Genomic DNA, 57,671 nt, shown 5'->3' on the forward strand with positions numbered 1-57,671 from the left:
ACGGGGCCTTGCGTATAGGACCTAGGTTAGGGTTTGGCTTTCCGACGGACGGGTCTCCGAGCATACGATTAAACGCGGACTCCCCGCGATGGAAATAGGGATCAACGCCGCTCCTTGTATGACTGTTGTGCTCCGCCACCGTCTTGTCCAGTTCGGATGGATCGACCCCGATCTTCCGTGCAAGGTCGGCAATTGTTGCTGCGACCTGGATGTAATTCGCGCGCTCGTATGATTTGGTTCCGAGCGTCCAGGGCCATGGAAGAAGGTGACCCATGCCTCGTTTCTTCAGGAACTCGCGATCGCAAATGAAATAGAACCGTTTGTCTGCCGGGTATCCGTTCTGGAACATCGCGAGGCAGATGTCGTGATAGGAATTTGACTCGTTGACGAAACGCCGAGCATTCGGTCCGATCGCAATGACGCCGGGCCGCCCGCGGTCGAGCCATCCATATGGAACGGTCTGCGTTTTTCCTTTTTTTCCATGCAGCAAGGAAACCGGTGTCCAGAAGCCTGCGCTGGCGACATTGTTGTCGATAGCACCGCCGAGTTCCGTTGCAAGCTTGATCCCGTCACCGGTCGAGTCCGGGTGTGCAAGAGTATCATCGTGCTGGTGCGCACCGCTTAACGCCGCTCGCAGCTTAGCGTCTCGTGCAAATCCGCCTGTTGCCAGCACGACACCGCGTACACCTTTGACGCGGAGTTCGCGACCATCGCGCCTGATGACGACGCCAATCACACGATCGTTTTCCATGATGAGGCGAACCAAGGGCGCTTCCGTCCAGATGTCGACCTTGCGCTTACGAAGGCTAGTTATGAAACGGGCTATAAGCGCATTGCCGCCGCTCAGCTCAGTGCCGCGGCGATAGCTCAGGCGGTCCTTTGCATAACGGCCGACACGACGCAGCACATGGCGCATTGCGTCTATGGATTTCACCGGATTGAGGAATTTTCCGACCTCGCTCGATGAAATCATCATGCCGCCGAGAACCACTCGAATCGGATCTCCAACCAGGTCGAAATCTTTGCCAAGCAGGCGCCCATCGTAGGGAACTGGGCTAAGTGCCCTTCCTGAATCGACGCCGCCAACTTGGCTCGAGTGGTAGTCGGGGGCCGATGCGAGCGTGAACTTCACGTCCGTCCCCTTCTCGATTTCGGTAAGCGCCCGCGGACCATCGGTCAGGTAGGCATCGACGAAATCCTCGCGATAGTAGTTGCCAAGCTCGTTCTTGAGATAAGTTCGCGCGTTCTCGATGCTGTCCTTGACCTTCGCGGCTACAGCTTGCGGCGAACACGGAACCCAAATCATCCCGTTCGAGAGTGCGGTCGTCCCGCCCAACTTCGGCGATTTTTCACAGACGAGAACCTTAAGGTTGGACTGAGCTGCAAACAGGGCGACCGACAGGCCAGCCGCGCCGCTTCCGACAGAAACGACGTCATAAATCGCGTCCCATACGGGTTCGACGGACTGTTGAGGAGAAAGTGAGGCGGCAACTTCGGACATAATAACTCTCGTGAAACGAAAACTGGTGGTGCTCTTGGTCACGAGCGGGAAGGCATGGGCACGGCCTTGAAGGCCTTCGCGACCGCCTGAACCGCTCTCTCGATCGGTATGCGCTCGATCGAGGAGGCCCCGACAAAGCCGACGCAGTCCGTTGACCGGTAAACCTCCGCAGTATCCTCCGGCTCGGCGATGGCGCCGCCATGAGCGAGCAGTATGACATCCGGCCGAACCGCTTTCGCCGCGTCATTGATCTTGTTGATTTTTGCTATTGCCTCCTTGATGGCCTGGCCTTCCTCGTGGCCCGCAAGCCCGCCACGCGTTGCCCCGACATGCGGTACGATGCAGTCGGCCCCCGCCTCGGCCATCGCAACGGCGTCGTCCACTGAGGCGACATAGGCCAGCGAGAAAATGTTTGTCTTGCGTGCGAGAGCGATCATCTCCACTTCGCGGTCAAAGCCGAGGCCAACGCGACCGCGACGGTCACGCCATTTGTCACCCATTGTCGAGATCGTCGGGTAGTTGATCACGCCCGAGTAGCCGGCCGCCCAGAATTTATCGAGGAGTTGGTCGAGATCGAGGCGCACCGGGTCCCATGCTTCGATGCCGCCTATCACGGGAATATCCGACACGACATTGCGTATTTCCGCTGCCATTTCGATCGTACGGGCGTTTGAATCGCCGATGCGACTGGTCGGGAGCCCCATCAATCGCGACAGACCAGTGCTGTAAACGACCAGCATGTCAGCTCCGCCGAGCGCTGCGCATTTCGCAACGAGGCCGCAACTGCTGCCAGCCGCGAGGATCGGATTTCCTTGTGCGATCTGCTCGTTGAGCGCTGCCAAAATTTCCTTGCGTTCAAACATTTTCATGAGAGACGACCTCTTCTTCGATGTTTTGAAGAATCCAGCTGACCGCGGCCGCCGCGAATGCTGGATCGTTGATGTGGTAGGGCATTTCCTGGACGATGACCGAGGGAGGCAGCGCGCTTCGCAGTCCCGAAAGCCAGGCCGCGTTTGCGTCCGGATCGTAAAAGATCGCGGCATCCCGATCATAGTCGGAGACTCCTTTAGAGGGCCAAAGGACATGAGCGGCACCTTTTGCAGCAGCAAGCTTCAGCCCAGTGCGGCGACCGATTTCGAAGGTTTCCTCCGGCGTCGTCCGCATCAGCGTTGTGTAGGGTGTATGCGAGTAGAACTTTCGGCGCGAGAACCGCTCCGGCACACTGGAGGCGACGCCGAAGTTCACCATGTCGACGGCGCCGGGTGCGATCAGTTGCGGAATGCCTCTGCGACCAGCTGCCGTTAGACGATCCGGGCCTGCGCTTGCCGTACCACCGGAGAGCTCATCTGCGAGCTCCGTCGTCGTCAGGTCGAGAACAGCATCAAATTCACCCGCATCGATCAATGCTTCCATCTTCCGGCCACCAGAACCGTTCGCGGGAAACACGATCGCCTCAATGTCTTTCTCGGATAAAAGACGCACGCATTGATCTACGGCTGGCGTTGTTACTCCGAATGCAGTGATCGCGACTATTCTTCGCCGGTTTTGGCCGGGCGGCTTGTAATGCATGGCCCCAATCGCACGTGCGGCGTTTTCAAGGATTCGCCCCGTGAAGCCATTGACGCCGAAAAGATCGACGAGTGTCGGATAAAGCAGTACGTCGCTTTTGGCCGCGAGTTCCGCAAGCAACGCCGGCCGCGCGCTTGAAACCAGCAGTTTCGGGAACCCGAAGGGAAGATTAGCGATCACTTCACCATACACGCCGCTACCCTTCCCTCCTGCAATGCCGATGATTGCCGATATTTGACCCTCTTCAAGCAGTGCGTTGACCGAGCTACGGGCGCGTCGGCCGATATCGGCAAGCAACGCCGCCGGGTCCGCCGACCTGGTCACAGCGACGCTGGATGTGCCGACATCGACCAACACGACGCCCCTGCCGCTGGCGCGTATAATGTCCGCCACGTAAGATACTTCCGCCTGCTTGGTATCCATGGTCGCGACGATCGCAACCGCGTCCTGTGCGAGCTTTTCCTGGCTCACGACGCTGTCCTCCGCTGGCGCTGAATAGGCGCTGACCGGCATACGCTTTTCATAACCGCCCTCCCTTGTGCGCGCTCATGCTTTGAGCGATTTTGAGCCAGTTTTAGAGGAGAGGGTCGTGGTGCCAAATCGCGCGCAGGACGGGAGTTGGGTAAAAATGGGTACGTGGATGATTGTTGATCACGTTGCGCCGCTTGCGACGGTAGGTTCGGGAAAGACAGGGGATGACGTCTGCATATTCGCACCCTCGCTGCGAGCCCTGCCCCCTGACAATCCGATCGTAATGGCAACCCTGCCAGTAGTAGACTGGAACGCGGAACTCTTCAGGGCGCTAAGCGATGTGACCTCGGTCGGAAATCGCTGCTACGCCGCAGTTTTGATGATCGACCCTTTTACGCTGTGGGAAGATCTTGCCGACATGCTCAAGGAGAAGGGCTTTGCAGGAGTCGTGAATTTCCCGCCGGCCTCGCTAGTGGAAGGGGTGCAGTCGGCAGGATCAGCTAGCGCTGCCAACACACTCGAAATCGACCGTATGAAGTGGTTTCACGATAACGGGCTCGGGATCCTACACACTGGATCGTCCAGGCTGGAAATGGTCGATGTCAGCAATCGTCTAGCAGGCCTCCTGGACGGGATGATCTATTTCCCTCCCGAATCTCTATCGCGGCCTATCGCCCCAAGAATGGACCTCGAGGCTGTCGTCGACGCCGATTTCTTGCCCGCTTCCCTTTGGTCGCTGAAGCCTGCACCGGTTTGCCCAGCCGGTGAATCGGTTTGAAGCTGTCTGCTAATTCAGGATCTTGAGTTTGCGGATCTTGTTGTACAGGGTCTTGCGCGACAGGCCGAGCGCCTGAGCCGTCTTGCCGCGGTGCAGCTTGTTGCGTCGAAGAGCTTCGACAATCCACTCACGTTCCGAGAGCCCCGCCGTTTCCTTTGAGACCGCCTTGATGCCGATGATCGGCTGCAGACGATCCGCTGTGATTTGAACGTTCGGGGGCAATGTAGCCAGCTGCTCGACGACATGCCTCAGTTCCCTAACATTTCCTGGCCAGGAATGGCTTGCGAGCGCGAGGAAAGCTGAATTCTCAATCGCCAGAGGCACAGTTCCGGCATCTCCCTTCGTCTCCACCGTGAAGTGATGGATCAGCGCGGGGAGATCCTCAAGGCGGTCCCGCAATGGCGGCAGGTGGATTTCCAGTCCGGCAAAAGCAGCGCGCAGCCGCGGCGTAATCGGCAACGTGCCATCTTCGCCGCCTGGCAACGCGGTGCAGGAGGCGATCACCTTGGCGTCCGAGTGTGTCGAGGAGATGCCATTGGCCGCGGTGAACACACCGGTTTCCAAGAAGTCGGCCAGTTGTTCCTGACCCTCTTCGGAAAGATCGTTGACGTGGAGGATGATGAGTGAGGTACCTGTTGCAGTTTCCAACACGGAGATCCGACGCCGCGACTCCTTGTCGGCCTCCAACCCGAAGAGGGCAACTGCATTCTGGTTCCCGGGAGATGGTCGGCAGGGAAAAATGACGGGCTTGCGATGCTTGTGTGCGCCCAGTGAATGGACAAGCGAGGCAACGCGCCGCTTGCCGGTGCCTGGTTCGCCAACAATGAGGACAGGATTGGTACCACTCGCAAAACGCTTGGCCGCGTCAAGTGCATTGTTCATCGAAGCCGAGCGCGCGACGATGCCATGCCGGTACCCGTTGAGCTGCAATTGCCGCTCGAGCAGATCGACCTTTTCCCGCAGCACGTTGATGGTCTTGAAGCCGGAGGTCATCTCCAGAACCGACGTCTCCAGAGGGACGCGATCGAGTGACGATCCACCAATGAAACCCTGCGTCCCAGTTTCGCGGCAGACATCCATTAGTTCTTCGGGCTTGGTGATCGGGCCTCCTCCGAGAAGACAAACAACGTTGCGATCAATCGCGTGCACGGTGCGGGCGATGTCGCGGGTGCGCGCAGCCAATTCCGCGAGGCCGATCGAGGAGGACGACAGGCCCGTTTCCGCCGGGTTCAGATTGAAGTTCATGCTGATTGCTTCGACGCCCGCTTCGACCATGCGCCGGGCTTCAGCCTGCGTTCGTGTATAGGCAATTGTCATAAGGCCGCGCTGTGCCGCCTTGACCAGCAGATCGACTTCACGGACGTATCCGAGCCCGCAAGCTTCGAGAACGCTCCGTCGGTGCTCGTCGAGATGGATGACAGAAGGGAAATTTGTGACCCCAGCAAACCCCCAGCGTTTAATCTTGTCCAGAAAGTCGTCCAGGTCGAGCCGGGGATCGAAGGTGCAGGCACCGAAGAAGACCGGAAGCCGGGTGCTTCGCAAGATTTCGGACCGGGCGAAGCTCGCGACGAAGTCATTGCTGTCGCGTATGGGAAGAACCGACGCGGGTGACGAGCCGCCCATTGCACGAAATCGGCCGGCGTTCAGCGCGAGCACGAAATCGGCGCCAGCGCGCTCGGCAGCGCGCGCTGTCATGCCGGAGCCGATCGCAGCCCCCAGCATGAACGAGCGGGAATTACTCAGAAACTGCCGGATTCCTGAAATGGTCGCCTCGCCTGATGAATTATGCGTTTACGCAGGATCACGCATCCGGAGGCGATAATCAACTCCAGCTCTTTGGTGCCTCCAGACGCTGCAAAGCCTTTCCTTGCTGGGTAAACAGATGGCAGTCGGATGCAGCCACCGCAAGCGAGAGACGCCCACCTCGCCCGGAATGAAAATGATCGTTGGGTGAACGGGCCACAATGTGCTCTCCAAGAGCGGCTCCATAGAGGTATGTTGCGCTACCCAGGTGCTCCACAAAATCGACATCGATCTCGACGATCAGCTCACCTGGACGACCAGATGGTGCCACGAAATCATCGGGGCGTATGCCGAGATTCAGTGGGGTCCCAGGACCAGCGCTCCCCATTTGTACGGGCAGCCAGCCGGAAAATCCGTCCTTCAGGGCTATTTCAGCACGCCCGTCGTCCCTGGTTTTTAGGTTGCAGGGCAGGAAGTTCATTCGCGGCGATCCGATAAAGCCTGCAACAAACTGCGTCGCCGGCCGATGGTAAAGATCGTGGGGGCTGCCGACCTGTTCGATGCGTCCGTCCTTGAGCACAACGATCTTGTCCGCCATGGTCATTGCCTCCACCTGATCGTGGGTGACATAGATCATCGTGTTGCCGAGTTGGTGATGTAGCTTGGCGATCTGGACCCGCATCTGGACCCGCAATTCCGTGTCGAGATTGGAAAGCGGCTCATCGAAGAGGAACACTTTAGGCTCGCGGACGATTGCTCGACCGATTGCGACACGCTGTCGTTGGCCGCCGGAGAGTTGCTTAGGCTTGCGGTCGAGGAGATGCTCAATCTGTAGCAAGGCCGCCGCGTCACGCACTTTCACAGCAATCTGGTCTTTGCCCAGTTTCGCCATGCGAAGAGGGAATGCCAGATTTTCGCGAACCGTCAGATGCGGGTAAAGCGCGTAGCTCTGGAATACCATGCCGAGATTGCGGTCGGCGGCATCGATCGAGTTCACGACTTTGTTGTCGATCTTCAGCGTTCCACCGGAGATCTTTTCCAAACCGCCGATCATTCGCAGCAGAGTTGATTTTCCGGAGCCGGACGGTCCCACGAAGACCACGAATTCGCCATGAGCGATTTCGAGATCAATATCATGCAGGATACCCAGGGCCCCGTAGGCCTTCCGAATTCCCTCAAGACGGACTTCAGCCATTTTTTCCTCCCACTGTCAGTCCCGCGCCTCTTCAGCGCGGCGACGGTATTTGCTTCAAACTGGATATGATAAAATCCGGCGCCTGCAACGTCGGATCGTTCACAGGCGGCACACCGGTCGTCACGAGTACCGAGCAAAGGCCCGCCCGTTTCCCTGCCTGGATGTCGGTCGGTATCTGGTCGCCGATCATCAGCGTCGATGCCCTGTCGGTCCCAAGCCGCGACAGTGCAGCCTCGATCATATGGACCTCCGGCTTCCCGACAATAATGGGTTTAACCCGGGCAGCTGTCGCAACCGCGGTAAGGATTGCTCCTGCACCGGGCTCGAAGCCTGTCGGCGTCGGAAGCAAGAGATCAGGGTTGGTGCCCATAAGCACGGCTCCCTTTAGAACAGCGTCAACAGCAATGCGCAGCTTCTCGTGGGTGATGTCGCGATCAAGACCCATGATCACGACCGCAGGATTATCATCGGTGATTTCGAGTTCCGCATCCGCGATCGCCTTTTTGAGGGATGGCGCGCCGATCACATAGATGCGTGTTCCAGCAGGATGGCTCGCGCGGATCAACTGTGCTGCGGTCACCGCCGAGGTGACGACGTTCTCCTCGGTGATCTCCAGGCCGAAGCTGGTCAACTTGGCGACGACATCCCCTGCGGTATGGGTCGAGTTGTTGGTGACGAAGCAGTATGGGATTCCGGCTGCGCGCCAGCCCTGGAACGTATCGACCGCATCCTGGATCGCCGTCTTGCCGCGGTAGACTACGCCGTCGAGGTCAGAGACGACACCTTCCACAAGCGGCCAGTCAAGGGCGTGTGCGATCTCAGCCATTCATCAACATCCCACCGTTCACATGCACGATTTGCCCAGTGATGTAGGCCGAAGCAGGACTTGCGAGGAAAACGGCAATACCTGCGATATCTTCAGGAGAGCCGACACGGCCAAGCGGAATGCGCCCCGCGTGGCGTGCTTCCGTCTCTTCGCGCGGACGACCGTGCATCGGCGTATCAATGATCCCAGGCGCGACGCCATTTACGTTGATGCCGAAGGGAGCACATTCATAGGCGAGCAGTTTTGTCAGATCATGAACGACTGCCTTCGAAAAGCAGTAATCGGCTCCGCCCGCCTGATAGTTGAACACCGCACCCTGTGAAGAAAGCGACGATCCGATGTTAACAATACGGCCACCACCGTCCTTCATGAAGCGGTTTACGACCAACTTCGAGCAGAGGAGCACCGCCCCGGAATTGATTTCCATGGTGCGATCGATCTTCGCCTTGTCGCCTGACAGCAGAGACTCCGCCGATTTGATACCGGCATTATTTACCAATGCATCGAGGCGCCCAAAGCGCTCAGCCACCGCATCCATGACGCGCTGGATGTCTTTTTCGCTGGTGACGTCCATCGACATGGTGACGGCATTCTCACCACCTTCCACTTTAGCTAGGGCGCGCTCCAGCGCGTCTTGATTTGCATCGGTCGCGATCACGTTGGCGCCGTTTGCCAGAAACGCGGCCACAATCGCTGCTCCGATTCCGCCGCCCGCGCCAGTAACCAGAACGGTGTTGTCTGGCGTCGAGAAAAGAGAGGATGTCATCGTATCTCCAGTAATGTTTTGTGATTGAGGAACTCGTCAACTTCAGATGCCGTGGGCATCGACGGCTGCGCGCCGCGTCGGGTAACGCAAAGTGCCGCGACGGCCATCGCCTGGCGGACCGCATCGCGGAGCGTGACACCCCTTGCTAGGGCTGCAGCGAAACCGCCGTTGAAGGCATCGCCTGCCGCCGTGGTATCAACGACAACGACCGGAAATGCGGGAACATGAAATGTTTGCGTTCGGTCCGCGTAAAACGCACCACGTTCGCCAAGCGTGATGAGCGCTGCCTTTGGCCCGAGAGCCAGCAACGCTTTCGCAGCCTCGGCTGCAGCGTCGTGACCGTCGATCTCGATTCCTGTGAGCTCATATGCTTCGGACTCATTCGGCGTGACAAAGTCGACAGAGGACCATGCGGCGTGCGACAGCCCCGGCCTGACCGGGGCAGGATTGAATATGAGCCTGAACCTGTGCTGCTCCTTTAAAAAGAAGAGTCGCTCCAGCGCTTCAATTGGCAACCCCATCTCTGCAACCACTATTGACTTTGGCTCGATGTGGGCTGCCGCCTTGTCGATCAGTTCAGGCGTGACGTTTGCATTAGCGCCCGGGTCGATGACAATCATGTTGCCGCCGTCATCGCCTACCATGACAAGCGCCGAACCCGACCTTTCACCACTTCCGATCTGAACGGCGTCTGTATTGACACCCGCGCTCTTGAGGGACTGCATCAGAACGCCACCGGCTTCATCATCCCCGAGGCGAGTGAAGAGCTTGGGCTTCAATCCAAGCCTGGCTGCTGCGACCGCTTGATTGGCACCCTTTCCGCCTGGATGGCGAACGAGAGATCCAATAAGGCTTTCTCCTGGCGTCGGCAGCCGCTCCACGTTGAAGCACAGATCGAGATTAGTCGTACCGAAGAAAATCAGAGGTGCCGTTCTCATTTGACCGCTCCGAAGGTCAGGCCTCGCTCGAGATGACGTTGCCCAACGATAATCAGGATGACGGGGACGATCATTGTCACAACCAGGCCCGCAGCCATGACCGGGTAGAATTGAACGCCCGGGTTAAGGAGTTTCAAAAGCGCAACCGTAACAGGCGCCTTTGTCGAACTCAGCATCAGGCCGAGCGCAAAGTTGTGCCAGGCAAGCAGGAAGACCAGCAGTGATGCGCCAATCAGACCCGTCTTCAGGAGGGGCAGGACGATGTGAAGGACGATGCGTACGGGCTTTGCACCGTCGATGGCAGCCGCCTCTTCAATATCCTTGGGAATATCCTCCACGTAGGAACGGGTGAGCCAAACGATCATAGGCAATGTGACCACCTGGTACACCCAAATCATGCCGAGATATGTGTCATAGAGTCCGAGGGACTGAAACAGACTGAAAAGCGGGATGACCACCAGCAGAACCGGTGCGAAGCGGAAGCCTAAAATGAAAAACGCGATATCTTCCTTGAATGGGATCTCCCGCCGGGCAAGCACGTATCCGGCCGGCACACCAGCAATCAATGAAACCACGACGGCTCCAAGCGCCACAACGACGCTGTTGATGATGGGGCTCAGGAAATCGACCTTGATGGTCCCGTAGCTGGTCGCACCCGCTTGGGCGACGTCAAAGAGAACTCGGAAATTCTCAAGCGTCGGAGTGAAGATGAACGTTGGCGGCCATGCCATGACCTCGCTCTGGTTCTTGAGCGACATCATCAGGATCCAGACGAGCGGGAACGCGAGCATGAAGGCGCATAGCAAAATCAGTGCATTGAGAATGACCGTGGTGACGGGTGAGCGCGTGAATTCCATTGTTCCCTCCCCTTAGTTCACCCGACGGCGTACAGCCTGCCAGGCTTTGACCGTCAGGAACGCGCCAATCAAAACAATGAGCCAATTGACAACCATCAAGGCCGCGCCTCGACCAAAGGTCATGTTCTGAAATGCGGTGATATAGCCTTGGACTGAAAGCGCCGCCGTGGCATTGCCTGGACCGCCCTGAGTCGTTCCGAAAATGATGTCGAACTGATTGAAGGACTCGATCAGGCGGAAGACGGCGGCAATCAGAATATATGGCGCGACAAGCGGCAATTCGATCCGCCAGAATGTGGACCAGGCTTTTGCTCCATTGATGCGAGCCGCCTCACGAATGTCGTCGGTAATTCCTTGAAGCCCTGCGAAGATGATGAGGGCGAAGAATGGTGTGTAGGTCCATACATCGATCAGGATCACCGATATCAATGCAGTTGCCGGATCTGAAATCCACGCGAACGGTCCAAGGCCCACAAGGGAAAGCAGATAATTCAGGACACCGCTTTGCGGATTCATCATCGTGGTCCACATGAGGGCAACGCTCATTGGCGGCAGAACAAGAGGCAGGAGAATAACCGGTCTCAGCCAGCGCGCGAGCGAAACCCCTGAGGCAAAGAGCTTTGCGATCGCCAAGCCGAAGAGCGCCTGCAGCAATACCGCCGACAGCGCATAGGTCACCGTCACTCTGACGTTGTTCCAGAAATCAGCGGTATTCATCAGCGCAGCGTAGTTCGCAAACGCTACGAAACGTACGATCGGCCGACCAAGACGGAGGTCGGTCAGTGATTGATAAACGCCGTAGAAAAAAAGAAGTAGGAAGCCCAACAGGATGAGAACGGCTGGAGCGATTATGACTAGGCTGAACCAGTCGATCTGCTGGGCAGCCGGTATCTCGGATTTTCCGGTCAGTTGCGTTCTTTCGGGAGCGCTTGTTCGGACAGCCATCACCGTCTCCGAAACATGACGTGTCATTGTGGTCTCCATCCGGGTAAAGGAGGGCGGCAGCCCCAGCTGCCGCCATCTTGGCTTAAAGGCCGGCGCGGATTTCTTCTGCCAGCGCCTTCAGCGTCGCTTCCACATCAGCACCATTGACCATTTTCTGCATTGAAACAGCCCACGCATTCATCGCCTCACCGAAGCCGACACGCGCTGTGAAGGCCAGTGCGGCACGATCCTGCGTCGTCTTGAAGCTCTCGACGAAATTGTTGAACTCAGGCTTGGAGGCGTAGTCGAGCCAAGCTTTGTCGCTCCATGTTGAAGTGCGCGGCGGGTTAACCAGCTTGCCAGAGACGGCACCGGCGAGCACGATGTCTTTCGATGTCGCCCATTGCATGAACAACCAGGCAGCGCCCTTCTTCTGGGATGCAGAATTCATTGCCAGCGACCAGATCCAGATGTTCGATTCGAAGTTCTTGGCATTCGGCGCATGAAGCGGCGGAGCGAAAGCGATCTTTCCAGAGCCTGGCTGGCCGGCAACATCGTTCCAGAAGCCGAACATATTCGAGTCGATCGCCATGGCGGTGCGGCCGGATGAAATCCCATCGACAACCTGGTACCAGTTGTCGTTGGCGAACGAGGGTGCGGCACACTTCTTGATCATATCCACATAGTCTTTGTGGAATGCGATCGATTCAGGCGAGTCCAGGCCGGTGTCCAGCTTGCCGTCCTTCATGACGAAGTCCTTCACGCCGTACGAGCTTGCGATCGAAATGGCGGCAGTATGAATGCTGCTCCAGAAACGCACGCCGCGAACGCCGAGCGGTGTGACGGAAGGATCGGCAGCCCTCAGCTTCTCGCAGGCCGCAGCCATCTCCGGCGGAGTGGTCGGAACATCGATCTTATATTTGTCGAGGATGTCCTTCCGGTAGAAAAGCTGGATATTTTCAAAAGCATGGGGGATTGCCCAGACGTTACCGCCCTCACCCGGTGCGATCTGGCCGTCTTCCACCTTCCACGTCAGCGCTTTGCGAAGCGAAGGAAAGAAGTCGTTGTAGTCGTAACTGGCGCCAGTCAGCTTCGGATCATTCAAATATGCGTCCAGAGGTTCGAGCGAACCACCGGGGGCGAAGTCCCAGGCTGGCTGAATGCCGGTTCCAACGACATCCCAAGCGGGAGATTTCGTCGTAAGCTGAAGAGTCAACTTGTTCCAGTAGGAGTCGTCCGGGTAGAGTTCGGGGACAACTTTGATGCCGGTCAGCTTTTCGAACTCCGGCAGTTTAGCAGCAAGGGCATCGGCGTAGGGATGAATATCGTAGGCCCAGGTGATTGTCGTTCCTTCAAACTGACGCCAGTCAACTTTGTCGGCCGCAGTCGCGACAGAAACCAACCCCGTCGTCGCCATCATTATGGACACAAGAACGACACCTTTAGCAGCGTGTATTGCACTGCCGCGAACAACACTCACGAAGTAACTCATTTTCTCCTCCCTCGGCACACAGCCAGTTGACCTTGGCCAACCCTCTCCATTCCCGGGTTGCCCAGCTCCATGCATAGCGGCAGAATCCGCGGGCACATATGGGCTCCAGCGGCGATTTGAGTAAAATTGGGTAAGTTAGATACCTGACCCTCAGCGGGGGCGACCAACGGCGTCCCGAGCTCAGAAGAGCACCATGGGTGCTTAGTCGATCCATTCAGCATCCAGCGCCGGTCGCAATCATTGCAATGGCCGTCTCGAGCGTCTGCATGGGCGGCCGGGACACGAAAGGCACAAGCCTGCGTGGACTTTGCACCTTGTAGCCTGGCGCACGCTCGGCCCTCGGTGCCTTTCATTGCAACAGAATGACACTACCCTGCGTTTTCGATGACCGATCGACTGCGAGTGGTTCGGCGCCAACTTCCGAGAGCAGATGGTCCCGATCCTTAAGCCCGGCGACGTCCTCATCCTCGACACTCTCGGCTTCCATAAGGTCAAAGCCTGGAATTCCCTTCAGTCCATTGCCACATTATCCGCATAGATCGTGATTAATGCCGAAAGGATATTTGAAACCTCGCCAGCATCGCAATGATAAAGGATCTGTTGGGCATCGCGCCGCGTCGCAACTAACCCGGCATTCCTCAGCTTAGCCAGATGCTGAGACGTAGCAGAATGATCGAGGTGAACCAGGCTCGCTAACTCCCGGACGCTCAACTCGGTCGCGATCATCAGCGATAACATCTGCAGCCTTTTGGCGTTAGCCATGACGGTCAACAGCGAAGATGCCCTGTCAACGATGTGAGGGTTGCTCGCAAAGCGCGCAAAAACGTCATATTCGCCTGAATCCTGTGTCATCGTCCTTTCTCCAATCGGGTTAGGAGCATCGATTGAGGCGAAACCTGCTACCACCTCAAATTCTGTAAAGACGCGCCGCGTTGTCATGGAAAAGAGCGAGCTGCTCGTCGCGCGAATAGTTCGCCACAAGGGCTCTAAAACTGTCCATAATCTTGTCATAGCTGCCGAACAGCTTGTCTACCGGGAAGTTCGAAGCGAACATGCATCTGTCGACGCCGAATGCCGCGATTGCCTCCTCCACGTAAGGCCTGATGCTATCCAGCGTCCAAGTCCAATCTCCCATGCCGAGACCGGAAATTTTGCATGCAATGTTGGGCGCTTGGGCCAGCATGCGCATTCCCTTTCGCCAGCCCTCGAAATGGCTAGGGCCATCGACCTGCATTCCGGTGTGATTGAGAATGATCTGCACGTCGGGAAAATCCCGGGCGAGTTCGAGGAATTCTTCCATCTGCCAGTAGTAGAGCTGAAGGTCGAAGCTGAGGCCTCGCCGTGCCAGTTCCTTGAAGCCTCTGCGCCAGTCCGGCGTCCGGCTGACGACAGGTTCAGTGAGATAGGTCTTGGCGGGATCCTCGTGATAGTTCATCGACTGCCGGATGCCGCGGAAGTTCGCGTAAGCCATGTGCTCGTCGAGGAGATCGCCGACGTCGCGCTTGCGCAAGTCGGCGTATCCGACAATCCCGTGAGGGAAGCCGTGCTTGTCGGCCACACTTTGCAGCCAACGCGTCTCGCCGGCGGGGTCCTTCGGATCGTATCCGACGTCGAGATGCACTGCCTTCACCAGGTTCTGATTCCTGGCGTCCGCCAGAAAATCGTCGATGAGGTAGGTTTTGTTGATCGCGGTGTAGTCGCCGAAGGCGGACGGTTTCACGCCGTCCGACAGCCATGGATAGTAGTTGTTGTCGAGATCCCACAGATGGAAATGCGGATCGATGATTGGTAGGTCGTCCATGATTGTTGCCCTTCGAGAGTCGCTAAAAGGGACGCCGGCCAGAACAGCCGGCGCCCGACTCCAAGTTAGTTCGCCGGCGGGAACACACGCGCTATGACGGCCTTTGCCTCCGGGGTATCAACCTTGTCCGCGGTGACGAGCGGCATGACGAGAGCGAGATCCTTTTTGACCGGCGCACCGGAGAGCGCGTTGAACACCTGCTGTGTGCCGTCTATTCCCTGCCCGACAGCTTCCTGGAAGAAGATGCCCTGGATTGCGTTCGACTTCAAAAGCGCGATCGTCGTCGGGCTGCCATCAGCAACCGCAATGCCGACCTTGCCAGTAAGTCCGCGGGTTTGCAGAACCTTCGCCGCACCCGTCCCGGCTTCGTCATACATGCCGTAGATAGCCTTGATATCAGGATGGGCCGTCAACATGTCATTGGCCTGCGTGACGGCTTCGTTCACGGTAAGCCCCCTTGTCTCCAGCATCTGCGCCAGCTCGCATCCGCTTGTCTTGAAGGCCTCTTCCGCTCCCTTCAGATACTTCTGGGCATTCTCGCGGTCCTGTGGCAGCGACAACATCCCGACCTGATTGCCACCGCGGTCCTTGGCAAGCTTGCAGACGAACTCGCCCTGCGCCTTGCCGGTCTCGTAGTTGTTAGCCGTTACCGACGACGTGTAGTCGGTTAGGCCGGGCTGCGGGCCGATACCGGCGAAGGCGATCGGGATGTTCTGCGATTTCAAATATGCGAGAAGCGGTGGCGTGCTCGTGGAACTCACCGGGCCGATCACGATGGCGTCTACGCCCTTGGTTACGGCGGTGCGGGCGTTATCCATCTGTTTGGCCGGTGAATTTTCCGAAGTGTACTCGACGTAATCCATGCCGAGTTCCTTGGCCTTTTCCTTCACACCGTAGCCGACCCACTGCCAGTAGGATATGTCGAGCGATGGCGCGAGGTAGGCCACCGTCTTCTTCTCCTCAGCCTGGGCGGCGGCCGCCAGTGAAAGGGCCGCCATTGCGACGCCGGCAAACAGCCCAACTGCGCGTTTCGATTTTGTCATTTCGTTCCTCCTCCAAAAACCGGCACGGGCCGGGTTGATGTCAAACGGCCCCTCGCCGCGACTTGCTGAAGCGGTCGATAAGAACCGCAATAAGAATGGCGACACCTGTGACGGAGCCCTGCCAGAAACTGTTGATGCCGATGAGGTTGACGCCGTTCTGGATGACCGTGATCATTAGCGCGCCCAGCACCGCGCCGACCGCGGTTCCCGTGCCGCCTAAAAGGCTTGCTCCACCGATCACGACCGCGGCGATCGCCTGGAGCATCAGGCTCGATCCGGCCGTGGATTCGGCGTTGAGAATGTAGGAGATCGTCAGGAGGCCGGAGAACGATGCAAGCAGCGCCGACGCGACGTAGGCCATGAATTTCGTGCGCTTGACGGGGATGCCGAGCAGATAGGCAGCCGTCGAACTGCTGCCGACAGCATAAAACCAGCGTCCCGCCACCATCTTCTTTAGAAAGAGTTCGATCACGACCAGAAGCACGACGCAGAACAGGATGTAATTCGGAACGCCCGGTATCAGACTGCCGCTATTGAGGAGCCAGAAGTCCGGATCGCCGATCGGCATCGACCGCCCGTTCGTAACGATGAATGCCAAGGACCCGGCAACTGCGAAGGTGATTAGTGTGACGACAAAAGGCGCCAGACCTGCAATCGTCACCAAGAATCCGTTGATCGATCCAAACACGAGCCCGACGCAGAGACCAATGAGACTTGCGGAGACGCCGCCGAAGCCGCTGGCCATCGCCTGAGCTGTTACCATGCCGGTCAGCGAGAAGACCGATCCGACCGATAGATCGATGCCGCCGGTTACAACGACCAGAAGGACGCCGAGCGACATGATGATGAGCGGTGCCCCGGCCTGGGTAATATTTGCGAAGTTGCCCCAGGTCAGCGCCTGCGGCACTTGAGACCCCACAGCGAGCGCCAGAAGAACGATCGCGATAGCAATCGCAATCTCCGTCCGATACGCGCTGAAAAGGCTTTCCCTTTGTTTAATGTCGGCTGTCGACGTCTTCGTCGGAGCGATTTGAGCCTGTGTCCCGGTCATGCTGCCATTCCAGTCAATGTAACGAGTTTCTCTTCGCTGAAATCGTCCTGCTCCAGGACGCCGGCACATCTTCCTTCGGTATCGAAGGCGACGACGCGGTCACACACTTCCAGCAGTTCGGCGTTTTCGGTGGACCACCAAACAATGACCGTGCCACTGGCTGCCATCTGCCTGATGAGCTGATAGATTTCACGCTTGGTTCCGATATCGACGCCTCTGGTCGGTTCCTCGAGGACCAGCAGCCGGGAGGGCACACCTAGCCAGCGGGCAAGCAGCAGCTTTTGCTGCGTGCCACCGCTCAGCGTGCTTGGCAGATCCCAGACGGAAGCAGCCTTCACTTTCAAGGCCTTCAGCAAATCGAGGCATTCGGCCGCTTCAGAGCCGCCGGCGCGGAGCGCGCCTCTGGTCACGCGGCGGGACGCCATGACGTTATCGATGATCGGAAGACTGTGTAGGACACCCTTTTGTGCCCGATCGCCGGTCACATATCCCGCTCCCAGGCGGGCAGCTTTGCGCGGCGATCGGAGCTGGTCCGGCCATCCCGCACGCGCAACCGTCCATCGCTTCTTCCGGGCGGCGCCCGTTAGCCCTGCGATCAGTGCTGCCGGGCCAGCCGGCGCGCCGGCCACGCCGAGCACTGTGCCCGGTTGCAGTTCCAGCCTGAAACCTGCCTCCTCGAGTGTGATGGTGTCCGTTGCAGCGGAGGCGTCCGACCGGTATGCGACCCGCGGCGCCCCTCCCGGTGCATGAGAAGATGCCACCTGCCCCATCTTTTCGATGATGCCGGCGTCCGTCAGCTCTTCCATCGGCTGACGATCCACCACCGTGCGGCCGTCGCGGATGATCGTGCAGACAGCGGCGATCTGCCTGATCTCTTTCATTCGGTGCGAGACAAACACAACCGACAGACCGGTATCGCGGGTAAGCCGCCGCAGGACCGCAAACAGTCTCTCCGTCTCAAGAGCTGTGAGATTGGCAGTCGGCTCGTCGAGGAGGATCAATTCCGCACCCGATGAAAGAGCCCTGGCAATTTCAACCATCTGACCTTCGTGGAGGCTGAGGCTACCAACCAGCCTGTGCAAGGACCTGGCAGCAAAGTCCTGGTCGATCATCCGCAGTGCGTCATGGGCCTGTGCCGCTGCGGCCGTACGCCGAAACAAGGCGGCACCTCTCCTGTGATGCGGTAGAGCAATGTTTTCGGCGACAGTCAGATGCGGCAGAAGCGCAAGTTCCTGATGCACGACAGCGACCTTCACCCGGCCCTCGGCCTCGCTCCGTTCGTTGCCCTCGCTGTCGAAGAAGCGGATCTCTCCATCGTTGCGCGAGGCGGCGCCCGTGATGATCTTGATCATCGTCGACTTGCCGGCGCCGTTACCGCCAAGCAGCGCATGAACCTCCCCCCGCGCAACAGAAAAGTCGACGCCTTTGAGGACCGCGGTCGCACCATAGGACTTTGTAAGTCCTCGGACGGTGATGACGTTCTTTGACGTTTCACTCATCGAACGCTCCTCAGTAGATCGTCAGCGCGGGCACGAAGCTGACCGCCAGCAGGAGGAGCATGGCCATGCCGAAAAACGGCCAGAGCTCGTTGGTCGTCGTTCCCAGGGGTGCCTTTGCGATTGACGACGAGATGAACAGGGTGGTGCCAATCGGCGGCGTATAGAGACCAATCCCCAGATTGATCACCATCATCAGGCCGAGCTGGACCCGATCCAGACCGATGGAGTCAGCGAGAGGGACGAAGATCGGTCCAAGCAACAGGATGGCCGGTGGCATGTCGAGCGGCATGCCGACAACGAGCATGATGACGTTCATCATGAGAATGATGACGATCGGGCTGGAGATGTGCGTCGAGACCCACTCGGCCATGTGCTGCGGAGCCTGATCGAATGTCAGAACCCAGCCGACCGCCGCGCTGCCCATGATCACGAGCATGACCACGCCCGTCGCGACACCCGCCTCCACCATGTTCTCACAGAAGCGTTTCCAGGTCAGGTCACGGTAGAATAGGACGCTGAGCAGCAGCGAGTAAACGACCGAGAGGACCGAGACCTCTGTCGGCGTCGCCAGGCCGGATCGCAAAAAGACGATGATCAGGATCGGCAGCAGAATTGCCGGGAAACTTTGCAGTGCCAGTCGCGCCAGCTCGCGCTTGCGGACCTTCACGGCTTCAGCGGCATACCCCCGCCTCACGGAGACATACCAGCAGACGAACACGAAGCTCGCCGCCATGATCAGCCCCGGAACGATGCCTGAGATAAAGAGGTCGCCCACGCTGACGCCGCTGATCAGAGCGTAGAGGATCATCGGGATCGACGGCGGGATGAGGACGTCGATCACAGCGGAGGTCGCATTGTTGGCGGCGCAGAGCGCCGGCGGAAACCCGTGCTTCTTCTGCCAGGGGATGAGAACGGAGCCGAGCGCACTCGCATTCGCCACGGCCGAGCCTGATACGCCGCCAAAGACGACGGAGGATACGACGGTGGTCGACAGCGGTCCGCCCCGCCACCGTTGCATTGCGCGAGAGGCGAGCTCCAGGAGCTGACGCCCCAGTTCACCGCCAAGCATCAGCGTGCCGGCAAGCATGAAGAACGGGAGCGCCAGCATCGGGAAGGACTGGGTCTGGTCGTAGACCTGCTGGGCGACCACCGAGAGCGGGACGTAACCGTTGAATAGGACTCCAAGCCCCGCTGCAATGATCAGCCCATAGCCGACGGGAACGGCGAGAACCATGAGGACGCAGAAGGAAACGATCATCACGAGTGTCATAGCGCGATCTCCTCGGGCTTGATTTCGAGGCGGTGATCCCAGCCGAGGCGGAGAACGCGGACGGTCGCGGCGATGGTAACGATGGACACGAGCACCGCGCCGATCGACAGCGAGTAATAGCCGATGCTGTTCGGAAGCTGCAGAACGGGGCTGTGTTCAGCCCCGGCGATCTCGGCCACCACGGTCGCCTGATATGCCAGCACCAGAAATGCGGCGACGCTGATCGCGTTCGCCACGATAAGGGCCGTCGTCCGAGCACTGCCTTCGAGCTTTTCGTAGAGCCATTCGACGGCCATGTGCCCGCCCGCATGGGCTGAAATGATGATTCCGGCGATGATGAACCAAGGAAACATTAGCATCGGCAATTCCTGGGCGAACGAAAGCCCGCCGCTCGCCGAAACATATCGAGCGATGACATTGGCCGTGGTGACCACCGTCAGCGCGATGCCGCTGACGATGATGACTGATCTCGCTAAGATGACGATGATGCCGGCGACCAAATCGACGGCCGAATATAATCTGCTCATGAGGCACCTCCAGGTCGTAAAGGCCTCAGCCCCTCGCGGCAGCTTCCACCTGCGCGACGAAGTCGCCGAACGGCTTCTTCTTCCAATTGTCCGCGACGGAAGCGGTCGCCTTGACGAAGGCATCGTGATCGACTTCGACGACCTCGACCGCAGAGTTCTTCTTGAAGTTCTCCAGCACCTGCGCGGCCTTCTCGCTCGAGAGCTTCCGCTGCAGAGCACCCGCCTCCTTTGCCGCGGCCCTAACCGCCTCTAAATCAGACCCCAAGCGGGCCAGAGCGATCTTCGACATCAGGAACGGGGTGGATTCCCACTTGTGGGCGGTCAGGCTGATGTACTTGTTGACTTCATGGAGCTTCGAACTCTCGATATTGGCGAGTGGATTCTCCTGTCCGTCGACAACGCCCTGCTGCAAGGCGATGTAGAGTTCGCCGAAGGCGATCTGTTCGGTCCCTGCACCCAAAGCCTGGAAGATATCGATCGTCATCGGATCAGCAGGTGTTCGGATCTTCATGCCGGCCAGATCTGCCGGAGCTGCCACCTTCCGCTTCGAGTTGGTAAGATGGCGGATGCCATTGTCCCACCAGTCGAGCGGAACGACACCGACGGCCTCGAAGCGCTTGTCAAGTTCCGCACCTACCGGCCCGTTGAGAACGGCCATGGCTTTGTCGGTGTTCTCGAAAAGGAACGGCAGGCCGAGCGCGCTCAGTTCGGGGACGATCGCCGAAGTGGCGCCCTGGCTGTTGGCAGTAAAGTCGAGCGCGCCGGTCCGGAGGCTGGTAAGCATGGCGGAATCGCTACCGAGCGTCTCGGCGCCCGCAACGTTGATCTGTATGCGGCCCTCGGTCTTCTCCTTGACGAGTTGCGCGAATTTCTCAGCCGCAACCGTTCTGGGATTGCCTGGCGCTGCCCCATGACCAAGTGTGAGTGTCGTCGCGGCGGCACTGGCGGATCGGCTCGATAGCACAACTGCGGGAGCTGCGAGAGTCGCGGCGGCGGTCGCCAGGAAAGTCCGTCTCTTTACTTGAAAGCTCATATCATCCTCCGTCATAAGCTTTTCTTTTGTCGGCCAGCTCTCCTCAACTGGCCGTTTTCATCACGTCGAAAGCCAGGCTTTCACCGCCTCCGTGACCTTGAGCGTCGAGAGACCGTACTGGTCGTGGAGAGTTGGCAAAGCGCCTGCCTCCAAGAATTGGTCCGGCAAGCCGATCTGGCGGAAAGCCGGAGGTGAGACACCGGCGCGCATCAGCGTCCCGGCGACGGCCTCACCGAGTCCGCCGATGACGGTGTGGTTTTCTGCGACGACTACGAGGCGCCCGCTTTTCCCGCATTCGGCGATGATCGTGGCCTCGTCGAGAGGCTTGATTGTCGGAACGTGCAGGACGGCTGCGTCGACGCCGTCCTTCTCAAGCTGCCTGGCAGCCTCGAGCGCCCGCATCGTCATCAGACCCGACGAGATGATCAGAGTATCTTTGCCGTCCCGGATGAGCTTTGCCTTGCCAAGCTCGAACTTGTAGCCGTACTCCTCAAGAACCACTGGCACGTTGCCGCGCAGAAGGCGCATGTATACCGGGCCTTTATAGGCGGCGATCACCGGCACTGCCTGCTCGATTTCGCTTGCGTCGCAGGGATCGAGGATCGTCAGGTTCGGCATCCCTCGAAACATTGCGAGATCTTCCGTCGCCTGGTGGCTCGGCCCATATCCCGTTGTCAGACCCGGAAGCGCGCACACGATCTTCACGTCGAGCATCTCCTCAGCGATCGCCAGGCAGATGAAGTCGTAAGCCCGCCGAGATGCGAAGACGGCATATGTCGTCACCCAAGGCTGGAAGCCTTCGCGCGCCATGCCCGCCGCAGACATCATCAGCAGCTGTTCCGCCATTCCCATCTGGTAGAAGCGGTCCGGGTGAGCCGCACGGAACACGTGCAGGTCGGTATATTTCGCGAGGTCTGCGGACATGCCGACGATACGCTCGTCACGACGGGCCAATGCCGCCAATGCATTGCCGAAGGGCGCCGGCCTCGTCGCCTGATCGGGTCCGGCGATCGATGCGATCATCGCCGACGTCGTCAGCCGAGGCTTGTCGTTGCCGCTTTCAAGATGCGCCGGCCGAATGTATTTCGAACGCCTCATGCTTCCACTCCCGCGTCGATGATCCTGAGGGCTTCCGCCCATTCGTGAGGTTCCACCCGCAGGAAGTGGTTTCGATCGCGCGCCTCGAGGAAGGGCACCCCCTTGGCCATCTTCGTGTCGCAGATGATGATTCGAGGCTTCTCATCCGTGTGGCTGCGAGCGGCGTCGAATGCCATCACGAGCGCATTAATGTCGTTCCCGTCCACCCGTTGAACGAACCAGCCGAAGGCTTCTAATTTGGGGCCCAACGGTTCGAAATTGAGCACGCCGATCGACGGACCGTCGGCCTGCATCTGGTTGACGTCGACGATGCCGATCAAGTTGTCGAGCTTGTAGGAACCCGCCGACATCGCCGCTTCCCATGTCGAGCCTTCGTCGAGTTCGCCGTCGGAAAACAGGTTGTAGACGAAGGATGACGACTTCTTTCGCTTCAGAGCGAGAGCCATCCCGACGGCTATGCCAAGACCATGCCCGAGCGATCCTCCGGTGATCTCCATGCCCGGCGTGTAGGCCGCCATGCCGGACATCGGCAGACGGCTGTCATCGGTGCCGTAGGTCTCCAGCTCATCCTCGGGAATGATCTTGGCCTCGATGAGCGCTGCATAGAGCGCGATGGCGTAGTGGCCGATCGACAACAGGAACCTGTCGCGTCCTTCCCATTCCGGATCCTCCGGCCGGTAATTCGTGGCATGGAAGTATGAGACCGCGAGCACGTCGGCGACGCCGAGCGCCTGGGCGATATAGCCCTGCCCCTGAACTTCACCCATGCGAAGCGCATGACGTCGGATGCGGCGGGCCCGCTCGTTCAGGCCGATGTTGTGTCCAATCTGGGTCATGTGGGTTTCCCCTGGTCAGTTGGCGGGTTTCAGTGGATGAGCATGCCGCCGTTGACATCGATCACCGCACCCGTGACGTAGGCCGACAGGTCCGATGCGAGGAACAGGTAGATGTTGGCGACGTCGTTCGCTTCCCCGAGCCGGCTCAAGGGAATGCCCTTGATGATGTCAGCACGCATCTGGTCGGTGAGCTTGCCACCGGTGATGTCTGTCTGGATAAGGCCGGGCGTTACCGAGTTGACGCGGATTCCCACCGGCCCGAACTCACGAGCCATCGCCTTGGCGAGGCCCAGTACGCCTGCCTTAGCGGCGGAATAATGCGGGCCGCCGAAGATCCCGCCCCCACGCTGCGCCGACACTGAAGACATGCAGGCGATCGATCCGCCGCCATTGTCGCGCATATAGGGTATGAAAGCCTGGCTCAGGAACAAAACGCCGGTCATATTGACGGCGACAATCCGTTGCCAATCAGCATCCGTGATGTCTAACGTCTTGACGGGCTGAGTAATACCAGCGTTGTTGATCAACGCGTTGACGGCACCGAAGGAAGCAATGACCTCGGAGGCAGCCCTGGTGCAGGAGTCCTTGTCGGCAACGTCGCAGCGCAGGCCAATGTGGACCCCGGCATCAATGGTTGGCAAGCTCGCAGCCGCTTCCGCAGCGGCTTCTGAATCGATATCGAGGATCGCAATGCGAGCGCCGTGCTCGGCGAAAAGCTGTGCTGTGGCACGACCGATGCCGCGCCTGCTCGCCGCGCCCGAAATGACCGCGGTCTTCCCATTCAATAGCATGTAATCTCCTCCCGATGCTTCCCAAGCATCTGGCAATTCATTTGGCTTGCAGGGGCGAACCTGACTTAGTCGACGACATTCGACAAACGCGAAGTTTACAACGGTGGGTGAATCTGGTTCACTAATCAAATGTTACAGATGGCTTCCCTCTCCGCTGTCCGCATCTTTGAAGCCGCGGCCCGACTTGCTTCCTTCCGTGCTGCCGCGGAAGAATTGCACCTGTCGCCAAGTGCTGTCAGCCACGCGATTGCAAAGCTGGAACGGGATCTGGGCACCTCTCTGTTTGAACGCAGCACACGCAAGGTCAGTCTTACGCTTGCGGGGCAGACGCTGCTCTCCCATGCCTCCAACGCCTTCGAAGAGCTTCGGCGCGGTGTTGAGAGGATTTCATCGAACAAGGCGCATCTTTTGCGGGTTCACTGCGCCCCGAGTTATGCCGCGCAGGTGCTGTCGCCACGGCTCCCGGACTTTCTCATCAAGAATCAAGGAGTGGAAGTCAGAGTGGCGGCAAGCACGAATTATGCGCGGTTCGTCGACGGCCTCTTTGACGTGGACATCGTTTACGGTGAGCCTTCCAACCGAGAGGATCTCATCGTCGTGCCTCTGGGCGAGGAAATCGTTTCTCCGCTTTGCTGTCAAAAAATGGCAGAGAGACTGAAGTCGCCCCGCGACCTCTCGCGGGTTCCACTCATCCGAAGCGACTTGAAGCGAATCCAATGGATCGACTGGTTCGAACTCAACAATCTTGGGCCAGCTCCGTTGCCTGCGATGAGCTTCGACAGAAGTTTTCTTGCAGTCGACGCGGCGGCAAATGGCCTGGGGGTAGCTCTGGAATCCAACACGCTGGCGAAGCGGGAATTAGACAACGGCCGTCTCGTTCACCCTTTCAGTTACACCCGAGACAATCGCTATATCGGCCACTATCTTGCCTATCCCAAGGCAGGAAGCCAACGCAGACTTGCGAAACAATTTGCGGATTGGCTTACGCGGCAAACCTAGACCTCCGCCGCAAAAAAGCAGCCGTAGCATACTTCCCGACTGTTTTAACATGGCGGTAGGGTTGGAGCATGTCACGGTCGAGGTGGCAAATGAGATGGGAAATTCATCTTTGGTCTTGCAATGTCGTTTGCAGTATCGCCGTCAGGCTTCGCGGGAGAGAGGTGTCACGCTTGCGAACGCCGACAGACTCATGACGGTCCTTCATCACTGCTTTGTATCCGCAGGGAAGGAAGCAATCAGCCGCTGCAGATCGAGATCGCCGAGGATGATATCGGCTCGCTGATTCAGAACTTCGTCTTGGAAAAGTCCACGCGATTGTCGCTACCGCGATCGACACCACGACGACGCCGAAAATGATGAGACAAGATACCATCGTCTATGTCAACGGCGAGCCGGGGGCATAGACCGACTCGATGGAATTGGGACCGCGGTTGGCGCGACGAAGCCCCTTGTGCCGAACCCCGCCGCTGTAGAAGTCATCGCCGAAGAGTAGTCCGCAACAGCGGACTCCAGTCTTTCAGGAGATTAGCCCAGCGTGAATTGGTGGAAACGCTTCAAACCATTCCGGCTTCCACCTCTCGAGTTGTGTTGCGATCTGTAGCAGCAGATCTTCGCGTCCCCATTTGGCATGTAGGAGAACACCAATCGGAAGCCCCTCGCCGTCAAGTCCGGCCGGCAGGGAGATGCTCGGCATTCCAGTTTCGTTACCGGGCATAACGTAACGACAGGCATCGCAAAGCCTGGAAACCCACGGCTCAAGCTCCTGGTCTCGCAAGAGCGAGTACGGCCCATTGGCTTTCTGTGGTTGTATAGCGAACGTCGGAGTTAGCAGAAGATCAAATCGGCTCATAAAGCGACCAAACGCGCGCGTGACTTGGTTATTGCGCTCCATAGCCCGCCAAACGTCGTATTTGTCGTAGCGATCTGCCGCCAAATAGTGGCGGTAGATCATTGGTGTCACGTGGTTCTCTAGATCGTTTGGATCGACGCCGCGTTCCTGCGCGTCCCGGCGAAGCTGTGCATTGCTCGAAATCCAGGTCGTCACATAGCCATCCCACATTGCCTCCCAATCGCAGATCGTGGAATCGTCGATTTCTTCCACCAGGTGACCGAGCTTGTCGAGCAAACCGCCAACGCTGCGCACGCGCTCCGAGACCTCGCTTACCGTCTCCGTGCCGCGACCCCACCGCCCCGTCGACAGACCGATGCGCAGTGGGCCTGGCTCGCGCGATGCCGCAGACACGTACGATTCGGGCGGCGCCCCGAGGTGAATGAATGTACTACCACTGGGAATGCGTGTGAGGTAATCATAGATAGCTGCGGTGTCGCGAACACTACGCGTCAACACACCGTCTACGACGTGCCGGGTCATATACTCATTCATTGCGAGCGGCTGGGGCACTCGTCCGCGGCTTGCTTTCAGGCCTACCAGCCCGCAAAATGAAGCGGGAATGCGTGTTGACCCTCCCCCGTCCGATGATGAGCCAATCGGAACCATCCCTGACGCCACTGCTGCTGCCGACCCTCCCGAGGAGCCCCCCGGGGTTCGATCCAAGTTCCAGGGATTACGGGTGACCGTGACCTTGCCAAGATGGTCGGTTGTAGTGTCAAACGAATTTCCGAATTCAGGCGTGGTCGATCGCCCGATTGGAATAAGTCCGGCCTGCAGATAATTTTCAACGACGGGATCGGTGGATGTTGCCACGTGGTTCCGATAGAGCTTCGACCCAGCTTCCTGCCTCCGTCCCTTGAGACTGGAACCGAGGTCTTTAAGAAGCATCGGCACGCCGTAAAGCGCCCCGCTCTTGTCTGGCCCGTCAACCTGAATGTCTTCGAGGGTGTTTTCGTAGACTTCGAGTACGGCGCTGAGTTGAGAGTTGAGGCGTTCGACCGCCGCCGCCGCCTGCGCTGTCGCCTGCCGAGGACTGATCTGTTTACTTCGGATTAGCTCCGCAAGCGCAACGGCATCTTGTTTGATCCACTCTTCCCAACTCATTGCAAGGTCTGTTGTTGATGTCATATGCCACCTGTACGAATATTCCATGTCCGGTTGCCGGACAGCTAATCATTTGATGCGGTAATGTTTGATCACATCTGGATCCGGATCGATTCCAAGTCCCGAGCCTTGGGGAATGAATAGCTTGCCCTCTTTTGGGACCGTAGCGCCTCCATAGAGTTCGGCTTCGAAGTCGCAATAGAGCCGTTCAAGCAAGGGAACGGTACGCTGTGCCGCATTGATGTGGATCGTGGCGATCATTCCGGGTCCAAACAGAGCGCAGTGGGGCACGAACTCCACTGCACTTGCCTCGCACAGGGCGGAAATTTTCAGCAGCTCCGAAATGCCCCCCGTTTTGGCGACATCAGGTTGCGCGATGTCGATCGCCTGAGCATCGATCATCGCAGCGAAGTCATGAAGCGAGCCGGCATTTTCTCCAGCGGCGATGCGGTGACGCTTTTCTGCGCGAATGCGTGCGAGCCCACGATAGTTCTCCGGCGGCCAGACGGGTTCCTCCAGCCATAGAAGGCCAAGGTCGCCGAGGCGCGCGTCCATAACGAGAGCCTCTGCCACGGACCAAGGACAGTTCACGTCCAGCATAACCGCCGCTTGCCCCTCAGCCGCCTTGCACGCTGCTGCGATTTCTGGGTACGTCACTTCGTGAAGCTTAATATGTCGGTAACCGAGGGAGATCGCTTGACGCGTCGCCGAGACGACCCCCTCTTGGTTGTCGTAGCGCAACAGGCTCGCATAGACGCTGACATCCTGTGCAAAGGCGCCCCCAAGCAGGTCCACGAGCGGCAGTCCTGCCGCCTTGCCTGCAATGTCCCACAAAGCAATGTCAACAGCAGAAATCGCATACATAGTCGGGCCGACACGGCCAAAATTCTGCAGCCCGAATTCCAGCTTGAATTTGATTTTCGAAATTTCCGCAGCATCCTCGCCGATGATCAGCGGGAAGATCCTGTTTTCGATGAGGTTTTTGAGCGCGATGTCCTCTGTCCGGGAGAAAGCCTCCCCCCAACCCACAAAACCGTTTTCGGTCTCGATTCTGACGAGCATTGTGTCGAACGTGTTCTTTGGCGGACCGGTAAAATTCCAAACCGGTTTCGCATCACTCTGAAAAGGAATGGCGACCAAAATGGCTTCAGCTTTAACGATACGACCAGCTTTTAGGGCCTGCTGACTAATGGCACGTTCGACGTTCAAGGGGTTCTCCATGATTGGGATCTCTCCCGCTGAGCCCGGAAAAGCCTAGCGAGGTGTTTGGGAGACGCGGAGGCGATCCCTTACACCCATGATTGAGACTGCAGGCGCGACCAGAGTTAATTGTTAACAATTGACGATTGTTGATGATTTCTATAGACGAAGTCAACCAGAAAACGAAGGCAAGGAACTCATGAACGGTATTGCAGACCTCGAACCAGCAACGAAGCAAAGTCTGGACCGCGTTGCCGCAAACAGGCTGCGTGATGCGCTCGTGTCGGGACGAATTGCTGCAGGCGCCCGTCTGACAGAGATCAGCCTGGCTGAGCAATTCGGCCTGTCACGCGGAACCATTCGAGCCGCCTTGCAGCGGCTCGTTTCCGAAGGCCTTATAGTGCAGCGGCCTTATACAGGCTGGGAGGTGACTACCTTGACGCCCCACGATGTCTGGGAATTGGGCACGTTGCGAGCGAGCCTGGAGGGTCTGGCGGGACGGCTTGTGGCGGAGCGGATTGACGATGGTGCAAGGTCGGCTCTCACGAATGCCATTCGTGCTATGGAGGATGCTGCTCGCGACGAGAATGAAGATTTTTTGGCGGCTGATCTTGCGTTTCACAGGACTGTTGTAGGGCTATCGGGCAACAATCGGCTTGCTCAACACTATGATCTCATCACCAATCAACTGAGACTTTATATTGCATCATCCAACCATCTTGTCGGAATCGAGGGCGGCATCATCGCGCGGCATCACGAACTTATCCAACCAATCCTGAAGGGCGACGGTGATGCCGCAGAGCAAGCGTTTCGAAGCTTTTTCCAGCGTTCTAATCGCGAACTTGCCGACTTTCTTGCGCCAACTCAACGAGAGCCAGAAAAAACGGGGCCTGTTTCAAAGGCATAAGCCAAGCATTAAATCCGAGAATCCTTGGCCGATCTTCCCTTTTCGTGATGCGTGTCGAGACCTAATGACGGAGGCAAATCTCGCTCGTCTAAGCAGCACTACCCGCATATCCAGTAACTCCGCTGCTTAGGGTCAAAGGCCAAGCGTGCGATACCGTGCTCTTCAATAGCATACATCCGAGCCGGAATTCAGAAGCGTCGCCCAGCCCAGGTCGAATGGGATCATCAGAGATGTGAAAAGCCTACCTTGACATAATCCATAAACTTTGTAGATTTTTAATTGTTAACAATTATCAGTCGCCAATCCCACCGGATTAACGTTGGAGCCATGGTTGGACAGCCAAGCTGTTTCACATCTCCGCACATTCGGATTGCGACCAGGCTTTGAGATCTAGAAGAGGGACGCATGAACAAGGAAATGTTGGTCTCGGGGGGCCTCCCCCAGCTCTATGGTTACTTACAAATGATTCTGCTGGCATTCGTGCTGTTGGTCTTGTCCTACACGATCAAGCGTATCTTCGTGCGTAACACCCACGGCTTCATCATCGCCAATCGACAAGTGGGATTCGGGTTCGGAGTGGGCGCGGTTATCTCTGCTTGGACCTACGCGATGGCGGTATTGATGAGTGCGGGGATGACATTCCAGTGGGGCCTGTCCGGACTGCTGTGGTTCGTGGTTCCGAACGGCTTTGCGGTCATAGCGATGATCCCGTTTGCTCGCATTCTTCGCCGGAGCATGCCGAATGGGTACACTATCCCCGAGTTCATTCGCCATAGATTCAAGGATTCGAAACTAGCGTCCGGCGTCGTAACCTTGACCGTGGTGTTGGGAGCCCCCCTCGCCATCCTTATCAATCTCAAGGGCCTGTCGATCGTCATGTCTGTCGTCTTCGGGATTAAGCCCGAATTGGCTGCATCCGTGGGCATTCTTTGCATATTGGCCTACTCCTACTTCGGGGGTTTGTGGACCAGCGTCATCACCGGAACATTGAATACGCTGATGCTAACTGTGCCGTCCGCCATTGTGGTGATTGCCGTGTATCATTTTATACCCGGGGGGGCGGACGCAGTATTTTCTGCTGTGGGTGAAGCTAATCCCCAGAACCTGAGCGTACTGCGAGCGGATGCTGCGGCCGGGTTCGGTATCACCCTAGCATTCGGTCTGCTTACGGCTATCGGCGACCAAGCCCTCTGGCAGAAAGTCTGGTCCATCCGCAGCCGTGAAGTCACGCGGGTGTTTTTCTGGGCAGGTGCCCTCTTTTACCCCATTCCCATAGCGGCGGGCATGCTTGGCTTGGTTGGAATTGCCTACGGTCTGACACCTGCGGATATCGGCGGCGACATCGTTGCCATCGGACCCTATATCGTGTCCCACCTTGGCCTACCTCTCATTCTCGTCCTGCTCTATTGCCTTACGATCCTGGCGGCATCGTATTCGAGCATTGATGCTGCGAGTTCTGCACTCTCTTCCGTAGTCGCAGTCGACATCGTACGAAGGCTATGGCCTGACACGAACGAGCGCCGCCTGTTCCTGATCACAAAGGTCTCGATCCTTTCCGGTGGAGCGGTCGGCCTGGCCATATTGCTCACTGGTATTGACTTCACCTCGCTGGTCTTGACGGAGTCGTCGCTGCGAACGGCCATCCTGATTCCCTTCGTTCTAGCAATCATCTGGTCACGCACCAACACAGTCGGCTTTGTCGGCGGTGTCGTGCTTTCGATCATACTTGGCCAAACAGTTCGCTATATCCACGGTGAACTCTGGGGTACGCTTACCACTTTGGGAGTGAGTGGCGGTACGGTTCTTGTCGCGGGCCTGCTGGACGGGCGGAAATTCGATATGGCGTCGCTGCAAAATGTCAGAAGCGAAATCGGTGTCGATAGCACTGTTCCCGCCCCTATCGGCCAATTCGAAACAGCAAAAGTCTAAAGGTGAAGTAATGTGGATATTTCATATCGCACTGGCACTGGGCGCGGTGGCGACGCTCCTCTTCTTCATTGGTCTTACGCGGGGAGCCGTCGAAGCCATTCGGGACTCTGACAAAACGTCCGACGAAAACGAAACCGCTGAAGACGGCGGTTACGCCTGGACGGCCATTGGAGCCATAGTAGCATCCAGCGCAACCGTCACGTTGGCGGGGATAAGTCCCATATTCATCTATCTGGGGCCTCTTCTAGCCATCGGAAGCGCAGCCGGGATTGGTATCGCTTTCCTAGTTGGAGATCGAAGGTGAATCAGGCGGCGCAGCCTCACGGGCTTTGGGAATAGCCTGTGAGTTGCTCTCCTCATCAAACCAGAACCAATTTGCGGGTCCTTAGAGAACTCGAAGCCGCCAAACACATCCCGGTCGCTGCAGCAGCCGCTTGCGGAGACCTGTGTCCTCCGCAAGCAGCTTCCGCCGATGAACTTCACATCTGGTTTGATTTGAAAGGCAGCAACGTTCCAGGAGATCGACGGGCAGGATCTTACCATCTTCGGATCTGGTGACGAGTTGTCGCTGAACTGGCGCTGCAGATAGCGTTGTTGGACCCAGACCCGTAAAGCAGGACGGCTACCGTTGAATGCTGATAGCAGTTGCCAAGTGGTTGTGGCTTGTCTTCGGCATCGCCACTCCCGCGATGAGAATGTTAAGGATGCGCAAGCGGTCGTGGACTAGGTTGGTCGAGCGACAACCGGATCTTAAACCACTGCTCAATCTCGTCGAGCAGTCCGCGAACGGTGTGTGAGTCCGATCGTTGTCGCGGTTTAGGCGGCGGCGTTCACCTTCAAACAGTTCCTGATGCTTGAAAGACCCGGTCCCCATGGTACCTCCTATCTCAGGAACCGCTTTTCGGCGGCCTTAACCTGATCCATCTTCTGCAGGCGGAAAATTTCCTCCACCGGCACGATATCCTTGTGGACCCTCTGCACGCCGCCATCGGCGATGATCCGCCTGAAGGTATCCTGCATAGCGGTTGTGGCAGCACGAATACCATAGTTGCCGTAGATGGTCATACGGATGTTGCCGAGCGCCCTAATGCGCGTCGCGTCGAGCTCGGGATAGGCGTTCGGAACGATGGTGAGCGGAACCGGCCCCTTCCATCCGCGCGAGAAACTCTCGATCTCGGCAGGATCCTTCCTCTTCGAGTGAATGAGCACCATGTCGGCGCCAGCCTCGGCATAGGCCATGGCGCGCTCCAGCGCCTCTTCCTCTCCTAAGCCGGCGATCAGAGCTTCGGTGCGGGCGATGACGAGGAAATCCGGATCGTTGCGGCTTGCGACCGCCGCCTCGATCTTGCCCCGGAACTCCTCGATCCGCAGCAATTCCTGGCGGCCATCGGCGGCAAGGCTGGTGACCTTCGGGAACGTCTTGTCTTCGATGACAATGGCGGCAGCGCCGGCCTTCTCGTATTCGCGGATCGCATGAATGACGTTCAGGGCGTTGCCATAGCCGGTGTCGATATCCGCGACGATCGGCAACGAAGATTGGCCAGCGATCGCCCGCAGCATGTCGAGATGCTGGGTCATGGTGATCAGGCTCATGTCCGCAAGTCCATAGAGGGCCGAGAGCTCGAAACCGGACGCCCAGATGCCGTCGAAACCGGCTTCTTCGGCGAGGATCGCCGAGAGCGGACTGTGGGCTGCCATGATGTGGACGAGGCCGCGCTCGGCCATCGCCTCACGCAGTTTTCTTGCTTTGCTCACAGGTCTTCTCACTTTCGGAAAGGGCTTCACAGGCAGCAAGGATGCGGCCGCAGGCGACGTTCACCTCCTCAAGCGAGGCGGCGTAGGAGATTCGAATATAGGGCGAGGCCATGAAGCCGCTGCCTGGGACGACGGCAACGCCGAACTGCTCTAGGAGGTAGAGTGCGAAGTCCGTGTCGGTTTCGATCAGCTTTCCGTGCGGCGTGACCTTGCCGAGCACACCGCCGCAATTGACGAAGACGTAGAAGGCGCCGTCCGGCGTCCGACATTTGAGCCCCTGCGCCTCGTTGATCTTCTCGACCACCAGATCGCGGCGCTTCTCGAAGTCGGAGACGAAACCGCCGAGATAGTCCTGGTTACCGCCGATCGCCTCGATCGCCGCATATTGCGAGATCGAGCTGGTATGCGACGAGGTCTGTCCTTGGATCGTGTTCATTGCCTTAATCAGTTCCTTCGGGCCGGCACCATAACCGAGCCGCCAGCCGGTCATGGCACTAGACTTGGAAACGCCATTGACGGTCAATGTCCGGTCGATGAGATCGGGGGCCGCCTCAGCCATGGTGGCGAAGCGCTTGCCGTAGACGAGCTTCTCGTAGATGTCGTCGGCAAGCACATGCACCTGTCTGTAGCGACGAATCACGGCCGCAAGGTCGGCAAACTCCGCCTTCGAATAGACCGCACCGGTCGGGTTGTTCGGCGAGTTCAGCATCAGCCACTTGGTGCGTGGCGTGATCGCCGCCTCGAGATCCTCCGCCTTGAGCTTGAAGCCGAAATGCTCGTGGCACTCGACCAGCACCGGCTCGCCGCCGGCAAGCCACACCATGTCGGGATAGGAGACCCAGCAGGGCGTTGGGATGATCACCTCATCGCCCGGATCGAGGCTGGCGAATAGTCCGTTGAAGACCACCTGCTTGGCGCCGCAGCCGACGGTGATCTGGTCTATATCGTAGTCGAGATTGTTGTCGCGCTTGAGCTTGTCGCGGATTGCCTCGCGCAGCGGCTTGACGCCGGCAACCGGCGTATAGCGTGTCCTGCCGCTGCGGATTGCAACAATGCCAGCGTTTTGGACCGCGGCGGGCGTGTCGAAATCCGGCTCGCCCTGGCTGAGTGTGATGACATCAACGCCCTTTTCCTTAAGCGTGGCGGCCGCGGCCGTCATGGCCTTGGTCTGAGAAGGACGGACGGCTTGTAGCCTTTTGGCGATGAGTGGCAAGGCAACTCTCCTCGAAGTGCTGGGTCTGATCCAGAACTAACGGGAGCTTTTACCACCTGCCAGTTGGCACATCGCGCAAATCGGCGTTAGTGATCGCATTTTGCGATAGCTTGCTTACCGCGTCAGAGTATCTTCCTCTGTCATTTTTCGGCAGAGGCGGGTCAGCCAACGGCAGAAAGCTCGCGCGACATCCGGGTTGCTGCTGCGGTCGACCGCGTAGGCACGGTACTGCATGCCACTCGGTGCACGAGAGCCTGAAAGCACCTCAAGCAGCCCCTGCCGGATCAAATCCGCGACGAGTATATGGGGCGCCACCAGCAGCGTCTGCCCCGTGGTGACGGCAGGCAACGCCAGGTAGTGGTGGTCGTACCGCGCGCCTGAGGTAACATCCGCCGTCTTGAGATCCATCCCCCGCAGCCAGATAGGCAAAATGTCGGGGCGAGACGTGACAGCAATCACGGGAGTGCTTCGCAGCGCGTTCAGCCCGCGGCCGGCAATGCAGTCAGGGGCGCCCACGCAAACCAGTTGCTCGTCATAGATGTCCCAGCGGTCGGAAGGCTCGGTCAATGTAAGGTCTCGGGTCAGGAGGACATCGAAGCTGTCCGTGGAGGTCGGCGCTGAAAGTGTACTGATCACATCCACCGTCACGCCACTCATTTCCTTCGAAAAATCGCGCAGGTTCGGGATCAGGACCGTGTAGGCGAAGGTGGCGAGCGAGGTGCGAACGACAAGCCTGTTACCATCCTTTCGACCGTTTCGTCGCATCCGCTTCGCCGTGAACAGAATTGTGTCGAGGGGCTCGCCAATCGCATCGGCGAACAGCCTACCGAAGTCGGTCAACTGGCTTTGCCGGCCACGCCGCTCAATCAGCTTGGTGCCCAGATATTCCTCCAGGACCGCAAGGTGGCGGCTGACCGAGCTCTGGGTAATGCCGAGGGTCTTGGATGCCCGGGTAACGCTGCTGTCGCGCGCAACCTGTATGAAAGCACGCACGGCGTTGAGGGAAAGGTCCCTATCGTCTGTCACAAGCAACTCCCTAGTACCGCGGCCATCCATCCGCTGTCGTGGGATTGCTATCGCATTTTGCGATGATTGTCATGTCACTGTAATGAATGCCGTTGATGTTTTCGGCGAGCTCTGGCGCCTCTCTAATCGGCGGCATCAGAATGATCATCAACCTCGGAAGCACAACGCTCGCTTCGGCAAGGATGTTTGGAACATGCGCAATCTGACAGCTACAAGACGCAGCATTTTGGCCGCCGGCGCCGCCGGTGCTTTCATGTCGATAACAGGCTTGCCCTTTCTGGCCCGCGCCGAGGACCGGCGTGTTCTCAAGGTTGCAATGTCTGCCTTTCCGGCAGCAATCGAGCCTGTCCTCTATAATAGTACGGCTGCACGTCGCGTTATCCCTCAGATATTCGACACGCTCATCGCCTTTGATCAGACAGAAAAGCTGGAATTGCGCCCGGCGCTTGCCGAGCGCTGGGAACGTGTCGACGGCAGAGCAGTTCGTCTTTTCCTGCGCAAGGGCGTTTCTTTCCATGGGGGCAATCCATTCACTGCCCAGGATGTTGCCTTTTCACTGAGCCCAAATCATCTCCTCGGCCCCGGCAAGGCTGGTAAATCGGTCGCAATGCAGACCCTCGAGACGATCGACCGCGTCGACGTTGTTGACGACCACACTGTCATCGTTCGGGCAAAGGGCGAGGATGCCCTGCTTGAAAAACGTCTGGCCTCATGGTCATCGGAAATCGTCAGCAGCCGTGCTTTCGAAGCGGCTGGATCCTGGGATAAATGGATAGCGGCTCCCGTTGGTACGGGTCCCTATCGCTTCGTCAGCCAGAAGCTTGACATCAACATCGTACTCACCGCCTTCGACGATTATTGGGGTGGCAAGCCACCCTTTGCTGGCATCGAATTTCGCATCGTCCCCGAACTTGCTTCGCGGATGAACGCGCTTGCCGCCGGGGAAGTCGACTTGATCACCGACCTGACGCCCGACATGTTTTCCGAGATCGAAGGGCGGCAGGGGCTCGAGGTCGCGGGTGGTCCGGTCCAGAATACGCGCTCCTTGGTCATCGACACAACCGGGCCGGTACTCTCGAACGTCGGCGTTCGCCGGGCATTGAGCGTGGCTCTCGACCGCAAAGCGCTGGTGGAGGCGCTCTGGCAAAATCGGCTGCCGATCCCGAACGGCATGCAGCTCCCGAGTTTCGGCGAAGGTTACATCGAAGACTTCCCCGCTCTTGCCTACGATCCCGACCTGGCTCGCAAGCTCCTCGGCGAAAGCGGCTACAAGGGTGAAACAATCACCTACAAGCTTCTGAACAACTATTATCCGAACCAGGTCGCCGGCGCTCAGATCATGGTCGAGATGTGGCGGACTGTTGGCCTCAACGTCGAACTCAAGATGATGGAGAACTTCGGTCAAATTGAGCAGAAGCCGATCAACGCGATCTACGACAACTCAACGACGGCGATCTTTCCAGACCTGCTCGCCCACGCCTGGCGGCTCTTGGGACCGAACGGCGAGCTCCCCGAGCTCGGTATGTGGCAAGACAAGGAGTTTTTCGCATTCGGCGAAAAACTCAAGTCGACTGTTGAAGTCGCTGATCGACGGACAATCATCCGCGAAATGCTGGAAATCATTGATGAGAAGAACCCGCCCTGCGTCATCCTGCACGGGTCTGGTCAATTCTACGCGAAACGAAAGGACGTCATCTGGCAGCCCGGCCAGACGCTCGATCTGAACTTCGGCCCGTTCAACACTGCATACACGCAGAAATGATGGTCACGCTTGGAGAAAGGCCGGTGGAAAACCTCGCCGAAGCCACCCCAAAATCCGTACCTCCGGCGACCTCGTCGCGGGAAGCCCTGCTCACGATCGAAGGCCTGACGGTCGACTTCAACGGCTTGCGGGCGCTACGAGGAATCGACCTCACGCTGTCACCGGGTGAGGCCCTCGGCATCGTCGGCGAATCGGGCAGCGGAAAGTCCGTGACCTGGCTTGCCGCTCTGGGTCTTCTGCCAAGAACGGCAAGCGTGTCGGGAGCCGTTCGTCTGGATGGAGAAAATCTGTTGACGGTCGCACAAACGCGGCTGGACCGGATCAGAGGCGGACGCGTCGCCATGATCCTCCAGGATCCCTCAAGTGCGCTCAACCCTGTTATTCGCGTCGGTCGTCAGATTGGTGAGGTTCTTTCCCGCCATCAGGGCCTGTCCGGTTCAAGTGTCCGGGGAGAGGCAAAACGTCTATTAGATCTCGTTGGTATTCCGGACGCCGCCCGGCGGCTCGATTCCTATCCGCATGAATTGTCCGGTGGGCAGAACCAACGCGTCATGATCGCCATGGCGTTGGGGGGAAAGCCAGACGTCCTGGTTGCCGACGAGCCGACCACCGCTCTCGACGCCACGATCCAGGCACAGATCCTCGATCTCCTGACGACCATCCGGCGCGACACGGGCATGGCGCTTGTTCTGATCAGTCACGATCTCGGCGTCGTCTCAGAAACCTGCGAACGGATCGCGGTCATGTATGCCGGCAGTGTCGTCGAGATGGCACCGTCGGAACTGATCTTCGCGCACCCAGAACATCCCTATACGCAAGGCCTCTTGGCGGCTTTGCCACCCTTTACTGGTCCGCTGCAGCGGCTCGTTCCGATCGAAGGGCAGGTACCTGAGCCTGCCAGTATGCCATCCGGATGCGCCTTCGCTCCGCGCTGTCTGCGGCGCATGACCGTATGTGAATCGGCAATTCCGGCCCTCCTTCGGATTGATGCCGATCGCTTCTCTGCCTGCGGCGTGGGTTCTGCCGAAGGACGCGAAGAGCCCAAGGAACTTGATGGGGGCTTGCTGGCATGATCGCGAACATTCTCGAACTCCAGGGTATTTCCCGAAGCTATCCGACGCGGCAGGGACTCTTCGGAAAGAACGTGCCAGTCAGGGCGGTTGATGACGTAACACTCTCGCTACAACCGGGCGAAACGCTGGCACTCGTCGGTGAATCCGGTTCTGGCAAATCGACCACGGGACGGATCGCACTTGGCCTTGAGCGGCCGAACAGCGGAAAGGTCCTGTTTCGCGGTACTGAACTGCCGCATGTCGATACGCCCCCGTGGCGCCGTCTGCGCGCCCAAATGCAAATGATCTACCAGGATCCGCTCGCAGCGCTTGACCGGCGTCTTGCAATTCTCGATCAGGTGCGCGAACCACTGGATATTCATGACATCGGACCTGCGCCAAAGCGTGGCAGCAAGGCGCTGGCGGTGCTCGAGACGGTTGGCTTGAACGCCACGCATTCCGCGAGCCTGCCTTCGCAACTGTCGGGAGGACAGCGTCAGCGTGCTGTTCTCGCCCGGGCACTGATCATGGAGCCAGCGCTGCTGGTTTGCGACGAGCCGGTTTCGGCGCTCGACGTATCGATCCAGGCACAGGTTGTGAACCTCCTTATGGACCTGCAAACGAACCTGCGTCTCAGTCTGCTGTTCATCAGTCATGACTTGAAAGTGGTTCGGCAAATCAGCCAGCGGATGGGGGTGATGTATCTTGGACGTATCGTCGAATACGGCGAGACGAATCTGCTGCTCTCGAAACCCACCCACCCCTACACCAAGGCGCTTGTTTCCGCGGTTCCGATTGCTGGCCAGCGGACGCGTGAGCGCATCGTCCTCAAAGGTGAGCCACCCAACCCAGCCGCGCGCCCGACGGGCTGCGCGTTTCATCCGCGCTGTCCTGTCGCCCGCCCCGAATGCGCGAGTGTTTCGCCCACACTCTCGATGCAGCCGGACGGTCGCTCTGTCGCCTGTCATGCCGTCGATGCCAGCCTGGTAGCCAGGAAGGTTGAACCCTGATGTTCCGATATTTCGCCATCCGTATCCTGCGCGCTGCCTTCACGGTCGCCCTTGTCGTCACCTTCGTTTTCCTTGTGCTCCGGCTCTCTGGAGACCCCGCGCGCAGCATCATGGGTGAAGACGCCTCACCCGAGGCTATGGCCGCCTTCCGGCGGGAGTGGGGTCTCGATCAGCCGCTCTGGATGCAATACTTCCACTATTTCGCGGCGATTTTTCATGGTGAACTCGGCCAGTCGATGCGCGGAGGGGGAAGTGCACTGGACCTGGTACTTTCAAGAATCCCGGCAACTCTCATGCTGACGCTGCCGGCGCTCTTAATGAAGTTGGCAATCGGCATTCCGGCCGGCGTTTACGCCGCCTTGCACCGTGACAGCGCCATCGACCGCGCCGTCATGATCACGGCGGTCGCCGGCTACACGGTTCCAAGCTTCGTGCTTGGCTTGGTTCTGGTCCAATTCTTCGCAATCTGGTTGTCATGGTTGCCAACCGGCGGTGCTGGCGGTCTTCAACACATCATATTGCCGATCATCACGCTTGGCGTTGGCGGCGCCGCCGTTCTTGCCCGCTTTGTTCGGAGCGCGATGCTGGAAGTTTTGGGGCAACCCTATATCCGGACGGCGAGCGCCAAGGGAATCCCCTGGCCTTCGGTGGTCCGTGGTCACGCCTTACCGAATGCGGCGATCCCCACGGTAACCATCGTCGGCTTCATGGTCGGCAACCTGATCGCAGGTTCGGTCGTGATCGAGAGCGTTTTCTCTTGGCCAGGGCTCGGCAATTTATTGGTCGTTTCAGTTGCCTCGCGGGATCTTGCCGTCGTTCAGTGCATCTTACTGCTCGTAGCCGTGGCCATGGTGTTCTCCAATCTCGTCGTCGACTTCCTCTACGGTGTCCTGGACCCGCGCCTTTCCAATGGCGACACGGGTGGAGGCCACTGAGATGAGCATGATGGAAAAAGTCAATCAACCGGTGGTCGCCAAGTCAAAGAAGACCAAACCGCGCCGGATGCCGGTCTCCGTCATTGTAAGCTTGCTCTGGATCGGGATCGTCGTACTCATCGCGGTGCTGGCCAACCAGATCGCTCCTTATCAATACACCGCTCTCGACCTTCCGAACCGGCTGGCTTCACCCTTCCACCCCAAGCACTTGCTCGGAACCGACGAACTCGGGCGGGATGTGCTTTCGCGTTTGATCTTCTCTGTTCGGATCTCCGTTCTGGTCGCGCTGGGGGCAACTGTGATCTCTGCCTGTCTCGGCACGACGATGGGCTTCGCCGCGACGCATTTCCGCGGACGCGTGGAGCAATTCATCTTGATGCTGGCGGACTTCCAGGCCGCGATGCCGTTCCTCATTCTATCGCTTTCGGTCCTGGCTTTTTTTGGCAATGCCCTGCCGCTTTTCATTGGGTTAATGGGGCTTTACGGATGGGAGCGCTATGCCCGTATCGCCCGAGGACTTGCAATCTCGGCGAGCGCGCAAGGATATGCGGGCGCTGTTCGCCAGTTGGGAGCGCGCCCGTCACGCGTCTATCTGCGGCATATTCTCCCGAATATCTCTTCGACACTGATTGTCTCGATGACATTGACGTTTCCCGAGATCATTCTGATGGAAAGTAGCTTGTCTTTCTTGGGGCTTGGCGTTCAGCCTCCAATGACAAGCCTCGGGAACATGGTCGGCTACGGACGGGAATATATGACGCGTGCCCCCTGGATCATGTTTGCGCCCGCGGCGCTGATCGTCATCACAACGCTTTCAATCAGCCTGTTGGGAGACTGGCTACGCGACCGGCTCGACACGGGCTTGCAGTAATCGCGAGGGCTTGCCCGCCTTTCCATTTCTTTTCCTCGTTTCTTCCCAGACAAGTGAAGGTCTCCATGCGTTTTGTCATAGTTAGTTTCGACGGCCTTAGGCCTGATCTCATCTCTCCCGAACTGACGCCAAATCTCTGCCGCTTGCAGTCTCTCGGCATAACGCTTTCGAAACACCGGACGATCTACCCGAGCGAGACTCGGTCGGCCTTCCCGAGTCTCGTCACCGGCACCACCGCAGGCAGCCATGGCATGGTAGGCAACAAATATGTCGATCGGTCAGTTACGCCGCCGCGTTTTATCGAAACTTCTGACGCTGCCCTCCTGCGCCAGCTCGACGTCGAAAGCGGCGGACGATTGATGTCCGTGCCGACACTCGGCGAGATTCTCGCTCGAGCGGGGCGCAAGTTGGCGGTCTTAGCCACGAACACGGCCGGCACGACCCGCTTCTTCAATCACAAGGCGGAGGATTTCGGGCATGTTCGCCTCTCCGGCCATTTCCGGCAAGCTTGTACCCCCGATAACGTCTTGGCGGAAGCTGAGGCACTTGTAGGTCCATTGCCACCGGAGCCGCCGGATCTTGAGTCAGACATGGAAGGACAGGACTGGATCACCTCGGCTTTTCTTGAATTGGTTTGGCGGAGACACCGCCCGGACGTGACCATTCTCTCCTACGGCGAACCCGACAGTACCTCGCACTTCCATGGTACTGGTTCGGAAATTACCCGCAGAATCATCACACATTGTGATCAGCAGTTTGGTCGCGTACTCGACTGGTGGGAGACAGAGCGACGAGCGGAAGGCGTTCAAATCATTGTGGCCTCGGATCACGGGCACATTACCGGCCATACGCGCGTTTCGGTGATCGACAGCCTGCGGGATGCCGGCTTTAGGCCAGGCATCGCTCCTGCAGCGGAGGTCGATGTAGTCGTCGTGCCCGGCCAGGTGGGCGCGCTATATCTTGCCAATCCGACCGACGAAGAGGTCGCACGGCTGGTGACGACGATCACCGAACAGCCATGGTGCGGATCAGTCTTCACGCGAGCTCGAAACGAGATCGACGGTATCGCGCCTGGCAGTCTCGGCAATCATTTGGTCTTTGCCGATCACGCACGTGCGCCGGACGTCTCCTTTTCATTCCGCCCAGACGACAACGTCGACCCCTTCGGCCTAGTCGGCGGCACTTTCTATGACAACGATTGTCGTGCAGGCCTCGGCGTGCATGGTGGCCTGCATGCGAAGGAACTCGCGGCTGTCGGCATTGTCGCTGGCTCCGCTTTCCCGGCGGCAGGTTCAATCTCGACGGCACCATCTGGCATTTGCGATTTCGTGCCGACCATCTTGCATCTCCTTGAGCTCGGTCGACCGAATACGATGAGCGGCCGCGTCCTACATGAGTTGCTCTGGGATCCTGAAAGAGCCAACGCAGAAATCCGGCGCGAAAGCTTTGATAGTAGGCTGGGTAACTTCCGACAGACTCTTCAACGTGTTCACATTGGAGGCGCTACGTATGTTGAGAGCGGAACAGCAGATGGCTGATGCCCTCGCCACTAGATGACTTGGCATCGTGCTTCGGGCGAACTTTGGGATATCTATTCGCCTATGGAGCCTGACACAGCATTTAATCACGCGGCAGAATGGTCACGCGGTGGTCGGCAGTCATCTTTGCTCCAGGACCGGGAGTCCGGACTGCGGATTGACGACGCTTGCCAATATCGAAGTTGCTCTGTTCTAATCGAGCGCAACATGGTGCCGTAAGAAGCCTCATCATTTCTGCTCGCTTTCAATTCACTACGCATAGGATTTGGTGGCGAAGGTCGCGTGATCTACAGGGCTGGTCGAAAAGGGGCTTGTAAATGGCGTGGCCATCACACATGAACGCCGTCGAATATGTCCGTCGATACAAAGCCATCAGATGGGAAGAGAGTATGGGTTTCCGACTGAAGGAGCGTCTCGACAGGAGATTTGGGGAAGAAATGGATCGAAATTGACGCTTGATCTTCCGCGGTGCTGATACTGCGTTCGGGGAGGCCCTCATTGCCTCCCGAGATTTGCCGTGATGATTTCGAGAAGACGCTCTCCGGCGATTTCCAGCGGACCGGAGTTGTGGACGTGAATGACATCGCTGCCTTCGACGGGATGCCCTTCCCCCCGAACCAGGCGCTGGCGCACGTTCTCGAGACTTTCGCGCCCTCGCCCGACAAGGCGTCTGGCTAGGACGCCCAATGGTGCGGTGACATTGACGATGGAAATTTGCGGATAGCGCCTGCGCGCGCCGACAAGAACGGCGCGCGAACCGTTGGCAACGACGGTGTCGCCGCGCTGCAGCCAGCCGTCGATCTCCGACGGAATGCCGTAGGACAGGCCATGCGCCTGCCAGTGCAGGGCGAAGCGGCCGTCATCGACCATCCGCGCAAATTCTTGAGGGCAGACGGGTTGGTGATCTTCGCCCACCCCTGCCGGACGGCTGATAATCCGCTGCACGAAGTGACTGCGCGGGTTAGTTCTGAGCCGATCGCGAGCATAGTCGATGAGAGTGTCCTTGCCGGCGCCGCTTGGACCGACAACAAGCACGAGACGTCCGGGTGCCTCCATGGCGATTATACCGCTGCCTTGAGAGACGCGATGCCCTTCAGCGCGAACTGCGAGCGAACGACAAAGTCCGCGCCACGGTGTTCCTGCACGAAGAGCGAGAGGCTATCGATATGAAAATCTTCGGAGAGATACGGCTGGAAAACCGCTTTCAGCCAAGCCTGCATTCCGGCGCGCTGATCGTCCGGAATGCGGTCGGTCAGCGTCATGTGGAAGCGGAACCGGTTGCCGACATAAGGATAACCCCAGGTGACGAGATTGGTCATTTCGACTTCGTCGAGCTGACGGCCCATGCGTCGTTTGAGGTCGTCCCCATCCGTCGGCGCCCGGAAGTGGTCGAATTCCTCGACGACCCGCGAGGCGAAACCCCGCAGGGTCGGCAAAGGCTGAACCGGAACGAGGGCGAAGAAGCCGCCGATGAGATCGATCCGCATGGGACCGACTGGACAGGCTTGAACCTTTGCCGCGAAACCCCGCAGCGTCCGTTCGAGCGCTTCTACGGACGTTCCCTCCCTGAGCCGAAACGGTGCCTTGATCGTCGCGTGGAAACCGTATCGCCGAGGTTCGGATACGAATGCGGCCCTATCAGCATCAGCCGTGCCTACTCCCGGCGCGAAGGCATCTCGCCCGAGCCACGTCCTGGCCGCCACGGTTAGCGGATGTTCCGGCGCCGGCGTGTAGTAGATAGCATAGCGGGGTTCATGTGCATTGGAGGCAGGGGCCGTGATATCTCTCGCACCCGGTTGTTCCTGGCTTATCACTGCACCACCTCTTCGAGATGCCGGAGGGTAGCAACGGGCCTTGCCAGTGTAGTTAGCGTTCCATCCGACCAGATCAGCTTGCCGCCGCGAAGCGTTCCCCGCAGGCGCGGCATGCGGCCGCGTTCGGCGATGACGAGATCGGCCCGCAGTCCCTCGGCAATCCGCCCGCGGTCGTTCAAACCGAGAGCCTTGGCTGGATTGGCGCTTGCAAGCGCCACCGAACGAGCAAGCCCGCCCTCACCCCGGGCACCGAGCACGATAACGGCCGGCAGCATGGCTGAGGGGTGATAGTCGCTCGCCAGGATATCGAGGAGGCCTTCGTCATAAGCCTGGCGCGCAGACAGGTTTCCGGAATAGGAAAGACCACGCAGGGCATTTGGCGCACCCATGGCAGTCGCAAGGCCCAACCGCCTCGCTTCGGCGGCAGCCTCGGTCGTGATCGGAAACTCGCTGATCACAGCACCAAGCCTGTGCAGCAAGGAGACCTTCTCGACGCTGTCATCGTCATGAGAGGCAATGGCGACATCGTGCCGCCGAGCAAGGCTCGCAAGACCCGTCACGATATCAAATGCATCGCCGTGGCCGTCCCGATCGGCCATGCGCTGTCTCACCAGTTCAGCCGCTTTGGCCTCGTCAATTTTCCGTTCCTTGGCAAGGTGCGCCACATGTTTCTCAATGTCGCGGTACTGCCCCTGCCCGGGCGTGTGATCCATCAGGGATATCAGACTCAACGAACCGCTCGTCATTAGTTGTTCGGCGATGGCGAGCGCGGAAGAAAACGTCACCTCGAAGCGGGCATGGACACGGTGATCGACCAGCAACTCGCCCCGCATGGCAGTCAACGCCTCAATAATCGCGGTGGTATGCTCGACGGAACGGGTCTTCCCATAGGTCGCCGGTGTGAAGGCAAGCGCGGCATAGGCGGTGGTGATGCCGCAGGAGGCAAGCCTTTTGTCCAGGTCGTAAATGCCGAGTTCGAGCGGCATATGAACATTGACGCGCGGCTCGATTTCCTTCTCGATCATGTCGCCGTGCATGTCGACGAAGCCTGGAAGCAAAAGCCTGCCGCCGCCGTCGATATCGACGTTATCGATCAGGGTGTCGCGGATTTCCACGATCAGCCCGTCTTCGATCCGCAGCGCACCCTTCTCAATGACGCGATCCGCAAGCACGATCTCGAAATTACTCAGCCACATCGTCTTCTCCATCCTCGATCTTGATCGCTTTCAGATAGATTTCCCGGTCGACCAGATGCTGGACATCTTCGGGATGGTGGAACACGCCGACCATCGCCACGCCTGCCTCCTTCAGCTCCGCCAGTCGGTCGACCAGCGCCTGGCGGGCGTCGCGGTCAAGCGAGGCGGTCGGCTCGTCGAGCAGCAACAGGCGCTGTGGCAGGATGAGCGCGCGGGCCAGATTGACCTTCTGCTGCTCACCGCCGGAAAAAGTCGAAGGATAAGCGGGCCAGAGCTGCCTCTTGACGCCAAAGGCTTGCAGCCAGCGTCGTGCCGCAATGAGAGCATCGGCGTGTGGTGTACCCGCAAGCCGGAGCGGTTCTGCGACGATCTCCTCTGCCGCGACACGGGGACGGGCATTCAGAAACTGGGTGACAAAGCCGATCTCACGGCGGCGCAGCACCGAGATATCGACGTCGGCGGCAGATGCCAGATCGATGACGCCTTCCGCCGTCTTGTAGTAGATGTGGCCGGCGCGCGGCAGGTAGGAGCGGTTGAGCGTGCGCAGGAGCGTCGATTTGCCGGCGCCGTTTTCACCCTTCAGCAGGATGAACTCGCCAGCATTCACCTCAAAGTTGAGGTTCTCGAATACGTAGAGCGTCCGCTTCAGATGATGCATTTCAAACTGCTTGGACAGACCTTTGACCCTGAGCACGTTGGCTTTGGCGGGTTGCTCGTTTAGTTGCATGTTCATTCGGGCAATCTTTTCTCAAAGTTTCGCGTGGACGAGCTGCTGGGTGTAGGCATGCTGCGGGTCCTGGAAGATCTGATCGGCCAAACCCTGTTCCACGACTTCGCCGCGACGCATGACCATCACCCGGTCAGCCATCGTGCGGATGACGCCGAGATCGTGGGAAACGAGAACCATGGTGATGGCCCGCTCCTGCTGCAGGCGCTTGAGCGTATCGAGCACCAGCGCCTGGACGCTGACGTCGAGGCCGGTGGTCGGCTCATCCAGCAACAGCACCGCCGGCTCCAGCGCGATCGCCTTGGCGAGCTGGACGCGCTGTTGCATGCCGCCCGACAATTCGCGCGGTGTCGCATCCATGCGCTTGAGCGGGAACTCGGACGCCGCCAGCGACTGGCGGGCCCGTTCGCGCAATTCGGCAAAATTGCGTTTGCCGGCAATGAGCAAACGCTCCGCGACATTGCCGCCGCTGGAGCTGTTCATCAACAGACCGAGATGAGGGTTTTGATAAACGATCCCGATATGGCGAGCACGCAGCATCCGGCGCTCAAAACGGTCGAGGGTGAAGAGATCCCGCTCTTCCTGACCGGGCAGAGCCAGGTGATAGGAACCGGAGTCCGGCGTGTCTTCGAGGTTCATCATCCGCAAAAGCGTGGATTTGCCGGAACCGGATTCGCCGACGACACCGAGCACTTCGCCGGGATAGACGGTGACATCGACGCCGCGAAGCGCGCCGACCTCGCCGAAGGTCCGTGTGATGCCGCGCATCGTCAGCATCGGCTCTGCCAGCATCAGGCGGGGCGCATCGAGGGTCCTCCGGGACACCGTTGCAGTTTCAGCGCGGGCCATCAGACCATCCTTCCTTGTCTGTACCAGGTCTCCCCGATTTCCACCGGTTCGCCTTCGGACTTGCGGATGTGCTTGGCCGCAAAATTGCTGTCGGAGAGTTCGAACTTCGAGGTGCCGTCGTCCTGAGGCACCTCGTTCATGTAGAAGCCGGTGACGTTGCTGCGCTCGCAGGTCTTGTCCTGATGATCTTCGACGCGATAGGGCACATCGTCGAAGACGAGCGGCTCGACATTCGTGTAGGGCGGCACGACATAGATCCGTTTCTCGCCGCCAGCCGAAAGGATGGTGAGATGTTCGGCCTGATGCATTTTCATGACGTCCCAGCGCGGGATCGGCGACGGCGTAATGACATATCTGCCGTTGACCAGGCTCGGATACTGGTCGGCCTTCATGATACGGCCGAACTTCACGAGCTGTTCGTAGAGGATGAGCCAGAGCTGGCCGTAGTCGGCGTCGCCGTGCATGACGCGTGCCACGGACATGTCCGGTTGAACGGGGCGCAGCGGTTCGGGATTCGGCACCTGTAGAACGAGTACCTGGTCGTCACGCATCTTTTCTTCGGGAATGCGGTGACGCGACTGGATGATGGTGGCTTCCTGCGTATCCGTCGTTTCGACCGCACCGCCGACCCGTCCGAAGAATTTGCGAATGCTGACGGCGTTGACGGAATCGTCGGCACCCTGATCGATGACCTTCACGATGGAGGTCGGCTTGAGAAGGGTCAGCGTCACCTGCAGGCCGCCGGTGCCCCAGCCGCGCGCCATGGGTACTTCACGGCTCGCATAGGGAACCTGGTAGCCGGGTACGGCAATCGCCTTTAGGATGCGGCGTCGGATCTCGCGCTTGGCGGATTCATCAAGGAAGCCGTAGTTGAACTCGGCCCAATCCTTTGTCAGCTCCTGAAGTTTCACAGGGCGGCCTCCTTCTTTTTGGCTGGCATTGTCTTAGGTGAGGAGGTTTCGTCTTCAGACGCCTTGTCTGCGGCGACCCGTCGATAAGTATCCAGGGTCGACTGGAACGTGACGTAATGCGGCAGCTTGAAGTGCAGGCAGAAGCCTGAGGCCTCTACCGATTCCGTATGATAGAGCACGAATTCCTCCTTCACGGCGGGATGCGTATCGGGCTGGGCGGAAGCAAGGTCGAGCGAGGCCGCTGCAATCACCTTGACTTCATTCCAGCCGAGCGTTGCTGAGAAGCCCAGTTCCAGGCCCTTTGACTTGGAAATGATCTCGCATTGACTGACGCGAACCCGGCCGGCGCTGAAGACGGTGCCACGCGGATGGCGCAGCCTCACCGGAGCTTCGGCGAGCCTCAGCTCGTTGACGGTCGGATGAACCGCGCCGTATCCACGCATGCTCGAAAACCCAAGCGCCATGGTGCCGCCGGTATCCGCCCGGGCCAGGCTTTGAAGCTTGTGGGCGCGGCTGACCGGGAACAGAAGCGGTTGCCTGGTGATGTCGGGGATGTCCTCAACCGGCACGGTCTCCACCGGATAATCCTTGATGAGCCCCTGCGCCTTCTGCCAGGCGGTCAGGGATGGCTGGGTCGCAGGTGCCGGCTCGGCTGCCGGTAGGACGGACTCCCGTTCGAATGTCTTTCCCTTGAGCACCCCGACCTGCAACAGGCGGTGCGAATAGTCGAGCGTCGGACCGAGTATCTGCCCGCCGGGAATATCCTTGAAGGCCGCTGAGATACGGCGCAGGGTAAAGAGGTCCGGCTGGCTGATGGGTTCAGCAAAGCCGATGCGCGGCTGTGTCGTGCGGTAGGCGCGCAACAGCAGAACCGCTTCATATTGATCGCCACCAGCCTGAGCGAGTGCAAGGGCCGCCAGGTCCGGCTCATAGAGCGAGGCTTCGCCCATGACCCGATCGATCAGGTAGGGCAGGCTCTTTCGGATCGCTGTCACACGGTCGAGATCGATCGTATCCAGACCTTCACGGAACAGACGCTCCGACTGTTCGATGGCGCGTTCGCCACCGCGGGTTGCCACATAGGCCATCAGAGCACCTCGATCGTGGTTGAGCGGGGAAGGCCGATGACGCGATCGCCATCGACCAGATAGACATCCCAGCCGAGTGGATAGCGGATCGCCTCGGCTCGAACCTGCCAGAAAGCAGCATCGATGCCATGCACGGCGATTGTCACGCTGTCCTTGACGCCGGGACCGGTCAGCCGAAGGCGGCTTCCGAAACCAAAGCTGGCAGGCACGAAGAGGGTCGCCGCCTGGTCTGGATATGCGAGCGTTCCGATCCGCAGGGACGAGAACGCAGAGGCCTTTTCGTAAGTATCGGCCATGGCAAAGACGTAATCTGCATCCGGCAAGGCCGTGGCGCGCGCTCCGGTCCGGCCAATTGCGTGCGCGAAGTCTGCATCATCCAGGACTGCGAAGGAGCATTCTCGATCGAGCAGGCTCTCACCGATCGCCGCAAGGCCCGATGACGGAAGCGTTCGAACAAGACCGGGGCGGCTCAGCGCCCACATCAACTCCTCAAAGGTCGCATTGGTCCGCATGTCATCAGCGGTCGGATGAAGTGAATTGATCATCAGAACGTCTCCATCTGAACGCGGGTGGCCTCGACTTTTCTGAGGCGGTCCCGGTCCGCTTCTTCCTGGATGCGCTTTTCCGCTGCCAACAGCTCGGATATGCGCGGAATCTCGTGCCCGGCGGCAATCGCGGCGTCGATGACCGCCATGGCCATCGCATGTTCAAGGTCCCGGCCGATGATCGCGCCGTATCCTTCGACAGCCCGACTTGGAACCTCGATGTGCGCTTCTGCCACAAGGACCTCGCCGAGATGAAATGCCGTGCCTCGGACGGTGTCTTGAAAAGGGAGCATGGCAAGGCCCGTCCGATTGACGACAACGGACACGTCTCCGAGCCCGTCGAGCACCTGCTCGGCGCAGGCCTTGATTTCCGCCGGCCTGGCTGATGCCAGGATCTCTAGCGCCTTTCGGTGGTCGAGACCCCCGATCGCGCGATCTTCACTACTGCTATAGGTCATCTATGAGAGATTCTTTTATTGGGAGAGCAGGCTTCAGCTCTTCGTTGCGAAAGGAGATGGCGACGCCGCCATCGATGACGGTCCGGCGAGAACGATCGCCCGCTCCTCGGCTGGGCCGAACCTTGAAATTCTCAAGAAAGTGTCGTGGTCTACCGTCGTCGTATCGGTCTCAGCGCCCGCTTCCAGCAGGGGATCGTTGAGGGAAACGCCCTCCACAGTCACGCCGGTGACGACGCTCCAATGCGTGACCTTCATTCCCTCGAAATCGATGCCGGTGAGGACGATCGGATGCCAGCCCTGGCTCATCCAGGCCGCCAGATCATCAGTCGTATAGTCGCCGAATGCGACCTCGACGCCCTTCTCGCCAGCCTCCTTCATGTCACGGTCCTGGAGGATCCGCACCGCTTGCCTCTGGACATCGTTCGCAGCCCTTACTTCGGTGAACGTACCATTGTGGCTGAGCATCGCGTGCGCGACAAAGCCACGACGATTGAGGGCAAGCGCGATCCCAACGGGGCCGCAACCGGCATGGATCGTTGTCGCCTCTCTCCAGATTTCGAGCTCGGTCACAGGGTTGGGGACGAAGTTCTCGTCAAGGGCGGCCATGACCATCATCACGGACGACGGACCGCAGGTGTAGTTTCTCTTCTGCCGGTAAAGAGCGATATCCCGCTTTATCGCCGGAACGCTTGGGACATATGATGGTTCAGCCACGGCTGTGCCTCTCGATTGAGTGAACTTTAATTTCAGTTGCGATCGCGGAGGTAGTCGCTGAGCAGCATCAGGGCGAGCGCGGTAGCCGCGATGACCGCACCCGGGATCACGGCGATCCACCAGGCCGTCATCAGATATCCCCGCCCGAAACCGACCATGTTGCCGAGGCTCGACATCGGCGGCTGAATACCGAGCCCGAGAAAGCTCAGCGTCCCTTCGAGCAGGATGATCTGTGTCAGGCCGATGGTCATGCCGGCGACGATCGTCGGCAGGCAGGATGGCAACACATGCTTGAGATAGATCCGGATGCGCGACGCATTATAGGTTCGGGCCGCGGTCACATAGAGATGGTTGCGGGCCGTCAGGGCTGCGGCGCGGACGACGCGGGCATGTCGCTCCCAGCCATAAAGCCCAAGAACGAAGACAAACAGGAGCACGGAGTTTCCGAATACTGCGATCAGGAGAAGTGCTACGATCATGAACGGCATGGCCGCCTGCATATCGACAAACGCCGTGATGCATTCGTCGACGGCGCTTCCGAGTTCGGCGGCGAGAAAGCCGAGCACCGTTCCGAGCAATGTGCTGATGACGGTTCCCGCCACCGCCACTGCGACTGTGATCTGGATGGAGAAGATGAGCCTCGACAGGACGTCGCGGCCGAGGTCGTCCGTCCCCATCGGGTGTGCAAAGGATCCGCCTAACAGGATGGGTGGCTGCAGACGCGCTTCAAGATCGATCGCAGCCGGATCATAGGGTGCGATCACCTGGGCAAGGACTGCGACGACGACGCATAGGAGGATCCAGGCGATCGAGATCCTGATCGAGAGATCCACGTCGCCCCATCTCATCCGACGAAGGGGGGAGCGCTCTGTTCGCATGCTGGTTTCTACGGAAACGTCAGACATTTCGGTCTCCTATCAATTTTCGGATCGGCGGGCGCGCGGATCGACGACGACATAGAGAAAGTCGACCGCCAAGTTGGTCAGGATCATTGCCGCGCCGGCGAGAATGACGATTGCTTGAACGACCGGGATATCCCTGTTGCCGATAGAGGTGATGAACAGGTTTCCAATGCCGGGCCATGAGAACACCTGTTCGACGACGATCGAGCCGGTGACCAATCCTCCCACCATCATGCCAAGAACAGTCAGGATGGGGATCGCCGCATTCGGCGCCGCGTGATGCAGCAGGATTCGCCAGAAGGGGATGTCGCGCGCCTGCGCCGCCATGACGAAGGGGCTATCGAGGGCTTCGGCGAGCGCCACTCGGGTGTATCGGGCGAGAACGGCGGCATTCGAGGCCGCAATAGTGACGGCAGGCAGGATCAGATTCTTCCAGCTTTCCGCACCGCTCGTCGGCAACCACCTCAGTTCGATCGAAAAGATGAGCATGAGGACCAGCCCCAGGAAGAATGCGGGGATGCAAAGCCCGCCGGAGCTGAGGATCGTGATCAGGCGATCTATCCTCCCCTTGCGATAGATGGCAGCGGTTGCCCCTGCGACAACTCCTAGGACCACGGCGATCGCCAGCGAGGCGCCCATCAAGGTCAGGGTTGGCCCGAGGTTATCGACAACCACACTGAGGGCATCGCGCCGGTAGATGTATGAAAGGCCGAAACTGCCGGACAGAATGTTTTCGACATAGGCCAGATATTGCTCGATGAGCGGACGATCCAGTCCAAGCTGGCGGGCAAAATCGGCCCTCATCTCCGGTGTCGCATCGGGGCCGAGAAATATGGAAACTGGATCGCCAACGCTGCGCAGAAGAACGAAGACGCAGGTGACCATCAGAGTTATCGAAATGGCCGCACGCGCCAGCTTGATGCAGGCGAATTTAAGAATATGGGAGCTCAATGTGATGCCACCCTTTCTGCAGTGAACGACTCTTCGTCCTGCCCGCGAGCGGAGAACGCACGGCGTCCCTTGTTCGGGACCGATGCAAGAAGCGTCCGGGTGTATTCGTCGGATGACCGGAGAAGCACGCTTTCGCGACTGCCGGCTTCGACCACGCATCCCTTGTGAAGAACCACAATCTCCGAGCAGAGATAAGAGATCGCCCGGATGTCGTGACTGATGAACAGCAGTGTCAGCCGACGCTCAGCGCGCAGTTCGTTAAGGAGATTGAGGATCTGCGCCTGGACGGTCATGTCGAGCGCCGATACCGGCTCGTCGCATATCAAGAGCTCGGGATCGAGAAGCAGAGCACGCGCTATCGTCACGCGCTGCGCCTGCCCACCACTGATCTGGCGGGGCAGCTTCCCGGCAATTTCCCTGGAAAGCCGGACGCTTGCGAGCGCCGTCTCGACCCGCTCCTGCCGCTCGCAGCGGGAAAGTCGGAAGTTCACGAGCAGCGGCTCGAGAAGCTGGTCTCCGATCCGCATTCGGGGATCGAGCGCATCCATGGGATTCTGGAAGATCGGCTGGACACGACGCCGGAACGATTGCAAACCGTGCTCATCGATAGGCTTTCCGTCGAAACGGATCACGCCATCGCTCGGTTTCGCAAGCCCAAGAACGATCTTGGCCAATGTGCTTTTGCCGCTCCCGGACTGTCCAATCAGTCCGACGGCTTGACCTTTGGGAACCGAGAAACTGACGCCATTCAAGGTGCGGCGGCCGGATTTTGGCGCGCGATCGTAGTCGAACCCGATGCCCTCGAGCTCCAATATCGGGCGGGTTTCGGCATGTCTTTCATCAAGAGGCTGCATGGTCGGCTCCTGGATTGTGACAAGCCACCGTATTTGCGGCGCGTGACGCGAAGATCGGCGTCGTGCTGCGGCAAACGTCGAGAACGTTCGAACAGCGTTGGGCAAAATGACAACCGTCGGCCCTGATCGCAGGGTCAGGCACGCCACCGGGCAGCGAAACGAGTTTCGAAGGCGCCGTCGAAATCTCCGGGACGGCTGAGAAGAGGTGCCGGGTGTAGGGATGGACGGGACGCCGGGCGATCTCCTCGGCGTGGGCGTTTTCGACCAGCTGTCCGGCATAGATGACACCTATACGGTCGGCCCGTTCCAGCGCGAGATCGAGATCGTGGGTCACGAACAAGATCGCCATGTTCCACTCGGAGCGAAGCCGTTCGATGAGGTCCATGATTTGGCGTTGTGTCGTGACATCGAGTGCGGACGTCGGCTCGTCGGCGATCAACAGTCGCGGCTGCCGCGCGAGCGCCAGCGCGATCATCACCCTTTGGTTCATGCCGCCGGAAAGCTGATGGGGATACTTCCTGGAGACTGCGCGCGCATCGTCTATGCCAACGGCATCGATAAGAAAAAGCGTCCGATCATCGGCCTCACGTTTTGACAGGCCTGAAGCGATACGCACCGTCTCGCCCAATTGAAACCCGATCGTGCGCACCGGGTTGAGAAAGCGCGTCGGCTGCTGAAAGATCATCGCGCGCGAACTGCGTCCCGCTTCAGCCAAAGACTTGCCGTCGAAATGAATTTTTCCCGATGCATGCAGCTTGTCAGGCAGGATGTCCATCAATGTCGAGCAGAGCAGGCTCTTGCCACTCCCGCTCTCGCCGACAAGGGCCAGGAATTCTCCATCCTCGATGTCGAGCGAGACCGATTCCAGCAAACGGGTCTTTCGGTCGTTGCCGATCCAGACATCGAGTTCGGAAACTTCGAGCAGTCGGCGCTTCCCCGGCCTCGGCAGTTCCCAATCGGGCTGAGTGCCGACCTTGGAGCCGCGAGCCCCCGCCGTTCCGGCGGGGGCGTTTTGGGCCACGGGTGGCGTGAGAGAGGCCACAACGGTCTCCTTCACGACGCGATGGTGCCCGGACGGAAGTCCAGGAGCCCGGTCGCGGTGGGGGACCATTTGAAATCTGCACGCTTGCCGAAGAATTCGGCCAGCGAATGCAAGACCGTGCCGGGCGGGTCGATCTCGTCGAAGATATCAAGCATCTCCTGATAGGCGCGACGGCGCTCGGCCGGATCCAGCGCACCAACGAGCGTTTTCTCCAGCTCATTGAACCGGTCGTTCTTCCAATATCCGCTTTTCTGGAAACTGCTCGCAGAACCCCAACGCGACACAAAGGAAGCGGCGGGATCAGGATAGTAGGTGCCGTCCGAGGAATTGTTGATCCAGCGGGGTTTGTCGTCCTCGACCTGCGACCAGTTTTCCTTGCGCTGGATCTCGACATTCAGCCCAATCGCATTCCACATCGCGGCCATGACCTGGGTCTCGGCAAGCTCGGCCGTGTAATAGTCACCGACCGTCTTGAAGATGATCTTTTCGCCCTTGTAGCCGGCCTCCTTCATCAACTGCTTCGCACGGGACGGGTCGTAAGCGGGGATCGGGCGATCCACGTTGTAAAGCGCACCATAGGCCGGGTTCTGATGCGAGTGGGGAATGGAGATGCGGCCCTTCCAGAGGCTCTTGACCATGCCTTCGCGGTCGATGGCGAGATTGAGCGCGCGGCGCATGCGAGGATCGGCAAGCACCGGATTGGTCAGCGAGTCATATATAACCGTGCGGAACGACATGGTGTCGCCGCCAACGATGTCGAGACGCGTGTCGGCCGTGATGGCATCGAATTGATCGGGCGCGATGGTGGTGATGAGATCGAAATCGCCGGCGCGAAGACCGGCCACGCGGGCCGCAGGCTCGCGCACCATTCGGAACTCGATGCTCTGCAGCGGCGGACGCCCACCCCAGTAATCCTGGTGCGCTTCAAGCTTGATATGGCCGTTTTCGACCGTTTCGACGACGCGGTAGGGACCGGCTGCCACTGGCGACGTCGCCCATTGATCGAAACCCGAAGCCTTGAGAAATGCCGCCTTGCAGACGATCCCGCCACCGTAGGAGGTGAGGCGCTTGGCAAAGACGGGATCCGGCGCTTTCGTCTTGAACTCAACGGTGTAGCGATCGACGGCGTTTACTTCAGCAAGCGTCGGAAAAGTGATCTGGCCCACACCATAGCCCGGTGCATCCTTCTTCAGCATGCGTTCCGGACCAAAAGTGAACGCGACATCTTCTGCCGTGAGTTCGTCGCCGTTGTGGAATTTGACGCCTTGTCGCAGGCGAACCTTGAAAACGATGCTGTCTGCCGTATCGATTGCCTCGGCCAACATCGGTTTCAACTGGCCACCGTTTTGATAGTCGATGGCGAAAAGCTTGTCGTATACGCTCTCCAGGACCCGGAAGCTGACGAGTGCCGTTGCGCGGTTGTGCAGCGGATCGAGCTGGGTGCGCAGATCCTGCATGGCGACACGCAGATTGGCGCCGCCATTCTGCTGCGCGAGTACAGGTGCCGCATAGGGGAGCAGGCTGGCCGCTCCAATCAATTTTAGAACATTCCGACGTGACGAAACGACCATGCCTAGATTCCTCTCTCCGGTTCGAGGCGCCATTGTCTTGCTGGCCCTCGGTCGGAGGTCATAGCGGTCTAATATGACAGTATTAATACAGGTGCATAGATACCTAGGTACCTATTTTCCTATCGACGGCACATTTTTTTCTGTCTATGAAAGCGCCACGATATTCGCCAGCAGAGGTGCGCCCATGAAATTCGTCACCGTCGTTTTCGATGGACTTCGCCCGGATCAGCTGAGCGAAACGGTAACACCCAACCTTTGCGAGCTCGCGAGGATGGGGCTCGTTCTGAAGGAACATACGGCATCGTTTCCAAGCGAAACACGCGTATCATCGGCCGCCATTGCGACCGGCAGTCATGGGTCAGGTCACGGGATCGTCGCCAACAAGTTTTTTGCCAACGGTCAAGCGCTCGACGGCTCCTCCCTCCCCGCGCTCCTGTCGCTCGGCGGGACCGAAGGCGGCGTGATGACGTCCGTGGCCATCGGCGAAGTGCTCGCGAAAAACGGCAAGACGATGCTTGCCGTCGGGTCTCAATCTCAAGGTTCGTGGGGACTGTCGAACTGGGGGAATTGGCAATCAGGCGGTCCCGCCTATTGGGTTCACGATCCCGAGCGCTTTACCAGTAATGCGGCGATCCGAAGGATCGCAGCCCAATTTCCTCCACTCCCGAAAGACGAACATCCAGCCTTGCAGGCCGCCAAACGGGTTGTCGATGGCTTCCTGTCTTACGTTGCATCCGAGACTGTCCCGGACTTGTCGCTGCTTTGGATCTCCGAGCCCGACGTCAGCTATCATCAATACGGTCTCGTCCACCCCAGCGCGAGAGCCGTTCTCCATGAAGTGGACAAGGAGTTCGGCCGGATTCTCGACTGGTGGGGCGGCGCGAAGCAACGGCAGCGTATCCAGTTGATTGCCGCGTCCGATCATGGGCACGCGATCATCGGGAAGACCATCTCCGTCGCTGAGCATTTGCTTAAGTGCGGTTTCAAGGTCGACGAGACACTGGATGGCGGGGCCGATGTGGTCGTGAAGCCGATGCGCTCGGTCAATCTCTGGGTCCGAAACGGCGATCTGGCGCTGCTCAAGGACATCCACGCGTGCCTGGCGCCGCAACCCTGGTACGGCGTTGGTTTTACTCGGGCCATGGAAAACGATGCGCCGCAAATCGACGGGACACTGCCCCATTCGGCGGTGATGTTCGAACATCCGCGTAGCCCGGACCTGTCGTTCGTGCTTGCGGGTTGCGCCATGGACAATCCCGGATGCGATCCGGAAGCCGTCTACTATGACGGTCCTTACCCCGTCGGCGTCGGGATGCACGGCGGCCTCACGTCTTATGAGCTCTCCTCGCTCGGCATCTTCGCTGGGGATTGGTTCCGCCGCGGGACCGTGAAGACGCCGACAGGTATTGTCGATCTGGCACCCACCATCCTAACTGGCCTCGGATTGCCAATTCCGGCCACGGTTCAGGGGCGTGTCCTAGAAGAGGCGATCGCAGAAGGGGGTGAAGGTGCTGATGATGCCGTCGACGATGCAACCGTTTCAGTCCGCGACCCGGTGAAATCGGCGACTGTTCGTCGGGAAAGATATCACGGGCGCCTTTATCTGAAAGGCACCACATACCGCTGGAATGATCACGGCGAATAGGATGACTCGCCGTTGCAGGATCACTTCGGAATGAAGAGTAAGAAGGAAGCTTGATGTTTCAGGGAAAGCGCTGGGAGTTTGTAAGGTCCAAGATCGAGGAGAACATCGCCTCGAACAGCCTCGCACCGGGGGAAAAACTGCCAAACGACCTGGAACTGGCAAAGCTCTATGGGGTCAACCGGCACACGGTGCGATATGCCAT

The 57,671-nt window shown here is 58.9% G+C and carries 54 protein-coding genes (2 of these 54 only partly in view); 12 read left to right on the top strand and 42 right to left on the bottom strand.

Annotated features, from left to right (window positions below; translation table 11 throughout):
• The 3 genes in view from NL154_RS16815 to NL154_RS16825 are tightly spaced (at most 38 nt apart) and all read right to left on the bottom strand, a layout consistent with a single transcriptional unit that may run on beyond the window.
• A protein-coding gene (locus tag NL154_RS16815) for an FAD-dependent oxidoreductase (RefSeq protein WP_434733040.1) crosses the window boundary here: on the bottom strand, positions 1-1,501 show its 5' portion. The gene continues 230 nt to the left of window position 1, outside the view; 1,501 of the gene's 1,731 nt are visible here — the first part of the coding sequence; its start codon is at positions 1,499-1,501; its stop codon lies off the left edge, out of view.
• Between the two features lie 38 nt (positions 1,502-1,539).
• Positions 1,540-2,370: a phosphoenolpyruvate hydrolase family protein gene (locus tag NL154_RS16820; RefSeq protein ID WP_434733041.1), complete on the bottom strand. Its 831-nt coding sequence runs from the start codon at positions 2,368-2,370 to the stop codon at positions 1,540-1,542.
• Positions 2,357-3,541 carry a Tm-1-like ATP-binding domain-containing protein gene (locus NL154_RS16825; RefSeq protein ID WP_434733042.1) on the bottom strand — a complete coding sequence of 395 codons (1,185 nt, stop codon included), beginning with the start codon at positions 3,539-3,541 and terminating at the stop codon, positions 2,357-2,359. The genes NL154_RS16820 and NL154_RS16825 overlap by 14 nt, the downstream gene beginning before the upstream one ends.
• 118 nt (positions 3,542-3,659) lie before the next feature.
• Between NL154_RS16825 and NL154_RS16830 the strand changes: the two genes are divergently transcribed.
• A complete protein-coding gene (locus tag NL154_RS16830; protein WP_434733043.1) occupies positions 3,660-4,319 on the top strand; it encodes a hypothetical protein in 660 nt (219 codons plus the stop codon).
• 9 nt (positions 4,320-4,328) lie between these two features.
• Here NL154_RS16830 and NL154_RS16835 read toward each other — a convergent pair whose 3' ends face one another.
• The 19 genes from NL154_RS16835 to NL154_RS16925 form a co-directional block, all read right to left on the bottom strand.
• Positions 4,329-6,014, bottom strand: coding sequence for a phosphoenolpyruvate hydrolase family protein (locus NL154_RS16835; protein WP_434733044.1), 1,686 nt, complete (start codon positions 6,012-6,014; stop codon positions 4,329-4,331).
• A 127-nt stretch (positions 6,015-6,141) separates the two neighbouring features.
• On the bottom strand, positions 6,142-7,257 hold the full coding sequence (locus tag NL154_RS16840; RefSeq protein ID WP_434733045.1) for an ABC transporter ATP-binding protein: 1,116 nt from the start codon (positions 7,255-7,257) through the stop codon (positions 6,142-6,144).
• A 31-nt stretch (positions 7,258-7,288) separates the two neighbouring features.
• Positions 7,289-8,083, bottom strand: coding sequence for an HAD-IIA family hydrolase (locus NL154_RS16845; protein ID WP_434733046.1), 795 nt, complete (start codon positions 8,081-8,083; stop codon positions 7,289-7,291).
• Positions 8,076-8,849 (bottom strand): SDR family NAD(P)-dependent oxidoreductase, encoded by a 774-nt coding sequence (locus tag NL154_RS16850; RefSeq protein WP_132589952.1) that lies wholly within the window; start codon positions 8,847-8,849, stop codon positions 8,076-8,078. Before NL154_RS16850 ends, NL154_RS16845 begins: the two co-directional genes overlap by 8 nt.
• Positions 8,846-9,787, bottom strand: coding sequence for a ribokinase (locus NL154_RS16855; RefSeq protein WP_434733047.1), 942 nt, complete (start codon positions 9,785-9,787; stop codon positions 8,846-8,848). The genes NL154_RS16850 and NL154_RS16855 overlap by 4 nt, the downstream gene beginning before the upstream one ends.
• Positions 9,784-10,644 (bottom strand): carbohydrate ABC transporter permease, encoded by an 861-nt coding sequence (locus NL154_RS16860; protein ID WP_221129729.1) that lies wholly within the window; start codon positions 10,642-10,644, stop codon positions 9,784-9,786. The genes NL154_RS16855 and NL154_RS16860 overlap by 4 nt, the downstream gene beginning before the upstream one ends.
• 12 nt (positions 10,645-10,656) lie before the next feature.
• Positions 10,657-11,616: a carbohydrate ABC transporter permease gene (locus NL154_RS16865; RefSeq protein WP_245505449.1), complete on the bottom strand. Its 960-nt coding sequence runs from the start codon at positions 11,614-11,616 to the stop codon at positions 10,657-10,659.
• A 55-nt stretch (positions 11,617-11,671) separates the two neighbouring features.
• Entirely contained in the window at positions 11,672-13,060 is a 1,389-nt protein-coding gene (locus NL154_RS16870; protein ID WP_434733048.1) for an ABC transporter substrate-binding protein, read from the bottom strand.
• A gap of 510 nt (positions 13,061-13,570) precedes the next feature.
• Entirely contained in the window at positions 13,571-13,912 is a 342-nt protein-coding gene (locus tag NL154_RS16875) for an ArsR/SmtB family transcription factor (RefSeq protein ID WP_434733049.1), read from the bottom strand.
• Between the two features lie 55 nt (positions 13,913-13,967).
• Positions 13,968-14,861, bottom strand: a complete 894-nt coding sequence (locus NL154_RS16880) for an amidohydrolase family protein (RefSeq protein WP_434733050.1) — start codon at positions 14,859-14,861, stop codon at positions 13,968-13,970.
• Between the two features lie 65 nt (positions 14,862-14,926).
• The gene (locus NL154_RS16885) at positions 14,927-15,904 is read right to left on the bottom strand and encodes a substrate-binding domain-containing protein (RefSeq protein WP_434733051.1); all 978 of its coding nucleotides are present in this window, start codon (positions 15,902-15,904) and stop codon (positions 14,927-14,929) included.
• Positions 15,905-15,944: 40 nt separating this feature from the next.
• Positions 15,945-16,955: an ABC transporter permease gene (locus NL154_RS16890; protein WP_434733052.1), complete on the bottom strand. Its 1,011-nt coding sequence runs from the start codon at positions 16,953-16,955 to the stop codon at positions 15,945-15,947.
• Complete coding sequence (locus tag NL154_RS16895; RefSeq protein ID WP_434733053.1) at positions 16,952-18,454, bottom strand: sugar ABC transporter ATP-binding protein; 1,503 nt, start codon at positions 18,452-18,454, stop codon at positions 16,952-16,954. Before NL154_RS16895 ends, NL154_RS16890 begins: the two co-directional genes overlap by 4 nt.
• A 10-nt stretch (positions 18,455-18,464) precedes the next feature.
• A complete protein-coding gene (locus NL154_RS16900) occupies positions 18,465-19,724 on the bottom strand; it encodes a TRAP transporter large permease subunit (RefSeq protein ID WP_434733054.1) in 1,260 nt (419 codons plus the stop codon).
• Entirely contained in the window at positions 19,721-20,251 is a 531-nt protein-coding gene (locus NL154_RS16905; RefSeq protein ID WP_434733055.1) for a TRAP transporter small permease, read from the bottom strand. Before NL154_RS16905 ends, NL154_RS16900 begins: the two co-directional genes overlap by 4 nt.
• A gap of 25 nt (positions 20,252-20,276) precedes the next feature.
• Positions 20,277-21,284: a TRAP transporter substrate-binding protein gene (locus NL154_RS16910; protein ID WP_434733056.1), complete on the bottom strand. Its 1,008-nt coding sequence runs from the start codon at positions 21,282-21,284 to the stop codon at positions 20,277-20,279.
• Positions 21,285-21,344: 60 nt separating this feature from the next.
• Entirely contained in the window at positions 21,345-22,382 is a 1,038-nt protein-coding gene (locus tag NL154_RS16915; protein ID WP_434733057.1) for a transketolase family protein, read from the bottom strand.
• On the bottom strand, positions 22,379-23,218 hold the full coding sequence (locus tag NL154_RS16920) for a transketolase (RefSeq protein WP_434733058.1): 840 nt from the start codon (positions 23,216-23,218) through the stop codon (positions 22,379-22,381). The genes NL154_RS16915 and NL154_RS16920 overlap by 4 nt, the downstream gene beginning before the upstream one ends.
• 29 nt (positions 23,219-23,247) lie before the next feature.
• The gene (locus NL154_RS16925) at positions 23,248-24,009 is read right to left on the bottom strand and encodes an SDR family NAD(P)-dependent oxidoreductase (protein ID WP_434733059.1); all 762 of its coding nucleotides are present in this window, start codon (positions 24,007-24,009) and stop codon (positions 23,248-23,250) included.
• Positions 24,010-24,138: 129 nt separating this feature from the next.
• On the opposite strand from NL154_RS16925, the gene NL154_RS16930 reads away from it, so the two are divergent.
• A complete protein-coding gene (locus NL154_RS16930; protein ID WP_434733060.1) occupies positions 24,139-25,008 on the top strand; it encodes a LysR substrate-binding domain-containing protein in 870 nt (289 codons plus the stop codon).
• A 517-nt stretch (positions 25,009-25,525) separates the two neighbouring features.
• Here NL154_RS16930 and NL154_RS16935 read toward each other — a convergent pair.
• A complete protein-coding gene (locus NL154_RS16935; protein WP_434733061.1) occupies positions 25,526-27,052 on the bottom strand; it encodes an amidase in 1,527 nt (508 codons plus the stop codon).
• 21 nt (positions 27,053-27,073) lie between these two features.
• On the bottom strand, positions 27,074-28,213 hold the full coding sequence (locus NL154_RS16940; protein WP_434733062.1) for a mandelate racemase/muconate lactonizing enzyme family protein: 1,140 nt from the start codon (positions 28,211-28,213) through the stop codon (positions 27,074-27,076).
• Positions 28,214-28,343: 130 nt separating this feature from the next.
• Between NL154_RS16940 and NL154_RS16945 the strand changes: the two genes are divergently transcribed.
• Both NL154_RS16945 and NL154_RS16950 read left to right on the top strand, forming a co-directional pair.
• The gene (locus tag NL154_RS16945; protein ID WP_434733063.1) at positions 28,344-29,111 is read left to right on the top strand and encodes a GntR family transcriptional regulator; all 768 of its coding nucleotides are present in this window, start codon (positions 28,344-28,346) and stop codon (positions 29,109-29,111) included.
• Between the two features lie 405 nt (positions 29,112-29,516).
• Positions 29,517-31,040, top strand: a complete 1,524-nt coding sequence (locus NL154_RS16950) for a sodium:solute symporter family transporter (protein WP_434733064.1) — start codon at positions 29,517-29,519, stop codon at positions 31,038-31,040.
• An 882-nt stretch (positions 31,041-31,922) separates the two neighbouring features.
• Here the strand turns inward: NL154_RS16950 and NL154_RS16955 are convergent.
• From NL154_RS16955 to NL154_RS16965, 3 genes are all read right to left on the bottom strand, one after another.
• Complete coding sequence (locus NL154_RS16955; RefSeq protein ID WP_132589992.1) at positions 31,923-32,795, bottom strand: isocitrate lyase/phosphoenolpyruvate mutase family protein; 873 nt, start codon at positions 32,793-32,795, stop codon at positions 31,923-31,925.
• A complete protein-coding gene (locus NL154_RS16960; protein WP_434734108.1) occupies positions 32,770-33,954 on the bottom strand; it encodes a pyridoxal phosphate-dependent aminotransferase in 1,185 nt (394 codons plus the stop codon). The genes NL154_RS16955 and NL154_RS16960 overlap by 26 nt, the downstream gene beginning before the upstream one ends.
• Positions 33,955-34,122: 168 nt before the next feature.
• Positions 34,123-35,034, bottom strand: coding sequence for a LysR family transcriptional regulator (locus tag NL154_RS16965; protein WP_132589994.1), 912 nt, complete (start codon positions 35,032-35,034; stop codon positions 34,123-34,125).
• Between NL154_RS16965 and NL154_RS16970 the strand changes: the two genes are divergently transcribed.
• The 6 genes from NL154_RS16970 (at position 34,988) to NL154_RS16995 (ending at position 42,202) form a co-directional block, all read left to right on the top strand.
• Positions 34,988-36,796: an ABC transporter substrate-binding protein gene (locus tag NL154_RS16970; RefSeq protein WP_434733065.1), complete on the top strand. Its 1,809-nt coding sequence runs from the start codon at positions 34,988-34,990 to the stop codon at positions 36,794-36,796. The genes NL154_RS16965 and NL154_RS16970 overlap by 47 nt on opposite strands.
• 86 nt (positions 36,797-36,882) lie before the next feature.
• The gene (locus NL154_RS16975) at positions 36,883-37,869 is read left to right on the top strand and encodes an ABC transporter ATP-binding protein (RefSeq protein WP_434734109.1); all 987 of its coding nucleotides are present in this window, start codon (positions 36,883-36,885) and stop codon (positions 37,867-37,869) included.
• The gene (locus NL154_RS16980; protein ID WP_434733066.1) at positions 37,866-38,858 is read left to right on the top strand and encodes an ABC transporter ATP-binding protein; all 993 of its coding nucleotides are present in this window, start codon (positions 37,866-37,868) and stop codon (positions 38,856-38,858) included. The genes NL154_RS16975 and NL154_RS16980 overlap by 4 nt, the downstream gene beginning before the upstream one ends.
• Positions 38,858-39,793 carry an ABC transporter permease gene (locus tag NL154_RS16985; RefSeq protein WP_434733067.1) on the top strand — a complete coding sequence of 312 codons (936 nt, stop codon included), beginning with the start codon at positions 38,858-38,860 and terminating at the stop codon, positions 39,791-39,793. The genes NL154_RS16980 and NL154_RS16985 overlap by 1 nt, the downstream gene beginning before the upstream one ends.
• A 67-nt stretch (positions 39,794-39,860) precedes the next feature.
• Positions 39,861-40,664: an ABC transporter permease gene (locus tag NL154_RS16990; protein WP_434734110.1), complete on the top strand. Its 804-nt coding sequence runs from the start codon at positions 39,861-39,863 to the stop codon at positions 40,662-40,664.
• A gap of 65 nt (positions 40,665-40,729) precedes the next feature.
• A complete protein-coding gene (locus NL154_RS16995) occupies positions 40,730-42,202 on the top strand; it encodes an alkaline phosphatase family protein (protein ID WP_434733068.1) in 1,473 nt (490 codons plus the stop codon).
• 495 nt (positions 42,203-42,697) lie between these two features.
• On the opposite strand, the gene phnN is transcribed toward NL154_RS16995, so the two are convergent.
• The 15 genes from phnN to NL154_RS17070 are packed head-to-tail and all read right to left on the bottom strand — an operon-like array spanning position 42,698 to position 55,824.
• A complete protein-coding gene (gene phnN / locus NL154_RS17000; protein ID WP_434733069.1) occupies positions 42,698-43,258 on the bottom strand; it encodes a phosphonate metabolism protein/1,5-bisphosphokinase (PRPP-forming) PhnN in 561 nt (186 codons plus the stop codon).
• Positions 43,259-43,263: 5 nt separating this feature from the next.
• Positions 43,264-44,016, bottom strand: a complete 753-nt coding sequence (locus tag NL154_RS17005) for a DUF1045 domain-containing protein (RefSeq protein WP_434733070.1) — start codon at positions 44,014-44,016, stop codon at positions 43,264-43,266.
• Entirely contained in the window at positions 44,013-45,212 is a 1,200-nt protein-coding gene (locus tag NL154_RS17010) for an alpha-D-ribose 1-methylphosphonate 5-triphosphate diphosphatase (protein ID WP_434733071.1), read from the bottom strand. The genes NL154_RS17005 and NL154_RS17010 overlap by 4 nt, the downstream gene beginning before the upstream one ends.
• Positions 45,199-45,945, bottom strand: a complete 747-nt coding sequence (locus NL154_RS17015; RefSeq protein WP_434733072.1) for a phosphonate C-P lyase system protein PhnL — start codon at positions 45,943-45,945, stop codon at positions 45,199-45,201. Before NL154_RS17015 ends, NL154_RS17010 begins: the two co-directional genes overlap by 14 nt.
• 15 nt (positions 45,946-45,960) lie before the next feature.
• Positions 45,961-46,788 (bottom strand): ATP-binding cassette domain-containing protein, encoded by an 828-nt coding sequence (locus NL154_RS17020; protein ID WP_434733073.1) that lies wholly within the window; start codon positions 46,786-46,788, stop codon positions 45,961-45,963.
• A complete protein-coding gene (locus NL154_RS17025) occupies positions 46,788-47,699 on the bottom strand; it encodes an alpha-D-ribose 1-methylphosphonate 5-phosphate C-P-lyase PhnJ (RefSeq protein ID WP_434733074.1) in 912 nt (303 codons plus the stop codon). Before NL154_RS17025 ends, NL154_RS17020 begins: the two co-directional genes overlap by 1 nt.
• The gene (locus tag NL154_RS17030; protein ID WP_434733075.1) at positions 47,696-48,787 is read right to left on the bottom strand and encodes a carbon-phosphorus lyase complex subunit PhnI; all 1,092 of its coding nucleotides are present in this window, start codon (positions 48,785-48,787) and stop codon (positions 47,696-47,698) included. Before NL154_RS17030 ends, NL154_RS17025 begins: the two co-directional genes overlap by 4 nt.
• Positions 48,787-49,332, bottom strand: coding sequence for a phosphonate C-P lyase system protein PhnH (gene phnH / locus NL154_RS17035; RefSeq protein ID WP_434733076.1), 546 nt, complete (start codon positions 49,330-49,332; stop codon positions 48,787-48,789). Before phnH ends, NL154_RS17030 begins: the two co-directional genes overlap by 1 nt.
• Entirely contained in the window at positions 49,332-49,790 is a 459-nt protein-coding gene (phnG, locus tag NL154_RS17040; protein ID WP_434733077.1) for a phosphonate C-P lyase system protein PhnG, read from the bottom strand. The genes phnH and phnG overlap by 1 nt, the downstream gene beginning before the upstream one ends.
• 33 nt (positions 49,791-49,823) lie before the next feature.
• A complete protein-coding gene (locus tag NL154_RS17045; protein ID WP_434733078.1) occupies positions 49,824-50,504 on the bottom strand; it encodes a peptidase C39 family protein in 681 nt (226 codons plus the stop codon).
• Positions 50,505-50,536: 32 nt separating this feature from the next.
• Positions 50,537-51,409 (bottom strand): ABC transporter permease, encoded by an 873-nt coding sequence (locus tag NL154_RS17050; RefSeq protein ID WP_434733079.1) that lies wholly within the window; start codon positions 51,407-51,409, stop codon positions 50,537-50,539.
• Between the two features lie 12 nt (positions 51,410-51,421).
• Positions 51,422-52,357, bottom strand: a complete 936-nt coding sequence (locus NL154_RS17055) for an ABC transporter permease (RefSeq protein WP_434733080.1) — start codon at positions 52,355-52,357, stop codon at positions 51,422-51,424.
• A complete protein-coding gene (locus NL154_RS17060; RefSeq protein ID WP_434733081.1) occupies positions 52,354-53,169 on the bottom strand; it encodes an ABC transporter ATP-binding protein in 816 nt (271 codons plus the stop codon). Before NL154_RS17060 ends, NL154_RS17055 begins: the two co-directional genes overlap by 4 nt.
• A 28-nt stretch (positions 53,170-53,197) precedes the next feature.
• Entirely contained in the window at positions 53,198-54,253 is a 1,056-nt protein-coding gene (locus NL154_RS17065; RefSeq protein ID WP_434733082.1) for an ABC transporter ATP-binding protein, read from the bottom strand.
• Between the two features lie 11 nt (positions 54,254-54,264).
• Complete coding sequence (locus tag NL154_RS17070; RefSeq protein ID WP_434733083.1) at positions 54,265-55,824, bottom strand: ABC transporter substrate-binding protein; 1,560 nt, start codon at positions 55,822-55,824, stop codon at positions 54,265-54,267.
• 184 nt (positions 55,825-56,008) lie between these two features.
• Between NL154_RS17070 and NL154_RS17075 the strand changes: the two genes are divergently transcribed.
• Together NL154_RS17075 and phnF are read left to right on the top strand one after the other, a co-directional pair.
• Positions 56,009-57,469: an alkaline phosphatase family protein gene (locus NL154_RS17075; protein WP_434733084.1), complete on the top strand. Its 1,461-nt coding sequence runs from the start codon at positions 56,009-56,011 to the stop codon at positions 57,467-57,469.
• Between the two features lie 53 nt (positions 57,470-57,522).
• Positions 57,523-57,671 carry the beginning of a phosphonate metabolism transcriptional regulator PhnF gene (gene phnF, locus NL154_RS17080; protein WP_434733085.1) on the top strand. It continues 574 nt past the right edge of the window, so 149 of the gene's 723 nt are visible here — the first part of the coding sequence; the start codon lies at positions 57,523-57,525; its stop codon lies beyond the right edge, outside the window.

It is taken from the genome of Rhizobium sp. YTUHZ044 (assembly GCF_051123975.1).
Classification (GTDB): Bacteria; Pseudomonadota; Alphaproteobacteria; order Rhizobiales; family Rhizobiaceae; genus Rhizobium.

Excerpts from the sequence above, each read along its gene's own strand:
- NL154_RS16820 (WP_434733041.1), bottom strand. The coding sequence starts at position 2,370 with ATGAAAATGTTTGAACGCAAGGAAATTTTGGCAGCGCTCAACGAGCAG.
- NL154_RS16835 (WP_434733044.1), bottom strand. The coding sequence starts at position 6,014 with ATGACAGCGCGCGCTGCCGAGCGCGCTGGCGCCGATTTCGTGCTCGCG.
- NL154_RS16840 (WP_434733045.1), bottom strand. The coding sequence starts at position 7,257 with ATGGCTGAAGTCCGTCTTGAGGGAATTCGGAAGGCCTACGGGGCCCTG.
- NL154_RS16845 (WP_434733046.1), bottom strand. The coding sequence starts at position 8,083 with ATGGCTGAGATCGCACACGCCCTTGACTGGCCGCTTGTGGAAGGTGTC.
- NL154_RS16850 (WP_132589952.1), bottom strand. The coding sequence starts at position 8,849 with ATGACATCCTCTCTTTTCTCGACGCCAGACAACACCGTTCTGGTTACT.
- NL154_RS16855 (WP_434733047.1), bottom strand. The coding sequence starts at position 9,787 with ATGAGAACGGCACCTCTGATTTTCTTCGGTACGACTAATCTCGATCTG.
- NL154_RS16860 (WP_221129729.1), bottom strand. The coding sequence starts at position 10,644 with ATGGAATTCACGCGCTCACCCGTCACCACGGTCATTCTCAATGCACTG.
- NL154_RS16865 (WP_245505449.1), bottom strand. The coding sequence starts at position 11,616 with ATGACACGTCATGTTTCGGAGACGGTGATGGCTGTCCGAACAAGCGCT.
- NL154_RS16870 (WP_434733048.1), bottom strand. The coding sequence starts at position 13,060 with ATGAGTTACTTCGTGAGTGTTGTTCGCGGCAGTGCAATACACGCTGCT.
- NL154_RS16875 (WP_434733049.1), bottom strand. The coding sequence starts at position 13,912 with ATGACACAGGATTCAGGCGAATATGACGTTTTTGCGCGCTTTGCGAGC.
- NL154_RS16880 (WP_434733050.1), bottom strand. The coding sequence starts at position 14,861 with ATGGACGACCTACCAATCATCGATCCGCATTTCCATCTGTGGGATCTC.
- NL154_RS16885 (WP_434733051.1), bottom strand. The coding sequence starts at position 15,904 with ATGACAAAATCGAAACGCGCAGTTGGGCTGTTTGCCGGCGTCGCAATG.
- NL154_RS16890 (WP_434733052.1), bottom strand. The coding sequence starts at position 16,955 with ATGACCGGGACACAGGCTCAAATCGCTCCGACGAAGACGTCGACAGCC.
- NL154_RS16895 (WP_434733053.1), bottom strand. The coding sequence starts at position 18,454 with ATGAGTGAAACGTCAAAGAACGTCATCACCGTCCGAGGACTTACAAAG.
- NL154_RS16900 (WP_434733054.1), bottom strand. The coding sequence starts at position 19,724 with ATGACACTCGTGATGATCGTTTCCTTCTGCGTCCTCATGGTTCTCGCC.
- NL154_RS16905 (WP_434733055.1), bottom strand. The coding sequence starts at position 20,251 with ATGAGCAGATTATATTCGGCCGTCGATTTGGTCGCCGGCATCATCGTC.
- NL154_RS16910 (WP_434733056.1), bottom strand. The coding sequence starts at position 21,284 with ATGAGCTTTCAAGTAAAGAGACGGACTTTCCTGGCGACCGCCGCCGCG.
- NL154_RS16915 (WP_434733057.1), bottom strand. The coding sequence starts at position 22,382 with ATGAGGCGTTCGAAATACATTCGGCCGGCGCATCTTGAAAGCGGCAAC.
- NL154_RS16920 (WP_434733058.1), bottom strand. The coding sequence starts at position 23,218 with ATGACCCAGATTGGACACAACATCGGCCTGAACGAGCGGGCCCGCCGC.
- NL154_RS16925 (WP_434733059.1), bottom strand. The coding sequence starts at position 24,009 with ATGCTATTGAATGGGAAGACCGCGGTCATTTCGGGCGCGGCGAGCAGG.
- NL154_RS16930 (WP_434733060.1), top strand. The coding sequence starts at position 24,139 with ATGTTACAGATGGCTTCCCTCTCCGCTGTCCGCATCTTTGAAGCCGCG.
- NL154_RS16935 (WP_434733061.1), bottom strand. The coding sequence starts at position 27,052 with ATGGAATATTCGTACAGGTGGCATATGACATCAACAACAGACCTTGCA.
- NL154_RS16950 (WP_434733064.1), top strand. The coding sequence starts at position 29,517 with ATGAACAAGGAAATGTTGGTCTCGGGGGGCCTCCCCCAGCTCTATGGT.
- NL154_RS16960 (WP_434734108.1), bottom strand. The coding sequence starts at position 33,954 with ATGACGGCCGCGGCCGCCACGCTTAAGGAAAAGGGCGTTGATGTCATC.
- NL154_RS16970 (WP_434733065.1), top strand. The coding sequence starts at position 34,988 with ATGAAAGCACGCACGGCGTTGAGGGAAAGGTCCCTATCGTCTGTCACA.
- NL154_RS16980 (WP_434733066.1), top strand. The coding sequence starts at position 37,866 with ATGATCGCGAACATTCTCGAACTCCAGGGTATTTCCCGAAGCTATCCG.
- NL154_RS16985 (WP_434733067.1), top strand. The coding sequence starts at position 38,858 with ATGTTCCGATATTTCGCCATCCGTATCCTGCGCGCTGCCTTCACGGTC.
- NL154_RS16990 (WP_434734110.1), top strand. The coding sequence starts at position 39,861 with ATGCCGGTCTCCGTCATTGTAAGCTTGCTCTGGATCGGGATCGTCGTA.
- NL154_RS16995 (WP_434733068.1), top strand. The coding sequence starts at position 40,730 with ATGCGTTTTGTCATAGTTAGTTTCGACGGCCTTAGGCCTGATCTCATC.
- phnN (WP_434733069.1), bottom strand. The coding sequence starts at position 43,258 with ATGGAGGCACCCGGACGTCTCGTGCTTGTTGTCGGTCCAAGCGGCGCC.
- NL154_RS17010 (WP_434733071.1), bottom strand. The coding sequence starts at position 45,212 with ATGTGGCTGAGTAATTTCGAGATCGTGCTTGCGGATCGCGTCATTGAG.
- NL154_RS17015 (WP_434733072.1), bottom strand. The coding sequence starts at position 45,945 with ATGAACATGCAACTAAACGAGCAACCCGCCAAAGCCAACGTGCTCAGG.
- NL154_RS17020 (WP_434733073.1), bottom strand. The coding sequence starts at position 46,788 with ATGGCCCGCGCTGAAACTGCAACGGTGTCCCGGAGGACCCTCGATGCG.
- NL154_RS17030 (WP_434733075.1), bottom strand. The coding sequence starts at position 48,787 with ATGGCCTATGTGGCAACCCGCGGTGGCGAACGCGCCATCGAACAGTCG.
- phnH (WP_434733076.1), bottom strand. The coding sequence starts at position 49,332 with ATGATCAATTCACTTCATCCGACCGCTGATGACATGCGGACCAATGCG.
- phnG (WP_434733077.1), bottom strand. The coding sequence starts at position 49,790 with ATGACCTATAGCAGTAGTGAAGATCGCGCGATCGGGGGTCTCGACCAC.
- NL154_RS17050 (WP_434733079.1), bottom strand. The coding sequence starts at position 51,409 with ATGTCTGACGTTTCCGTAGAAACCAGCATGCGAACAGAGCGCTCCCCC.
- NL154_RS17070 (WP_434733083.1), bottom strand. The coding sequence starts at position 55,824 with ATGGTCGTTTCGTCACGTCGGAATGTTCTAAAATTGATTGGAGCGGCC.
- NL154_RS17075 (WP_434733084.1), top strand. The coding sequence starts at position 56,009 with ATGAAATTCGTCACCGTCGTTTTCGATGGACTTCGCCCGGATCAGCTG.